This is a genomic window from uncultured Aquimarina sp., assembly GCF_947500065.1.
Lineage (GTDB): Bacteria > Bacteroidota > Bacteroidia > Flavobacteriales > Flavobacteriaceae > Aquimarina.
This window is the reverse complement of sequence record NZ_CANMQT010000003.1, coordinates 346,029-403,699: the sequence shown is the minus strand read 5'-3', so window position 1 is coordinate 403,699 and position 57,671 is coordinate 346,029. Positions and strand designations below refer to the sequence as shown.

Below are 57,671 nucleotides of genomic sequence, written 5' to 3'. Positions count from 1 at the left end.
TTTTGCCCAATATACTATTGATTCAGTGATATATTTTTGTACCATTGTTCGGTCAGAAGCTGTTTCATTACCACAAGCCGAAGCATCTGATGGTTTCCCGTCTTCCCACTGTCTGTAATAATATCCAGGAACCTCTAAATTAAAATTAGAGTTCTTTGTTTTTCCAGTATGATTATACACAACATCTAAAATGACTCCAATTCCATTGTCATGAAATGCTTTAACCATTTCTTTGAATTCTTTGATTCTTACCTCGGCATGATAAGGATCAGAAGAAAATGAACCTTCAGGGACATTATAATTTTGAGGATCATATCCCCAATTGAATTGTGGTGTGTCTAATTTGGTTTCATCAATAGAGTAGTGGTCGTAGGTTGGTAATAAGTGTACATGGGTGATGCCTAATTCTTTTAGATGATCCATTCCGGTTACAATACCATCGGTTCCTTTAGTTCCTTGTTCTACCAATCCCAAATATGTACCTGGCGTAGTAGATCCTGATTTAGGGTGAATAGTCATATCTCTAATATGTAGTTCATAAATAATAGCTTCATTAGGATATTTCACAACCGAACCTTTGTCCTGATGCCATCCTTCAGGATCAGTTGTTTCAAAATCTAATACCATGGCTCTTTTACCATTAACTCCTGTAGCTTTTGCATAAATACCTGGAGTTTCTTCTAGCCATATTCCGTCAATCATAATCTGATAGGTATAGTACATACCATGTAGATCTCGATTAATTTGCTGGGTCCAGATTCCTTGCCCTTCTCGATGTAGTCCAATAGTTTCTAGAGGAGTTCCGCCATCACCTTCTTTATATAAGTGTAGCTGTATTTTTTCCGCAATAGGAGACCATATTTTAAAAGTAGTAGCTTCTTTAGTATACTCAAGCCAAAGGCTTGTTTCTGTTGGAGTTGGGTATTCTGTAAAGCTTGTATAAGTCACTTTCTTTTCTGAACAGGATATTATAGTAGATAAAACAAGAAAATACATGAAAACATGTTTCATATGCTGATATTTATGGTTTGTAAATGGTTTTGGTTGGTTAATATAGGTTTTAAAATATCGTTGTATTATGAAAACAAATCAGAACTTAGGTATCGATCTCCACGATCACAAATAATTGCTACCAGAACTCCACTATCTAATGTTTCTGCTAACTTTAGTGCTGCCGTTACCGAACCGCCACTGCTCATTCCAGAAAAGACACCTTCTTCTTTCGCTAATCTTTTAGCCATTTCTGTAGCTTCTTCCTGGCTTACTTCAATAACCTGATCAACCTTTGATGGGTTAAAAATTTTAGGGAGGTATTCTTTTGGCCATTTTCGGATTCCCGGAATTCGGGATTCATCTGTGGGTTGCACCCCTACAATCTGCACACTTTGAGATTGTTCTTTTAAATAGGTAGAAGTTCCCATAATTGTTCCTGTGGTTCCCATAGAAGAGACAAAATGAGTAATGGTACCATCCGTATCTTTCCAGATTTCAGGTCCGGTAGTTTTATAATGTGCTTTCCAGTTGTCATCATTAGCAAACTGATTTAGCATAACATATCCTTCCTCAGTTACTTTGGCTTCAGCATAATCACGAGCTCCTTCAATACCAACATCGGCAGAAGTTAACGTAACTTTTGCTCCATAAGCACGCATGGTTTGTACACGTTCTTTAGTAGAATTTTCAGGCATTACAAGCTCAATATCTAATTTGAAGATTCCAGCAATCATTGCTAATGCAATACCTGTATTACCGCTTGTTGCTTCAATAAGTTTGGAGCTTTGATCTATATCACCTCGATCTAATGCAGATTTGATCATATTATATGCAGCACGATCTTTTACACTTCCACCAGGATTGTGTCCCTCTAGTTTTAGATATAAAGTAATATTAGGGTTTTTAACTAGGGAAGTAGCTTTTACCAAAGGCGTATTTCCGATTAGGTCTAAAATGCTATGAGACATTAAACAACTTTTTTAATCTTAATTTCTGATGTATTTGATATAATTGAATTTTCTGGTACCGATGATGTAATCCATGCATTACCACCAATAGTACTATTAGTTCCAATGACAGTAGTGCCACCAAGTATGGTTGCATTTGCATAAATGGTTACATTATCTTCTACTGTTGGATGTCTTTTTACATTGCGTAATTTTCTATCTACGTAAAGACCACCTAGTGTAACACCTTGATATATTTTTACATTGTTTTTTATAATAGCCGTTTCACCAATAACAATTCCCGTAGCATGATCAATAAAAAAGGATTCTCCAATCTCTGCTCCTGGATTAATATCCGTTCCTGTCAATCGATGAGAATATTCTGTCATCAATCTAGGAATTAGAGGTAAACCAAACTTTAATAGTTCGTGGCTTAATCTATAAATAGCAATAGCATAAAAACCTGGATATGCGAGGTATACTTCTTCAATAGAATTTGCAGCCGGATCACTCTGCATAAAAGAATCCGCATCTTTATTCAGTTTCTGTAAAATATTTGGTAATGTATCTAAATAAGATTGCCAGATTTTACTACATGGTTTTTCGGTTTTCCAACAGGCAAGATCAATTAGTTCTTCGAAGGTCTGTTCTAAAATATCAATGTTTTTCTCTACTTCGGTATCTGAATCGAATAGGGTATAGAAAAGTAGATTGGTAAAATACTCAGTTCTTTCTTTCAGCTTTAGCTTTAGATTAGGATTTTTTTTCTGCTCCTTAATCTTAGCTATGATTTGATCTTTAGCTTTAGTCATAGTGCCTTTTTTGAAAAGTCTAGTAAATATATAGAATAAAGAAATAATGAGGTCTTATTTATTTGTAAATACTTACATTTTTGTGGTAATTATAACAAAGAGCGGTTAGAATTGATAGTAATCCATAAATTTTGGTTAAAAAAACGAAAGAAACCAATCCTTATTGGGACTTGTTCTTTCTAGTTAATAAAAATAATAGCAGATTCATACGCTGATTTACATTAAAACCGGATGGCTTTTTATTGTATTTTTTACTGATATATGTCATAATTTGTTTTGGAATATGAAACTACATTTGGATATCATTTTTAAATCAATTTACAATGAAAAAAAGAACTCCCATTTCAAAAATTATGACTTCTAATGTCATTACACTAAATAGCACAAATGGTTTAGAAACAGCAGAAATGCTATTCAAAGAAAATAATATTCGTCACATACCTGTAGTCAATGGTGATGTAATTATAGGAATGTTAAGTTATACAGATTTACTTCGTATAAGTTTTGCCGATGCTATTAATGATAATGATGTAGATACTGTAGTTTATGAAATGTTTACTATAGAACAAGTAATGGCTAAAAACTTGGTAAGCGTTAACTCTACTACCACTATAAAAGAAGTTGCGGAGATATTAGCTGAAAAAGAGTTTCATGCATTACCCGTTATTGATAACGGTAAATTAGTTGGAATCGTAACTACTACCGATTTGATAAACTATTTATTAGAACAATTCTAATCTAAGTATATATAGAATTTCTACTTTAAAAACCTGAGTCTGATAGCGCACACATACCGTTAGTTAAATAACCTTCTTTGATTTATTCTAAGGAAGGTTTACTTATGTTATTTAAAGTTTAGTTAAACTTCTTCTTAGAAAGTAGATTTTAGTAATTTTAGCATTAAAGTAAATTTTATGACTATCATACCAAAATCATCCTTTGAGTTTTTAAAAGATCTAAAAAAGAACAATCATCGAGATTGGATGCAAGATCATAAAAAACGTTATCAAGCCAATGAAAAAGAATTAAAGGCTTTCTATGCTTCAGTTGCCGAACGACTCAATGAACATGATGAGATAGAGAAAACAAAGGTTTTCCGTATTAATAGAGATGTACGTTTCAGTAAGGATAAAACACCTTATAATGTGCATCGTAGCGTTAGTTTTAGCAGGGCGGGAGCACAGCGTCGAGGAGGGTATTATTTACGATTAGAACCTGGTAATTCGTTAATGGCTGGAGGATTCTTTAGCCCAGAACCAAAAGATTTACTTCGTATACGTAAAGAATTCGAAATGGATGATCAAGAAATTCGAGATATCTTGTCTAATTCGGATTTTAGTAAAGCATTTAATGGTTTTAATACTGGGTATCAGGTTAAGACCGCTCCCAAAGGATTTAACAAAGATCATCCTGCTATTGATTTGATTAAGAATAAATCATTTTTTGTAGAGCATAAGTTTACGGATAAAGAAGTATTTGCTCCGGATTTTCTAGATAAATTAGTATACCATTTCGAGTTATTACGCCCATATTTTGATTATATGAGTGATGTATTGACGACTGATTTAAATGGAGTATCATTAATAGATTAATATATGTAATATTTAGTCATTTTAAACGACAACTATAGGGTGTTTATAACCACATTTTAAACCAACAAAAAAATAAAAAAGTATGAAAAGAATAGCAATTAATGGATTCGGAAGAATAGGTCGTGCAGCGCTAAAAGTGATTATGGAAGAACCAGGTTTACAAGTAGTAGCTGTAAATGACTTAATGTCCGTAGATAATGCTCAGTATCTTTTAAAATATGATAGTGTATATGGTATCTATGATAAAGAAGTACGTATTCATGAAGATCATTTACACGTAGATGGACAAAAAATATTATACTTTAATCAAAGAGATCCAGAACAACTTCCTTGGAAGGAAAATAATATTGATATAGTAATAGAGAGTACAGGTTTCTTTACGAATAGAGAAGATGCAGAAAAGCATATCAAAGCTGGAGCCACTAATGTTGTTATATCAGGTCCTACTAAAAGTAAAGATACACCTACTGTTGTTCACGGAGTAAATACAGAAGATGGAAAAACTGCCATATTTTCATGTGCAAGTTGTACAACTAATAATATAAGTCCTGTTGTAGAGATTTTGGGAAGAACTATTGGAATCAAAAAAGCGATACTTAATACCATTCATGCATATACAGCATCTCAGACATTAGTAGATGCGCCCTCTAAGAAAAATCCAAGAATGGGTAGAGCAGGAGCAGTTAATTTAACTCCAACATCCACGGGAGCAGCTATTGCTACAACGAAAGCTTTGCCACAATATGAAGGTAAGTTTGATGGTATAGCAATCCGTACTCCTGTTCCTGTTGGTTCTGTAAGTGATGTTACGTTTATATCAGAAAGAGATACTTCTGCAGAAGAAATTAATGAAATACTTCAGAAAGAAGCTAAAACGGATCGATACCTGAAAGTATTAGATGTTACTTATGAGCCTATAGTTTCTTCTGATATTAAGATGAATCCATATGCATCCACGGTTGATGCATCGATGACTAGAGTGGTAGATGGAGATTTAGTTAAGATCATGATTTGGTATGATAATGAGTGGGGATTTACGAATCAAATGATTAGACAGATACAGGAACTGTAGTTAACTTTATTTTTTTGGTACTTTCAAAAACCTCATTTTTCTTCTTGTTGTTTGTAATAATTTTAACATAAAGTTAATTTTCGTATTCTATTTTTGAGAATTCAATATCAAAAACAGGAAAAGATTAAACATAAATACGAAAATTTCAATATGAGGTTTTGGATCATTGTACTCTTCATTAGTTGGGGATATCAAAATTTTGCTCAATCAGGAAACACAGAAAAAAAATCATTCAAAGTAGGTACTACGAATGAGAACATGGAAATAGATGGTCAATTAGATGAGGCTATCTGGACTAAATTAACCCCAGCAAAAGATTTTGCACAATATTTTCCTAATGATTCTTTACCTGCTGTAGCAAGGACAGAGATATACATGTGTACAGATAAAAAAAACTTGTACATAGGTATCAAATGTTATGCTGCTGGAAATGATTGGGTGGTAGAATCTTTAAGGAGAGATTATAGAGCAGGAGGAAATGATAATATTACGTTATTGTTTGATACTTTCGACGATGAGACTAACGCTTTTTATTTTGGAATTAATCCCGAAGGTGTTTTAAGAGAAGGTACTATAAGTAACGGAGGAAATGTATTTCAAGACTTTTCTACTTCTTGGGATAATAAGTGGAGAGGAAGCGCAAAAAAATATGATGGATATTATACTGCAGAACTAGAGATTCCTTTTAGTACGTTTAGATATCCAACCCCTTCAAAAAAATGGGGTTTTACTAGTTATCGTTTTGATACCCAATCCAATGAAATTAGTACATATCCAGGAACGCCACGTAATCAGGTAGTATTTACATTAGCCTATACAGCTGATATGATTTGGGAAGAAGATCTGACAACCAAAAGCAGTGCAATTTCCTTAATACCATTTGTATCTTCAGGGATTAATAAAGACTATGAAGATGATACACCTACTGACGAAATTTTTGAAATCGGTGGTGATGTTAAAATAGCTTTAACACCAGGATTAAACTTAGATTTAACGGTAAATCCTGATTTTTCGCAAGTTGAAGTAGATGAGCAAATTACCAATCTAGATCGATTTGAGATATTTTTTCCAGAAAGAAGACAGTTTTTTTTAGAAAACGCTGATCTTTTTGGACAGTTTGGGTTTTCTAATATCAATCCTTTTTTTTCTAGACGTATTGGAGCTGCTGAGGATGTTATTACTGAAGATTTGGTGCAAAATAGAATATATGGTGGATTGCGTATTAGCGGGAAGTTAGATCCTAAAACAAGAGTTGGTTTGTTGAATATGCAAACGGCATCTAGCGAAAACCAAGGGATACCTGGCACTAATTTTGGTGTAGCCGTTGCACAACGCAAGATAGGAGTGCGATCAAATATCGGAATTATTGCTGTTAATAAACAAGCGGTTAATTTTGATGAAAATCTGGATACGCTAGATATCAACAGATATAATAGAATGGCAGGTATTGATTATAATTACTCTACTCGGAGCAATACCTGGTTTGGTAAGAGTTTTGTTCATGGAACGTTTTCTCCGGAAACTGATCTTGCAATAGCTCAGGGAACTACTTTGAATTATAATACAAGAAAATTTGGCGCTCTGTGGAAACATGAATATGTTCATGAGGATTATAATGCAGAAGTTGGATTTGTACCTAGAACAGATTATTTCAGGGTAAATCCAAGTGCAGAATTACGTTATTATCCTCAAAATGATTTTTTGAATAACCATAATTATGGAATAGAGGCAGATATTTTTTGGCGCCCAGGTTTTGGTAAAACGGATCATTTTTTATCTGTTGGGTGGGGAGGAGAGTTAACTCAAAGGTCGAACTTCGGATTTAATCTGAATCATAGTTATGTGTATTTATTTGATCCTTTTGATCCAACAGGAACTGATTCTGCGGAGTTAGCAGCTGATCAAGATTTTTCTTGGGTTAGTTTCACTGGTAATTATAGAAGTGATAGACGGAAAATATTTAGTTGGAATTTTAACCCCTACATTGGAGAGTATTTTAACGGTTGGCGTTATGGTACAAGAGGAGGTTTTAATGTAAGGTTTAAACCCAAAGGCTTTTTTTCATTAAACTACGCTGTTAATATTTTCGACTTACCGCATTTAGAAGGTACAAGAGAGACTTATTTGATTAGTCCTAGAATAGATTATACTTTTTCTAAAAGCTTGTTTACTTCTGTTTTTGCACAGTACAATTCACAAAATGATAATACCAATATTAATGCTCGTATTCAGTGGAGATTTGCACCAGTATCAGATCTAATTCTTGTGTATACTGACAATTATCTAACAGGAGATGTGGATCCAATGGATCGTTTTGCTTTTGATGTAAGAACCCGTTCTATTGTGTTAAAAATTACGTATTGGTTGAACTTATAAAAGAATTCATCATTATATATATGCCAAATTACCCAGTTCTAAAGGTATTTCCATAATAGTTTCTACGCCAGTATTATTTTTTAAGTTTCTAAATATGAAATCAAAATTCTTATTGTAGAGGGTAAATAATCGATCTTTTATGTTTTTTATACCCATTCCTACAGATTGAATATCATCTATCATCTCTCCGTTATTGGTGATATTGATGAATAGTTTATTGTCTTTTTTGTAGATATTTAGTGTTACTTTGAGGTTTTCTACGTTATAAGAATACCCATGTTTAAATGAATTTTCTATAATTGGTTGAATAATCATACTTGGAATTAGTACATCTTTGATACCTTCTTCTATTTGAATATCCATTGTTAGATGATCAGAAAAGCGTATTCTCATGATATCGATATATTTGTTTAATATGGATATCTCTTGATGCAGTGGAATTAAGTTTTCGTTCTTAATGATTAAAATTTCTCTTAATAAATCTCCTAAAAAGACAATCATATCCTGAGCTTTTTTTTGGTCTTCTTTGATTAAAGCAGAAATACTATTTAGAGTATTAAAAAGAAAATGAGGATTCAGTTGAGATTTTAGTGCTTCCATTTTAACATTAGTAAGTTGTTCTGATAGTTGTGCTTTTTGAACTTCTATTTTAATGGTTCTATTGATGTAATAATATGAGTAAATTATGCTAACAAAACCGACATACCCTAGAAAATCACGACCTGATGAGTAGATAAGGAGGGATATAATTTCACTTTCAGAAAAAGAAGTTGCATCTCCGTCGGTAATCGACAAATAGATTACACCTGATAAAGTAACGAGTAAGCCATAAACCCAAGATAATACGAAATGAATAGAAATGATATAAATCCATTTATAATTACGATCAATCATAATTTTAGTTATGATAAGAACAATGCAAACAATAGGAGTGATAGTGATTGCCGTAACAGTAAGCTGTTCCATAATTATGCTAAACCATTCGATATTTTCAAAAACCTTTTCTTCCTGATAGTTTATAAATATTTCCTGAATTATGGTTACTGTTTTATAGGCTCCCACGTATCCCATAAGGATTAAGAATAGCTTTTTATCTATATATTTCCTCACTTATATTCCCATTTTGGTTAAAAATTCCTTTTTGTAACTCTTGCTGATTCTAAATTGATTGCTGTCTTTCATTTTTACATCAATAGCACCGTAACCTGAATTTATAAGCTCCTGAGTAAAATCAATATTGATAATTGTAGAACGATGGATTCTAATAAAATGTTCGGGATTTAGTATACTTAGCAGGTTCTGCAAAGATTCTCTGAGAAGGTATTTTTTATTTTCGGTATATATTTCTGCATAATAGTTAGATGCCGTTATATATAAGATATCATTTGGAGGTATAAATATGGTTTTGTTTCTTAAAGGAACTGGCAGTTTTTTAATAGGACCAATATTAGTTGTTTTATCAGTAGTGCTAACATGATGTATCAGATCATTAACTTTTTTCTGTAATTGAGAAGTATCTTTTCTCTGAAAAGTTTCAATTGCTTTATTGACAGAGACATAAAATCGATCTTCATTAAAAGGTTTTAGTAAATAATCGAAAGCAAAAAAATTAAATGCTTTTAAAGCATAAGAATCAAAAGCAGTAACAAATATTATTATAGGAGCTTTTGTTGAAATTCCTTCTAGAATATCAAAACCTGTCATGTCCTTTAATTTTATATCTAAAAAGATGAGATCAGGTTTTAATGTATTAATCTTCAAAATTGCTTCCTTACCAGTTTTACACGTACCAATTACATCAATCTTAGATACAGTTTCAAGTAAATTATCTATCAATTTTCTTGCTAAAGGTTCATCATCAATGATTAATGCCGAAATTTTCATGTCTATAGTTTAGCTACACTTTTGTTATATGATTAGAGAACAATTTAGATAAAAAAAATAAGCCAATTACGTAATAATTGCATTCACATCAAAATACTGTTCATTCACTTCAAAAAAAAGGCATTCTACTTCAAAGTGATGTAGTGATATAACAAAAACGAATAATTTTAAATTCAAATCACACGAATACATCATTAATTTAAATAGTCTAAAAGAACAAGGAAATGAGGAAATTTTATGTTTTAATATTTGTCATTATATCATTAGTCACTTATGGTCAAGAAGTAACTACAGTTTTAAATTCTCCAGATGCGGTTGTAGATGATGCGCTAGCCTTGGATGCTAGAGGGAATTTATACGGCTCTAATTTTTTTGGAGATTCAGTGTATAAAATTACACCATCAGGAGAAGTAAGTGTATTTGTCTCTGGTTTGGCTAACCCAAATGGATTAGCTTTTGATCGTCAGGGTAACCTTTTCATTGCAGAATATAGCGCTTCTATTATCCATAAATATGATAAAGAAGGGAATTTGATAAAAAGTTTCCCTGTAGATGGTATTCCATCAGGAATGATTACGTCAAGGTATAGAAATTCTATTATTTATACCGATGTACGCGATAATGGAATCAAAGAGTTGTTGCCAGATGGAACGATTAAAGTATTGTATAAAGGAGCACCACTTAATGCACCAGTAGGATTAGCTTTTGATAGAAGAGGCGCATTGTATATTGGTAATTTTACGGATAGAAAAATATATAGATTAACTTCTAGAAACCCAGCGTTAGAATACATTGCCACAGTGCCTGATTCTGGTACAGACTTTCCTTTTTTGGGTTTTGTTGCTTATGCTAATGGTTCACTTTTTGGTACCGTTTACGGAGAGCATAAGATTTATAAGATTAATCCTCGAAAAGTAGATGATGTCACAATTTTTGCGGGAAGTATTAATGGAGATATGGATGGAGATATTACAGAAGCAACTTTTTCTTATCCCGCAGGAATCATTGCTAATAGAACCGGAACTGCATTATATATTTCTGAGCTTAGTGGTGTAGGAAATATAAGAAAAATTTCCAGAAAACGGGAATTACGTAAACCAGAATTAACAATAAAAATGTTTCCAAACCCTACTTCAGAGTTCGTAAATATTGGCGTAACACTATCAAAGGAAACAAACTTTACGATAACTGTACAAAATATATTTACAAAGACCAATGTGTATCATAGTGATGAGTTTTTTGATAATGAAAACTTCCAAAAGACTATTTCCGTTAAGGATTGGCAACCTGGTTTTTATAAAGTATTAGTTATTGCAAATGGGTATAAAACTTTTAAACTATTAGTGGTAAAATAGTGTAACGATACTCTCAATGAATATTAATTATTAACTTAAAAAATGTATTTTCAAAATGAAAAGTATTTTAAATTTAAAAGGAGTTATCTCCTTAACAAAAAAAGATCAGGTTAAAATTTTAGGTTCGGCTCGCTCAACGTGCTATCAGTCGGGATTTCGATGTTGTTTAGGAACTCCACATGGTGACTTATGTGATGCAGGAACTTGTAATAGTAATGGATATTGTATGTATTACTAATAAATACAGTTGAGTTACTATTAATAAACAATCCTCTAGGTACACCTAGAGGATTATTTATTTGGTTTTCTAATAGAGTATATTTAATGCTGTCTTATCAGTTTCTGTAAATTCCCCATCTTCGCTTGCGCCAAAACATGCTAACATAAGAGAATCAGCATTTGGTGAAATAGGCGTGCCAGGAATCCATATAGCCGGTGGTTCAGCTGGAAGTGGACCTGAGTATCCACAACTTTGACGATTATACCAATCCTGATGTCTTAATCCAATGCAATGACCAATTTCGTGTCCAATTACGTGTTCGTTTACATTGGTTGTAAATGCATCTGTTCCAGAATTGATTCGAACCCACTTATAGGGTTGACCTAAGGCATTAGGAAAACTTGCGTTACCACCACCACCTGCAACATCTATTTTGTATACTACGATATCCGCAGGACCAAAATTTGTACCAAATGTAAGATTAAAGTTAAGGCTATTAGGTAATGCATTATAGTTGTTAACCGCCCATCGTAAAGCCGTTTGCATCTTGGAGGTCAAAGCAAAGCTACCACCGGTATATCCTAATATATCAATATTTCTATAATTTGGAGATACGATATTTATGTCTCTATATTGCTTGTTGTTACCATCTAGAGACTTTAACTCAGGATATGAATCTAAACCTGAAATGGGAACCAGAATATCTCCTGAGACTAAATATTTAGAGGTTTTTCCATCTAATGTGGTGATTTCTTCTATCGAAACATCATCAATGTTTACGCCCATACCGAATAATTTATCAAGTTGTTCTTTGGTGGGTTCATAAACTATTTCTTGTACTTCTTCAGTAATTTCTTTTTTTTGGCAAGAAAAAGTTATTGCCAGAGTAATCATACAAAGTGTAAATAATTTGATTTTTTTCATTGTAATACATTAGTTATGGTTAATTATTTAAATTGCTTTACTGAAAGATTATTTTAAGGGGATGGGCTGTCACAAACCTTTTCATAAAAGTTTGCAAAAGAAATAGTTTTAGGAGCAGTATATAATTAATGTATGAAACCATACATTTTTATTGCATTCAAAAGTAAGGTGTAATAATATGTAGAAAAAGGGGCTTAAAACCCAAATCAACGGGGTAATCCCCTTCATTTTTTTAATTATGTAGGAGGAAAGAATTTCTTTTAAAAAGAGATATAGATTTTCCTTTAAATGTTTTTAAAAGAAAACACATTATTATTCATTCAATTCTTGTGTAATTTTCAGCTTGAGAGTAATGACCGTTTTCATCCACAGCAATTTGTTGGTATGAATTTTTATCCATAATTAATTCAAATTTAAAAACGTTTGTGGTATCAACAATCTTCATCATCGGGCCAGATGCGTATTCTAATCGCTCTTCTAGTATATTTCCTTTAATTATATAAGATCCATATCCAAACCATTCATTACTATCAGCAGGATCGAATCGTGTCCACATTACTTTACCCTTACTGTACATTTTTACCTGCCTATATCCATTGGTGTTAAAAATGGTGTCAGAAATTTGGTTATCATCATATAGCAATTGATATTTTAGATTCCACACTCCTTCTAGGTTATAGAAGTCAATTGGCGTAGTGTCATGCGTATTATGAATTGTAGAAGTAGAAAATAAGCCGAGTAGAATCAATACAAATATTTTCATGATTGAGTGATTTAAGTTTTGAATCTTAATAAGTTACAAAAATTTTATGAGATTTATTTATTAAAAAAAACCTTTATAATTTCTTTAGGAGAGATTGTGAATAAGAATTTAATAACATACTTAGCTTATCAATAAAAGTAATAATCATAAAAAGTAAATTTGACACTTGATAATAGTAGGAGATGTGTTTTTAATATCCATATATACAAAACGTACTCTAGCTTGAAAACAAGAATGTAATATGACTGAATATGTATTGTTAACAGATGAACAAACCTATTTTGTAGAATATCTTATAGGAGAATTGATTTTATCTAATAGTATCAGTGAAGCGATGAAATTTAATGATGAACATTTAGCTTTGAAATTTAAGAAAATGTTACATAGTTCTTGTAAGTTAACAACAAGTGTAAATACATATATAGATTAATACTTGCCATAAAATATAAATACGCAGTTTGAAAATATTATACGGAGTTCCAGGCGAAGGGATGGGACACGCAACGAGAGCGAAAGTAATTCTAGAACATTTAGTTAAAAATCACGAAATAAGAATTGTCTCAAGTGATAAGGCGTATCTATTTCTCAAGAAAATATTTCCAAACCAAACGTATCAAATTAAAGGATTTCAATTTTCATATAAAGACGGTGTAGTTTCTAAATCTAAAACATCCGCTAATATTATAAAAAATGCACCCAAAAATTTAGTTGCGAATTTTAAAAAATATAAGGTTCTTCAAGGTGACTTTACCCCAGATATTGTCATATCCGATTTTGAATCTTTTACATATGTTTATGCTAAATATCATAGAATACCTATAATTAGTATTGATAATATGCAGATTATTGATCGAGGTAAGATTGATATAAAAATACCTGAATCAGAAAGAATTAACCATAAAATTGCAAAAGCAGTGGTTAAAGCAAAACTTCCAAATTGCAATCATTATTTAATATCTTCTTTTTTTGATATTGAATTAAGAAAGAAGAATAGTGTCTTAGTTCCACCAATAATTAGAAAAGAAATTCTAGAAGCAGATCAGGAGATAAAGAATCATATATTAATTTATCAATCTTCTTGTAGTCAAGAAATAATGATTGACATATTAAATAAACTTACGGACGAGAATTTCTTGTTATATGGATTTAACAAAGAAGAAAATCACGGTAATGTAGCGTTGAAGAAATTTAGTGAAACTGAGTTTATTGACAATTTTAGGACTGCTAAGGCTGTTTTTTGTAATGGAGGGTATTCATTTATTAGCGAAGCTTTATTCTTGAATAAACCCATATGTACTGTGCCTATTAAAAATCAATTTGAACAATATCTAAATGGAGCTTATATACAAAAATTAGGATATGGAAAAATGCTGGAAGATTTTGAAGTAGATGGATTACAATCATTTTTGAATGATCTATCTAACTTTCAAAATAGAATTGATGAATATCAACAGAAAGATAATAGTTTGTTATTTAATATGCTAGATGAAAAATTATTAGAGTATACTTCAAAATAATAGTAAATTCATTTTTTGATATAAAAAAAAAGGGATGTATTGATATACATCCCTTTTCTATTTTGATTGTTTTTCTTCTAGTTAGAAGATAACATTGCAAAGAACTTGTCAAGATTCGGTAACAATACAATTCTTGTACGTCTGTTGATAGCCATATTCTCCTCAGTATCATTTTCAACTAAAGGTTGGTAGCTACTTCTTCCTGAAGCAATTAACTTAGCAGGGTCTACGTTATACTTTTTTTGTAATAATCTAGTAATAGAGGTTGCTCTTTTAACACTTAGATCCCAATTATCCTCTAGTGCAGGAGTACTGATTGTTCTTGGGTCAGTATGACCTTCAATCATAACATCAAGACTAGGCTCTGAGTTAATTACCTGTGCTAATTTCTCTAAAACATCATTAGCTTTATTACTTACTCTATAACTTCCACTATTAAATAACATTTTATCAGATATAGAAATCATTACTACCGTATTATCAATATCGATAGAAATGTCTTCATCTTCTTTCAAACTGTCATCTAGAGAATTTTTTAAATTGTGAGAAACGGCAAGATTCATAGAATCTTCAAGAGTTCTAGCTCCCTGAAGTTTTTCTGGATCTACTTGAGCCAATGTTTCTTTCATTTTCTCTTTAGTGTTGTTAGAAATTACGGCAAGGTTATCCACCATTACCATTTTCTCATTATTAGAATCTCTTAATGAATTAATTTTTGCATTATAATCGGAAACTCTAGCTTCGATTTTTGCAAATTTAGATTCTAATTCTTCTTTTTCTACAGTGGTTTTCTGTAACGTACTTCGAGTGTTGTTTAAATCAGTCTCTAGCGCTAGGTACTTCTTTTTGGATACGCAAGAGGTGGTCATCAAAGCCCCCGATAATACGATTAGTGTGAATACTTTTTTCATGGTTATTTAATTAATCTTTTATACGCTAACTAAAACTACTTGTTAAAGGTTTTATTATAATTCCACCTACTAAACTTTTCATAGTAAATTCTTAAAAAATGTTAAAAAATGACATTAAAATTAGGATACCGTACTATTTTTACGGTAAATTTACCGGTCACTTTTTTATAATAAACTGAATAACAATACTTTAATTTTTTTTATTTTATGATGAATAAATTTTCTGCAAAATGTAAATATTATTGTTTTTGTAACGAGATAAAAATTTTATCGTCTTATAACAAAACGAAACATCCAGAATCAACTTTACTTTAAATTTTAAAATTTTTGAAATTTCATGTTTTTGAATAAAAGAAAACTAATAGTACTAGGGGTTCTGTTATGTATCTCATTTACAGCAATTAATGCTCAAAAGACCAATCATACGGAGCATAAAAAATTGTTGAACTATAAAAGATTATTACTAGGAGGTACTATTGCATATTTACCTATTTACAAGGTTAATCAACAAAATATTATTGCTAATAGTAATTTAAAAAAAGTAGCCAAATCAAAGGATTTTAGTGAAGTCTATAAGAAAGATTGGAATAATACTATATTCAATATATTCTGGAAAAAGAAGTTAAAGGATCCTTTTGTATTGCATTTTGAAGATACCGTTTTCTCTTCTCCAGTAGAACATAAAATGGTAGTGACATCTAGATATGGTTGGAGAAGAGGCAGACCACATCAGGGCATTGATATTGATCTTAGAACAGGGGATAATGTGAAAGCTTTGCTAGGTGGGAAGGTTCGATACGCTAGACGTCACGGTGGTCATGGAAGAACTGTAGTAATTCGACATGACAATGGTTTAGAGACGGTTTATGCACATCTCTCTAAATATTTAGTTAAGGAAAATGATCTTGTGGAAAAAGGTCAAGTAATCGGAAAAGGCGGAGTATCTGGTAATGCTAGAGGAAGTCATCTTCATTTAGAAGTAAGATATCAAGGTAAAAGTATCCATCCCGAATATCTTTTTGATTTCACTCAGGAAACCAAGGTTAGATCAGAAGAAATTGCAGTTACTAAAAAATGGATGACTCCTAGATCTCATAGATCCACCAGACAGAGTAAAATTGTGATTCAAACAAATATAGAGGAAATCATAAATGATACTCCTGCAAAAAGTATATATGTTGTAAAGAAAGGAGATACATTACATGGAATAGCAAGAAAACATGATATTGATGTGTCCGAAATATGTAAAATAAATGAGATTAGATACAATTCAGTGCTAAATGTAGGACAGGAGATTCTGATTTATTAGGCTCCTAATTTTGTACGTGTTTATGTATCATTTCTAACAATATGTTTTTGTCATAAGGCTTTAATATATAGTCGTTTAATCCGGCTTGCATAATCTGCCTGTTTAACTGTGTAACATCTACTGCAGTCAATGCAATTATTGGGGTTTCATTATCAAATTCACGGATTCTTTTCGTTGTTCCAATCCCATTTAGTTTGGGCATATTAATATCCATTAGAATGATATCATAAAAATTATTTTTTGCTAATTCTATAGCATCAAAACCATTATCTATGGTTGTACATTCAAAATTCTCTTTAGAAAGAATTTTATCAGCAACTAATAAATTAAGCTTATTATCGTCAACAATAAGAGCTTTTTGTTTGTCATTGCCTACATTTTCATTAGTACCTTTACTATCAGGGTTAATTGTTTCCAGATCCACAACAAAAGCATATTCAGAACCAGCTTGTGAATTATTTTGTAATATCATTTCACCTCCTAACGACTTTGCTAGTTTTTTGACTATAGTAGAGTTTAAACCTGTTCCGAGATATGATTTTTTTACTTTTTCAATATCTATAAATTCTTGATAAATAGATCTTTCATCTTCTTTAGAAACTTCATTTCCGTCATGTTTTATCTTAAAAGAAACATTATTACTATTTCCTTTTTTGTTAATTAGATGAACAGAAAAAACAATATTTCCGTTCTTTGTAAATCTTAATGCGTTACTAATAAGATTCATTAATATTTGAGAAAGAATAGCGGGCTTTCCCTGAAGCATTTCTGGAATTTCAGGATCAAAATCTAAGTGTAATGTGTTGTCACTGTTCTCTGTGGCATAACTAAAAGAATTTATAATATTTTGGGTAAGTTCTCTTAAATTAAAAGACTTATTATCAGTTATAATTTTTTCAGATTCCAAAACATTGACCTGTAATATGTTATTTATAAGAGTTAATAAATAATCTCCTGAGAATTTCAATGATTTTAGGTTCTTATTATCTTTTAATTCAGGATGTTCATTTACTAGAATATTGGTTAACCCCATGATTCCATATAAAGGAGTTCTTAATTCCTGACTTAAAGAAGAAATAAACTCTTGATTGATTTGAACTTTTTGCTTAGTAGAATCATTCAATAAATTTAACTCTTCATTTTTGCGCCGGAGTTTAGAAGTTAATAGGTAGCATGTATAACCTAAAAAAAGAATTGCTACAACAGAGAGAATTCCGAAGACATAATAAATCATTATATATTTTTATGCAAAATAAGAGATATCGGATTTATCTTACAAATTTGAAAAGGTATTTTTTTGTAAAATTTGTTTTTTTTCTATTTAAACTGGATAAATTGTTAGTTTGGTCGACTTTTTGATAACAAATAACAAAAAAAAGTAAGGGAATGGTTATCTTTAACGACCATATCTGATAAAGGAGTAATGAAGATGAAATCTACAGTTATATCGGTGTTATTAATGTTTTTTGGGATTTCTATAAATGCACAAATAGAAAAACCTAAATCATCTTTAAAAATTGATAATAATAGTAATCTAAGTACTAGTAAGTATAGTCTTACTCCTGGTTTAACGAAACCAAAAAATAATTTTACTTTATATAATAGCCTGGAAGATTCATTGCGATTTAATAGAACGCAAAAACCTTTTGATATGACCGGTGATAATGGTCTTTTAAAGCCAAATCATGGAGTCGTTCCAAAATGGTTCCAAAAAGACAAGGAAATAAAAGAAGAGTATAAAACTGATCAATACTTAGGGGATTTTAAAAGTAATTCAGAATATGTTTATCTCATCTATAGAGATCACCAATCAGTGGATGGAGATTTAGTCAGAATTTATGTAAATGATGATGTCGTTAGATCTAATGTTTATTTGGATGCTGTTTTTCAGGGCTTTAAAATCAACCTTGTTAAAGGATTTAATAAGATTGATATAGAAGCTCTTAATCAAGGAACTTCAGGACCTAATACCGCAGAGTTTCAATTACACGATGATTTAGGTAATGTCGTTACCGCTAACGAATGGAATCTTACCACTGGAGTAAAAGCTACCATTATTGTGGTAAAAGAGTAACACATTTTCTTTTTTATATTTATAAATATATAGTGTTGTAAGATCCTATTCTTACGAGGAACATACATTTTTTATACTATTAATTCCATGTATCAATTCGGTCATAGAATATCACATTCTTAGCTTATCATATCCTAAAAATCTGAGCTCGATATAAAAAAACACTGTTATTCAGTGTTTTACAATCTAAAAGAGTTCCTTCTCCTTGAACGACAGCGCTTAGCGATGGGCGGGAAGGAGCGTTGGAATTAAGAAAAGGGTTTTCATAATAAAAACCCTCACCTTAATACTCTCCCAGATGGAGAGGAAATATAAGGCGATAATTACAAGCAATTAGACTTTGTCTATACATTTTGTTACATCGAACTCATGTTAAAAATAATTTCTTTAATTATTTATTCTCTTCAGTTTTATCAGTATTTGCAGGCTATTGAATATATTTAGTTTAATGTTTCCATAATTTTTTTGAAATATTTTGTGATTTTTTGAAAGCATAGGATACTAATTATAAAAACAAACTCAATATGAGTAAAAAAGAAGAGTTTACTCGGATTATTAAGGACAATGAAGGTGTTATTTTTAAAATAACAACCATCTATACGGATCAATCAGAGGACCAACAGGATTTATATCAAGAAATCGTGTATCAATTATGGAAAGCCTATGATACATTTAGAGGTGACTCAAAAATAAGTACCTGGATGTATCGAGTTGCTCTAAACACTGCAATTACACGATTAAAGAAAGAAAAACGAAATGGTAGTAGAGTAGGGATAGATCAGGTAATATTGAAGCAAACAGAAAATTACAATACTGAGTTCGAGGAGAAATTAAAGGTTCTTTATGCTTATATCAAGATGCTTAATGATTTAGAAAAAGGATTAATTCTTTTGCTATTAGAAGGGAAGAAATATGAAGAAATAGCTTTGATTACAGGGTTAACCCCATCAAACGTAGGCACTAGAATATCTAGAATTAAACAAAAACTGAAAACTCAAATAGTAAAAAAATAAAGGGCTATGGAATTAGAAGAAATGCAAGAAGTATGGTCTGAAATAAGTGGCCAATTAGAAAAACAAAAAAAATTAACTGATAAAATGATTATTATGATGACACAAGAACAATACAAGAAAAAATGGAATAAAATTGCCTATCCCGAAATATTTGGAACAATTATTTGCTTCAGTGGTGCAATATTAATTTTTGCTAATATTGCTAAATTAGAAACTTGGTACAATATTTTATTTGGTATTTCATCTGCTATCATTTTACTGGTTTTACCTATACTATCATTAAGATCGATTAGTAAAATGAGTGGAATTAATTTCTATAAAAACAGTTATAAGGATACATTAATACAGTATACAAAAAACAAAAAACAATTCCAGTCCGTCCAAAAAACTTCATATTATTTAAGTTTTTTACTACTATTCTTAATCCTGCCTGTAACTTCTAAAATAATGGGAGGAAAAGATATGTTTACTGGTATAAAGAATATTTGGCCTTTGTTAATCTTTATTCCTATAGGAATTGTTTTTTTTGTGTTTTTCACCAAATGGGTACGCAAATGTTATGGAAAAAATATCAATGAAGCAGAAAGTATACTAAAGGACTTACAAACTGAAGAATAGTTTCTAACTTCTTTTTAAAAAGAAACCAGTATCTAATTAAAGATACTGGTTTTTAGTATTTTATTCGTTTAGTTGTTATGTTTATGAAATCCAGTTTTTTGATTTGGAAAATCTTGAAAACCATAACAGGAAGGCACATATTACAATTACCAAAATAGGCATATATAATCTTTGACCAGTTAACTCAATAAAATCCTGTATAACGAAATTATATACCTGTTGAGCGATCACGGCTAAAAATGATATTGCAAAAAGAAGGATTGCTAATTTCTTTTTTAGTAGAAGAGCAACGCAGCCTAAAAGCCCAGAAAAAACTGCAATTGCAAAAACTGCTGTAACCCAAGCAGGTTGATTGTTGTAAAAATTTTGATCAGCTTCTGTCATTGCATTAAGTATTTCTTCTGTCATGTAAGCTTGCCCCAAATATGCCATTACTCCCATGATATTCCATATTAAAGCGATAATACCAATGATCCAAAACCAAATAGGTAGTTTGTTAGTTGTATTCATAATGTATTGATTATTGAGTTGTTGTACTAACAAGTTATGCAGAAACCTTTTAAAATACAAATAGTTTCTTTATTGTAATTTTTAAAATACACCTATTGTCACTATAGGTAAGTAAATAAATGTAATGTTTTTGTATTTTTATCAGGTAACTAATCTTCACATAAAATGAAATCTAAGATAAACTTGATATATATATACAGACTATCTGTGTTCTTGCTTTTAATTGGTGTTATGTTTTCTTGTAAAAAGGAATCGGATACGTTTGATAAAAACTTTGTGCACACTGTTTACATATGGCTTAAAAACCCTAATAATCAAGAAGACAGAAGGCTTCTTGAAGAATCTCTAGATAAGTTTCTAAAAACGTCAAAATATGCTAAAACGAATTTTGTAGGAACTCCAGCAGGAACCGACAGAGAAGTGGTTGATAATTCGTATACCTATGCAATTGTAGTTACTTTTTCATCCAAAGAAGAACAAGATTTGTATCAAAGTGAGGAGGCGCACTTGTTATTTATTAAAGAATCATCTCCGTTATGGAATAAAGTACAGATATACGATTCTATAGGTTTAGATTAATGGTAATTAGACTTCTTTTTTTAGAATTTCTATATGTCTAATAAGTCTTTTGACATCAATTTCTATAGTGCCATTATAAACACCTCTTATATGACCTTTGGGATCTACCAGAATAAAGTTTTCTGTATGAATAAAATTATCTGAGTCTTGGGTTTTAATAAAATCCTCGTCAGCAAAATAACCTTTTCGAGCTATAGTATACAATGAATCTTTATCTCCAGTGACTACGTTCCACTTAGGGTGTTTTATGTTATTTTTTGAAGCATATTCCTTTAATCTATCTACAGTATCCATCCAGGGCATTACTGTATGAGATAATAACATAATAGTATCATCATTTCCGTAATATTCCTGAAGTGAAGACATATTTTTTGTTAGTTTAGGACAAATACCTGGACAAGTAGTAAAAAAGAAATCTGCTATATATATTTTACCATCATAAGTTTTGTTGGTAATGGTATCTCCATTTTGATTCAAAAATGAAAACTTTGGAATTTTGTGCGTTCCTTTATCCCAATTCGGAGTGAAATCCATAGAGTTAAAATATGGTAAATGAGACACGATTTTTTTATTAGTACTGTTTGTATCAATTTTTGATTTCTTGTCGTTGGTACAAGAAAAGAAAACTGTAATTATTACTATTGCAAAATATTTTGTCATTGATTTCAAATATTCTTATTCTAGGGTTAATTTAAAAGCTCCCAATCAAAAATTTTGGGCATAGGTAAGGGGCAAAATATAGGATTATTTCCAAATACTATTATTAGTTTATTTTATTGCTTCCAGTCGTTACACGATAACACTTTTTTAAACCAATTAATCCAAAACGTTCACCGTTGACCACCTCATAGTTGGCTTTTATATTTCCGTTCTTTTTCCACAAACGTTGAGAACCTGATTCTTTTCCGTTTTGATAATTAAAATCTCTATAAATTTGTCCAGTATTATACCATTCTTTTACACTACCGTTATATTGTCCTTTCTTATTAAAATGGTACTCAAATTTTTTACTTCCATTTTGCCACCATCCTTTATGAACATCTATTTTTAGACCCTTACGATAGTATCTTTCTATTGAGATAGTGTCGTTTGGATACCATTGTGTTTCATATCCGTGTTTTCTACCTTTTAAGTATTGAATTTTAGAATTTAATTTTTGATTTGAAAAATATGAGACTACAGATCCGGAAAAAGGAGATTTTTTATAATGTAAAACTCCGTTTTGTAACATTAATTCCGGATCTGAAATCTCTACTCTTATTTCATTGTTATTGTTCTGACAGGCAATAAGTGCAAAAAATAAAACAATGACAATATGAAATGTTTTTGTATTCAATTAATTAGAAATATTTCCTGCAGTTCCATAATATCCATTCCCATTAAGATAAGGGTCTTCACTTGTAATGTGGTAATGATAAATTCCATCAGGGAAATCTGCTGTAGGTTCATTGTGACCGTGATATTCATCTAAATCAGCATTTGTAATTTCGTTTCCATTTTCTATTGGTCCATATACAGGAAATCCATCAGCTAATAATCCTAAAAAAGCATCATCACCGAATTGATCCGTTAAATACGTTGGTTCTATATGATAATGATATTGACCAGACATTTGTGGATGACCCAACCATTGATCAAAAGAATCAATCTCATTAGTTAATGGTTCATCTGGTCCAGCATATTGGTTATAAAACGCAACTCCGTTTCTCGAAATTCCAATAGGTCCAAGCCCAGTAGCGGCATGTGTAGTTGCTTCAGCAGGATTTAACGTAATTGTAAATACTATATTCTGAGAAGAAATTGTATTTGGGTTTAATTGAAAATTAGTATTCGTTCCATTATAAGCTTCATATAAGGGATTATTAGTAGGCCAATATGGACTTGTATGATTCGGTACGCCTTCTGTAGTGAATGTAACTGTATTTCCATTAACTTCATAAGATAATCCTGTTCCATTAAACTTATTTAAAATGGAAGTAATATCATAATCGGTAGCTATAGGGTCAATTGTTTCATCTGTATCTCCGTTATCATCACCAGAGCAAGCAACAAAAATTGTAGCAGATAATATAATCACAAATGATAATTTCTTTAAGTTTTGCATAAATATGAATCTTTTGATTTAATCTTTAGATACCTTTTAAAAGAAAAACTTGCGTCACCCATAAAAAAATCAAGAATTGTAAAATTCTAATGTTTCGGCGGATGTTGTCGTCTTGGTCCTTTATGTAATGCTCCTTTAATAATTTTATTAAATTTAGTTTTTTGCTTTTGATCACAAATAGTAAAAATTGCTTTAAAATGATAGAAGGTAGCGATATCCTTTTCCTTTTCCTTTTGACCAATAAGATCAGTAATAGAATCAATTATAGAAGAATCAACCAATTCAGTAGATAAATTACTGAATAATTGATCTTTTAATCGTTTAATATTTCTATGAATAGCCCTAGTTTTTTTTCTATGGTTTTCATTTAGTATTTCAAACTTTTCCATCTGCGCATCATCAAATTGAAGTTCTTGTGCCATAAAATCACCAGGATGTTTTCTGTTTTTTTGCGGTTTTTGCAAAATCATAAAAATAAAAACAACATTAATAACTATAAGAAAAGCTAAAAGAATATATAAGATATTATTTTTTTTCACTGGTTTTGATTTAGTATTTCTCACTTTAATTAAAAAGAGATTCATTTATGGAAAGCTCATAATTTTGTGCAAAATTAGATACATTCTCATCATAGTTAGACTTATTGTACTGTGCTATTACATATACATTTAGTAGGACGATACACGTTAATGTTATCAGTTGATATTTTGGTGTGAACCAACTAAAAATCGAAATCTCTTCTTTTTCATTAAATAAACGATTCATCATCTTTTCTCTTAGAAAAGGGGATGGTTGCACTTTAGAAATGGTTTCGGTGATTTCTATTGTTTGTTCTACTTGATTCTGTATGTGATTTTTTGTTTTCACTTTTAAATATAATGGTTCTTATTTCTTTAGATGATATTATTTTCTAAAACTTGCTGTTATTGTCATTTTTATAAAAATCATATAATAGTTTTTGTAAATTCTTTTTTGATCTAAAGAGCAATGACTCTACAGAGGATAAACTTTTGTTGGTTATTTCACAGACTTCTTTATATGATAATCCATCAATTTTATTCAGAGTAAATACTATTTTTTGATCTTTAGGTAATCTATTAATTGCGCTGAATAAAATTTCTGACCTTTCTTTATTTTCTATCAAAATACCTGGATGGTTAAACTCAGTAAAACTTAACGTCTTATCGACTGTTATGTCATTATTAAAAAGGTTTTGTAAAATAGCAAAGCGTTTTTTCGTATTATTTTTCCTAATAAATTCTAAACTCTTATTGACCGATATTCTGTAGATCCAAGTTGATAATTTTGATTTACCACGAAATTTATGAATTGAATTATAAATCTCAACAAAAACTTCTTGCGTAAGGTCTTCAGCATCTTCTTTATTGGGAACAAACGAAATACAAGTACTAAAAACTTTTTGCTCGTAATCGTTTAATAACTTGCCAAAAGCTTTTTGTTGTCCTTCTCTTAATAATAGTATAAATTTTTGTTCGTTCAATTAGGTAGTTTGGTTTAACAATTTACAAACTATTTCGATAATTCATAATCATCTTCTGAGGTATATAATCACAACTCCCGTCTAAAACTTTATAGACGGGAGATATAGTTGTTAATGGAAATACTTGTAATTAAATAAAATGTATACAACAGTTTAAGCTTTTTCATCTAGATAAGTACCCAGATTGCTTAGTGTGTCATCCCAGAATTGTTCATAGAATTGTAACCATTGATTTACTTCTTTTAGAGGTTTGGTATCTGCAAAACAAAAGCGTTCTCGTCCTTTGGAATTGATTTTAACCAAACCAGCATCCTCTAATGTTTTTAGATGTTTGGTTACTCCTTGACGACTCATCTCAAATTGACTGGATATATGAGTAATCGGTAAAGCACTAGCTGCTATCACTAATGCATGAAATATTTCGCGTCTGGTTGGATCCGCAACCGCTTTGAGAATTTTAGTTATTTTATCCTGCATGTACTTCCTTTGTTAAATATCCGGAAAGTTCGTTAATGCAGTTATCCCATCCACCATTAAAACTAGTAAACATGGTAACAGCCGTCTCGCCGATGTAATTAGAAATACCTGAGTGTTCTAAATACAGTTTAGTACCTCCTTCAATTTTTTCTAATTGCCACTTAACAGTAGTCTCTATATTTGTGTTTCCTACAATCCAAGTATAAATTAATGTATATGGCGTAGCTTGTTTTACAGTACCCGTAATCTGCTCACAGTTTTCTTTATCTGGTGAGTTGAAGGTGTAGTTGTAACCAACTTCTGCTTTGAAATCTGTTGGAATAAACCAAGTAGAGATTTCTTCCGCAATGGAAATGGCATTCCAAATTTTGTCAATTGAATGTTTAAAAATGTGTTCTTTAACGATTTGATCTTTCATTGTATAAGGTTTTAAAATTAAACTAAAAACGCAACTAGTTGGTTGCAAATATAGTGAATAAAATTTAATAAGCAACTTTTTAGTTGCGTATTAATGAATTGAATTTTGCATCGTTATTGATAAGGGTAGAGGAATGTTATCTTAAAAACAATTATTATAATTTTTTTAAATGAATATTTCTGATTAATTTAATACGCAATAATCGTCAGTTTATTTCCCCAATTTTTTAGAGCTATATATTGGAAGTCCCATTTTTACTTTCACATTAGCAATATCCTGTTTTATTAATTATACAGGGTTTTGGGTATGTTTTTATGTAAGATGTTTTCCGATATTGTATTTAGTAAATTACGGATAATAAAACCATCAAACATATGTCATCGCCTAATAAGAAACCGGTAATAAATTGTCATACGCACATTTTTAGAGGAGAGCACGTTCCTCCGTATCTTGCTAAAACATTTGTCCCTTGGCCATTGAGTTATTTACTTAATACTTCATTGATCCTTAAGTTATATAAGAATAGTATTCGAAGTAATAGTAAAAAATATCAAGATCCATACATAGAAAAAAGGCGCAAAAGAGTAATTAAAGCCATAAAGTTAAGGAGAAACAAAATCCTTTCTGGATTTCTGTCTTTGACAGGAATGATACTCACAATTCATGTATTGTTTATTCTATTTAGATGGTTATCACTAATTTTCAATCCTGAGCAAAACGAAATAATAGGGTATATCATTAAACTTCAGACTTGGTTGATAGATCATAAAATGTTGTTTCCTATAAGAAATGTATATCTGCAAATTCTTATCTCTGTTATTTTATTTAGTTATTTTAAAAGTGGACGAAATCTAATTTGGTTTATTCTTACTAGAACAGTCAAGTTTTTTTCTATCCTTCCGGGTAAAATGACAAAAGATTTATTGGAAAGATATTTATTATTAGGTCGTTTTACTTTATATAAAAATCAAAGTAGAATTTTTTCCTCAATGAAAGAACAATATACTCCAGGAACAAAATTTATTGTATTACCAATGGATATGGAGTATATGGGAGCTGGAAAATTAAAACCTGAGAATTCTTACCAACATCAGATGAAGGAATTGGCAGATATTAAAGAAAGTAGCACTAATAAGGATGCATTTCTTCCGTTTGTTTTTGCTGAGCCAAGAAGAATAAAAGAAGAAAAGGATCATCTTAAATATACTTTTAATAATGGTAAGGTAACATTGCAAGATTGTTTTATTAAAGAATATATCGAGGATAAAAAGTTTGATGGATTTAAGATTTATCCGGCTTTGGGATATTACCCATTTGACGAAGCGTTATTGCCATTATGGAAATATGCGGCTGATAATGGTATACCGATAATGACACATTGTATTAAAGGAACTATTTTTTATAGAGGATCAAAGAAAAAAGAATGGGAATCTCATCCGGTTTTTAAAGAAATAGTGAATCTTAAAAATGAGATTTATGAACCATTATTATTACCACAACCTAAAAACAAAGATTTTTCTTTAAATTTTACACACCCAATGAATTATTTGGTACTGTTAAAAGAAGAATTATTACGAATTTTAGTAAGTCAGTGTGATCAGGATATTAAGGAACTTTTTGGATATAAAGATCTAAATACCGAATTAGCTTATAACCTATCTCATTTGAAAATTTGTTTTGCTCATTTTGGAGGAGAAGATCAATGGAATAAATATCTAGAACTGGATCGGTATGGGTATAGTAATGAATTAATCAAAGAACCAGATACAGGCATAAATTTTATGTACACTTCTGATAATAGGTTTAGTTGGAAAAAACTTCAGGATTGCTGGAAATATGTCGATTGGTATTCAATAATCTGCAGTATAATGTTACAACACGATAATGTATATGCAGATATTAGTTACATATTACATGACGAAGGAATATTTCCTTTATTGAGGCAAACGATTAATCATCCTAAATTAGGAAAGAAAGTTTTATTTGGAACTGATTTTTATGTAGTTAGAAATCATTCCGCAGAGAAGAATCTGGTTGCTACAACAACGGGTAATTTGACTGTAGAAGAATTTGATATTATTGCACGGGATAATCCTGCGAAATTTTTGTCTTAATCTTAATCTTAATCTTAATCACAGCTGGTCGTGCTATACCATTTAGCTATGGTATTTTCTGCGGGTTTGAATCTAGGAGAAAAGTCTAGGTTAGTAGGAGCGTTTTCTTTTTTTGATCTCGTGTTCCATTGCCATATATATGTTCCTGCGAACCAAGATTTACCCCATAGTTCTTCATATAATGCTTGATATGCGATTTGTTGAGTTTTATCAGACTTTTGTTTTGACAAAACACTTAGTGCAGAACCCCATTCCCAAGGCCTTATGGTTCCCGAAGCTTCACTTTTGTATCCTATTTCGGTAAATAATATAGGTTTATGATGCTTTTTTGATAATAACTCCAGCATATCTATATGCTTTTTCCAACCTTTTTTAACTGTATTAATGTCTGGATGAGATCCTTCAGTTAAAGGAAAATAAGCCTGAATACCTATATAGTCGAGTTCATCCCAAAAATCTAGATATTCATATTCTCCATCCCAATTTGCTGCGTATGTAAGTTTACCTTTATAGATTTGTTTAATTTCCTTGACGAGAGATTTCCACTGTTCTGGCTGAGCCTGCAGAGAACTTCTTAACTCTGTACCTATACAAAGTAACTCCGTATTAGTTTTAGCAGCCATTTTGGCGTAATGGATTATATTTACACGATAGGATGCAAACCAAGTATCCCAATCAGTACTGTTAGATTGTGTTACATTAGATCTCCATCCAGAGCTTAACCAAAGATGTGGTTTCAGCATTATGTGAATATTCTTTTCTTTAAGTTCTGTGATCGTTTTGATAAATAAACTATCCCTTCGCGACCATTGACCGACCTTTTTTGGTTTTCTCATTTCTAATGTCTGTTCATCTTCTTGATCTAAAAATGGAACCACAGCAACCCATTCTATGTTAGATCTAATTAGATCATCAATAGCAGCAGTATTATCATCGTTCCAACCGAATACAGTCATTCCACGATGTTTGCCATCGACTGCATATAAATTATTAGAAATACCACTTTTATTTTCTACAGAAGGAATCCAGTCATATTGAAAATTCTCTGAACTATTTTTAATTATAATGAACTTGAAAGCACCAAATAGAATCAAAGCAGGAGTAAATAATTGTAATGAAAAACGAGTTATCATTACTCTAAAACCTTTCTTTTTTTGTATTCGTATGAAGTATCTGAAAATTAAAAAGGAAACATATAATATTAAGAACAGTGTATGTATCGCTATGATGAAATTTATTCTTGTTAAAGCTTCTCCAAAATAACCTAAAGAATCTAAAAAAGTAACCCCAGATATGGTCATGGCTCCAATAATAAAAAGAACTAGACTTAGTAGCCAGGTACTTATGTATACTTTTAATGCTGAAAATAATTCCTTTCTCATGGATTAAGTTAACTACTATAATAGATTAGAATAATAATAAAAATGTAATCATACATAGTTTATAGGTTAATATCACTTTTTAAATGTAAAAAAAATATAAACTTTTCATAAAAATGTATTTACAACTTAATTAAGCTGTATTTTGATTCTGGTAACCATCTAAAAATCAGTGTCAACATAAAATGTAGAATATATGAGTTTGCATAAAAAGTTTTTGGTGTTATTAGTTTTAATTGGTTTTAACAGTAGTTATTCGCAATATAAAGAGAACGATTGGGAAGAGAGAGATGCCTGGATGAAGGTGTCGGAGATATTTAAAATTGCAGAAATCAATCCAGGCAGTATTGTTGCGGATATAGGTTGTCATGAAGGATATTTGTCAATTCATATAGCTAATAAAGTAGGGGAAACAGGACAGGTTTATGCTGTAGATGTAAGAAAAGATCGGTTAGAGAAACTAGATGAGCATCTGAAGAAACGAAAACTGAAAAATGTAAAAACTATTTTAGGAGATTATGATGATCCAAAATTACCAGATAATTCATTGGATGTTGTAATCATTTTGGATACATATCATGAAATGGATGATTATAAAGAAATATTAGCTCACGTTAAAAAAGCTCTTAAACCCGAAGGGAAGATCGTACTCATAGAAAAATTCAAAAAACACTTGCTTAATAAATCAAGAGATGAACAAACAGATGCACATACCTTAGCGATGCATTATGTAAAAGAAGAATTACAAGAAGCTGGTTTTACTATTAAAACAGAAATTAAAGACTTCGGTAGATGGAAAAAAGAAGAAGATAAACGGATATGGATTTTAGTTGGGGCGAAATTGTAATTTGTAAAATTTTGCAACCCGATTGGATTAGATTTCATTTATCTTTGTATACGAAATGAGGTTTTCTACAATCATATTATCTGTTTTTATATTAGGCTTAACGATTATGCCTTGTTCCGATGTGTTTAATTCTGAGCATCAAGAGGAAGTTTTATTTACGGATACTCATGATCATTCTCAAGATGAAGATGATTCGTGTTCATCAATATGTATATGTGCATGTTGTGGAGTAACTATTACATATGAGTTGTTAAAACAATTTAAAGTAGCAACAAGGACTGGTATCATTTCCAAAAAGGATTTGTTGTATCAATCAGAGTATACTTTTTATTTCCTTTCTAATATATGGCATCCGCCTCAATCAATTAGCTAATACATAATAGGCTTTTACATAATAGTAGTCTTGGATTAAATTTAGCAAATTAAAAACACAAAATTTTAGAATGAAAAAAATAATATGGAGCATAATGCTCTCTATATCACTATGTGCATATGTTAATGCGCAGACGAATACGTTAAAAGTAAAGATACTAGCAGCATCCAATAGCGAACCCCTTATTGGAGCTACTATTTATGCAAAAACATTAGAAAAAGGGGCTGTTACCGATCTTGATGGTATGGCCAGAGTTGATGGACTTCCTAACGGAACTTATGACTTTACAATATCATTTTTAGGTTTTGAACCTCTGGAAAGAAAGATAGAAATTCCATATGCTGATATATTAATCATATATCTTAAGGAAGATGGAGAGGCTTTAGAAGAGGTTGTTTTACAATCAAATCGTAGTACCCGTACTATAAAAAGAATACCAACAAGAATTGAGTTTATTGGAGCAGAAGAACTGGGTGAGAAAAATGCCATGAATGCTACCAATATTTCTATGGTTCTTAGAGAAAGTACAGGTATCCAAATGCAGCAAACATCGTTAAGCAGCGGGAATTCTAATATTAGAATTCAAGGATTAGATGGACGATATACTCAGTTACTAAGAGATGGATTTCCTTTGTATGGAGGTTTTTCTAGTGGATTAAGTATTATGCAAATACCTCCTTTAGATCTGAAACAATTCGAAATTATAAAAGGAAGTTCCTCTACTCTTTATGGAGGAGGAGCTATTGCAGGATTAGTCAATATGATTTCTAAAACACCAGAAGAAGAAGCTGATCTAGATATTATGCTTACACAAACACATGCACTGGGAACAACGGGAAATGTTTTTTATAGCAAACGAAATAAAAAATTTGGAGTCACGCTATATGGATCAGGTCATTACCAAAAAGCGTATGATCCGGAAGATGATGGATTCAGTAATCTACCTTTGACGAAATCTGTATCGATTAATCCAAAATTGTTTTATTATCCATCTGATGAGACTACGTTTTGGTTTGGTGTAAATGGAACTTATGATGATAGAATCGGAGGAGTTATTGATAGGATCGAAAATGATGGGAATAATAATCTGTACACAGAAGAAAATATTTCTAAACGTATTAGCACACAACTAGTTTATACAACGGAAATAGATTCTGTAAGATCATTAAATATAAAAAATAGTTTTGCATATTTTAATCGAAATCTTACTGTTCCAAGCTTAAACTTTAAAGGAGATCAGTTTAACTCATTTACAGAAATAACTTATCATAAACAAGGCACAAGGGCGGATTGGATTTTAGGTGCAAATTTATATACCATTGATTTTGATGAGGAATCTAGCACTTTAGAACGCGATCAGAAAGATATAACGGCAGGATTATTTATAAACAATATTTACGATTTTTCTGATAACTGGATATTAGAAACTGGTTTTAGGGCAGATTATGCAAAAGATTGGGGTTTTTTTCCATTACCTAAAATATCATTACTTTATAAATCAAACAATTCCTTTTCTAGTAGAATAGGTGGAGGATTAGGATATAAAATCCCGGATATCTTTACTGAAGAAGCTGAATTTATTAATTTCAATAATGTGTTGGCAATTGACAAAGATGCTTTGGATGCAGAACGTTCTTATGGAGTAAATCTAGATTTCAATTATGAAACTTTCCTTACAGATGAAATAGGTTTTTCTATAAATCAATTGTTTTATATGACAGCAATACAAGAAGGTCTATTGTTAACAGATACTAGTACAGGTTTTTTTCAGTTTGAAAATGCGCAAGATGATATCGTAAGTAAAGGTGCAGAAACTAATATCAAGTTCACCTATAAGGATTTTAGATGGTTTCTTAATTATGCATTTATTGATACACGTTTAAATTATCTTAATGGTAATCCTCAAAAACCACTTACAGCAAGAAATAATGCCGGTAGTGTGGTTATGTATGAGAATGAAAAATGGAGAATAGGTTACGAAACGTACTATACAGGAAAACAGTTACTTTCTAATGGAACTGAAACAACAGATTTTATTACAATGGGATTATTAGGGATGCGTAATTTTAGCTGGGGAACAGTTTTTATTAACTTCGAAAATTTCACAGATAGAAGACAAAGCAGATTCTCTCCATTAGTATTACCTCCAACTACTGATCCAACTTTTACAGAAATTTATGCGCCTACAGATGGATTCATATTTAGTGCAGGTATTATTATAAAACCTTTTGGACAAAAAGAAGAACATCATTAATAGATATAATCAAGGATGCCTTGTAAAAAACACAAGGCATCCTATACGTTTGATAGATCTATGATTGATCCTAATTTTTTTTTTAGGTTGTTATTTCTAGTCTATAACCTACACCATGAATGTTAACAATTTTCACATCAGAATCTTTACCGAGTTTTTTTCGTAGTTTAGAAATAAACATATCCAGACTTCTACCCACAACAACACCATTATCCTCCCATACTTGTTTAATTAGTAGTTCTCTTTTAACAATTTGGTTAGGATGTTGTGCAAAAATACTCAGAAGTTCACTCTCTTTAACCGTTAATGTAATTTCATGTCCATCTTTACTTAATTTCTGTTCATTAGGATGAAATAACAGATTACCTATCGGGATGTGATTAGAAGTAACTACCGCAATATTTTCTTTAAATTTCTTTTTGAATAAGGTAGTACCTGTAATCAAAAGAACAAGCAATACTAATAAGGATAGGGTATATGTGTTACTCAAAGCGCCATATAGAGAAGGAATTTCTTCTTGTAACATAATAATCTGAATGGTATAACAACTCACAGGAAGTTTTCTACCTAAACAAGGAATTTCATTATCTTTTAAAGGCCCTAGAATTTCATAACTATAGGATACTTCCTTAGTTTTGCATTGAATTACTTCAGTAATATAATTCTCAGGAAGTCCTGTTTTTTTTAATTCAGCATCAATAATAGAGACTAAAGTTTCTGGATCAATAGCTAATTCTTTTTCAAAAGATAATTCAAATGTATAATCAGAAATTTCTCTTATTGGTAATACCAATGATAGAGGATCATTATTCTTCAATAATAATTTATTACCAACAGCTCTTAGAGCGACTTTTATTTTTTCAGGATAAAGTGAATCTTCTTTTGGAGAAAAGCTATGCATTGTCATTACCACGATTAGTAAGACAATAGTTATTTTTAATATTTTAATAATGTTTTTCACTCTAAAAAGCTTCTTATTTACAAATAACGGAAAATTTACTTTTACGATACACTTTTTTACAATTGATTTAGCATAGTAGCGTATGCTGTGATCTAATTTTGTTATAACTAAAATTAAAATAATGAAATTGATGAAAGACAATCAAAAAAATCAAAGGAATCAAAACAATAAAGCGAATACGAATAGTATTAAAATGTATCTAGGTGTAATCATAGTCATATTCATATTTTCATGTTCAAAAAAAACAGATTTTATCACCACAGAATCTGGACTTCAATATAAAATTGTCAAACCGGGTGCAGGTATGGCAGTTGTAAAAGGACAAGAAGTTCTTATTCATGAAACTACAAAATACACTAATGACTTTATAGTTTATACTTCTAGAGATAGACCAGAACCTCTTAAAATTCTAGTAGGAGGTAATCAGGTTATAAAAGGTGTTGATGAGGGTCTGTTGGGAATGCAAAAAGGAGAGATCCGAAAACTTATTGTTCCACCTTCTTTAAGTAAAAGAATGGGGAATATGACATTTCCACATCCGGATTCTACATTACTTTATGATATTGAATTAATAGATATTGTAGAAAAGAAAACAATTGCTGAAGTGAAAAAGGGAGATGCTTTGAAAATAGATAAAGAAAAAAGTATTCTTAAGTGGGAAGGTTTTAATAAACTACAAAGTAATGGACATTATGGAAAGGTTTCTTTTCATAGTGGGGAATTCTATAAAGATGAAGGAAAGCTTATTGGAGGTGATTTCGTAATAGATATGAATACGATAATAAATACGGATGGAGAATATAGTCAGTCCCTAATAGATCATTTAAAAAATGAAGATTTTTTTGAAACGAATACATATCCAACAGCATCACTTAAAATAACAAGCATAAAATATACTGATGATTCTAATATATCTTTGGTAGCTAATCTAACAATTAAAGATGTACAACAGCCTATAGAATTTGATGCTCATATAACGTATAATGATGAAAAACTAGTCTTTGCTTCAAAGTTTATAATAGATAGAACACGATGGAATATGTTTTACAGATCTGGTAGCATTTTTGATGGTTTAGGTGATAATTTAATCTCAGATGAGATACATTTCGAGGTAACAATTATAACAGAATAATTAGCTGTAGATATCCAGTTTTATTCATTTAAAAACAAATTGAAAAAAAATAATCTCATATTTTATGATAAATATTCTGCAAAAATGCATAAAAGGAAGTAGTTTTGCAGCCCTAGAAATCAGAAAGTATGTCGGAGTCAACTACAGAATTACAAGAGAAAAAAAGAGGAAAAGATTTATATAGCTATCAAAAAGGAGCCATTAATAAAATTTTTAAAAGTTTTGAAGATGCTCCGGAAGATTACCACCTATTATATCAATTACCAACTGGAGGTGGAAAGACAGTTATTTTTTCTGAGATAGTAAGACAATACCTAAAGCATCATAACAGAAAAGTACTAGTGATGACGCATCGTATAGAATTGTGTAAGCAAACATCTAAGATGCTTACAGGATTTGGTGTTGATAACAAAGTAGTTGACAGTAAGGCGAATCTGGAAGATCAAGATAGGTATAGTTGTTTTGTTGCTATGGTAGAAACCTTAAATAATAGGTTAAATGAAGGTAAGTTAGATATTTCTGATATTGGGCTAGTAATTATTGATGAAGCACACTATAATTCTTTTACGAAGTTATTTAAGTTTTTCGAAAAGTCCTTTATTCTAGGAGTTACGGCCACACCATTAAGTTCGAATATAAAATTGCCAATGAAAGACAATTATAACGAACTAATTGTTGGTGAAACTATAGAGTCTCTAATCGAGAATGAATTTTTGGCCAGAGCAGAGGTGTTTGCATATAATATGGGATTAACTTCTCTAGAAGTAGGATCTAACGGGGATTATACCGTAAAATCTTCTGAGGATTTATATACCAATAGTACCATGTTAACGCAGTTGTTACAAGCGTATGAAAAGCATTCTAAAGGTAAGAAAACCTTAATATTTAATAATGGTATTAATACATCATTACACGTTTTTGATACTTTTAGATCGGCTGGATATCCTGTAGCGCATTTAGATAACACAGCTACTAAAAAACAAAGAAAACAGATTCTTGAATGGTTTAAGGAAACACCTAACGCTATTTTGACTTCTGTAAGTATTTTGACAACTGGATTTGATGAGCCTACAGTGGATACCATTATCCTAAATCGTGCTACAAAATCATTGACTTTGTATTATCAGATGATCGGTCGTGGTTCCCGAATCCTAAAGAACAAATCTACATTTAATGTTATTGACTTAGGAAACAATCATCATCGATTTGGTCCTTGGGGAGCTGATCTAGATTGGCAAAAAATATTTAATTCGCCTGATTATTATATGGATAAACTCCTTAATGATGAGGATATCGAAAATAAATTCAGACATGAAATGCCCGAAGAATTAAGAGCTGAATTTGCCAATTCTGAAGAGGTATACTTTGATATTAAGGAAACCTATAAAGATTCTGTTAGAAAAGGAGAATCCTCTAAAGTCGTTTTGGAAAGATCAATAACACAACACGCAAAGATTTGTATAGAAAATAGTGAGGATGTATACGATGCTTTAGCTTTAGCAAAAATGCTAGGTGAAGATATAGACCATAGGATACAAAGTTATGCTAAGTGTATCAGTAGAAGTACCTATAATTTTTTATCTTGGTTAAAGGATGATTACCGAAAAAAGCTGAATGCATATTTAAGAGAAAATTTCGATACTAAATTTGAAGAAATTCACGGTAGACCTCCAGAATAAGTTCTTTTTGCTGGAATCGTTTAAAAATAGAATCTCTTATTCTTTCGGGAATTTCCAGGCAACAAATCGACTTTGTTTTTTTCCTTGAGACATCTCTACTGTTTTATGAACAGCTTTTAATTTATTGAGTTGTTTGTAGATTTTGGATAGATTTTCTTTTTTAGATACCAAAGTTGTAAACCAACCAACTTGAGTTTTAAAGAGTATACTTTGCTTGATCATTCGTTTAATAAATAAAGCTTCTCCGCCATTACACCACAGTTCATTGGCTTGACCACCAAAATTTAGTTCAACAGATTTGATTTGGGTATCACCTGAGGATAAGTTTTTTAGTTTTCGCAATGTACCTTTGGTAGCTTCTTTTTCTGATGAATGAAAAGGAGGATTACACATAGAAAAATGGTAATATTCTTTAGGTTTAATAATACTTTCGAATATATGGGCATTATTCGTTTGATGCCTTATTTCAATATTGTTTTTTAAATCTGTAGTAAGATCAATAGTTTCTTTAGCAGTTTTAACTGCTACTATATTAATATCTACGCCTACCATTTTCCAGTTATAAATTTGCGATCCCAGAATTGGATAAATACAATTAGCACCAACACCAATATCTAATCCTTTTATTTGATCACTATTAGTATTTTCCTTAAGTAGATCTTTTATATAATGGATGTAATCAGCTCTTCCAGGAATAGGAGGACAGAGATAGTTTTCAGGAACACTCCAGTCATTCAAATGGTAATGATGCTTTAGAATAGCTCTGTTTAACTCTATTACCGCTTGATTATCAGAAAAATCAATACTCTTATTACCATAAGAAGTTATCAAAACATGATTTGATAATTCTTGATGAGTAACACATAGAGCGTCAAACTCATAAGATGAATTATGAATGTTGTTAGGATGCAAAATAAAACCAGAATTAGTAAGCTGTAAATATATAGATTATAATTTCTTTTTTGAGCGATTCAAAATATTATGAAAACAGATTTTATGTGTCAGGCTTATTCTTTTGATATGTTAACAATCCTAATCATATACTTTATCTCGTTTTAACTCTAATAAAGTGTTAATTCCCTTAAAAAAAATCAAAATTAATACATTTGTAAACCCTATGAAATACTATAAGTGATGTTTTTCGTTATAAATATAGGGGGAAAATTCCCTGTTTCTATATCTTTTTAATGACTATATTTACATGAATTATTCGTCAAAGATATTCTCACACAAACTTAATTATAGTGCGATAAGTATTGATATTGCGTTATAGATTGGCTTACCTAAAATTCGATTTGAGCGAAATCATACTTCGATGATTTATAGTTTTTGTTGCTACGACTATAATCAGAATTACCCATATATAACAAGCTCGAAAGATGTATTCAATTGTGCTTCATAGCGCTGGGAATGCGTAGGACTCATTAACAGAAAATGTTTAATATCTAATATTCAATTTATGAAGTCATTTGTAGCAACGCTTGCCTTTTTGTTTTTTATTTCTTGTAATGTAGAAGATGATTATGTTCCTTTTCAGATTGAGCAAGTTTTTTCTAATACCCTAGAACAAACCATCAAAGTAGATATCATTTATATCCAACCTTCTGTGGTATCCAACCAATCTTCTTATAATTTAGATGAAACAGATTTTATTAATAATTTAAATGGAAGCTTTTTTCATAGATATGGTATAGGTTTAGAAAAAGGAGATATTGCAATCATGATAGACGATGAATTATATGATTTAAGAGATAATGGAGGAGAAGAGACAAGGGTATTCTTAGCCCAAACACAGAATTCATATAATAAAAACAGGATAACCATATATATTATGAAGAGAGCTAATACATTAACAATAGCCGGAATAGGAAAAGATCAAAGAGTTTTAATTACTGATGAGTTTTTATATACACCGACAGCACCTCATGAAATTGGTCATTCTTTAGGTTTGTATCATTCTACAATAGAGGGAAATATCATGAGTAAATTTAGACCCCATATGAGAAAGGATTTCACAAATGAACAAGTTGATAAAATAAAAAACACGATGAAAAAAATGGAAATTTAATAGGACGTTCTTTATACTATGAGTGTCATCCAGTTAATTTTTCTTTTTATTTATAAAGTAATTTCTACCAGGTATCAGTTTTTAATTGAAGGCAAGCATGTGATCTAATAGCACTCTGTAGAATTATTTTAATAGCTATTGTTTTAAAAAAAAACAGCCTGTTTTTAGCAGCCTGTTTTCTTATGATTTTAAGATCTCTGTAAATTGTTATACCATCTCACCAATATGAATAGGACTCAATTCATTGCTTTCTTTGTCACTGTATATTCTGGATTTAATGATAAATCTAATTCCCATAGGAATTTCCAAAGAAAAACTAGATCCACGACCTTCTACCACGTCTACAGTTAATTGTGTATGCTTCCAGTATTCAAATTGATCTGAAGACATGTAGAAATTGCAGTTATGTATGGTTCCTAACCAAATATCAGTTTCGTTGATCATCAATTCCCCTTTTTCAAAACACATAGGCGATGACCCATCACAGCATCCTCCGCTTTGATGAAACATCAATTCCCCATGTTTCTTAGTAAGGGTATCAATCACAGCCTTTGCAGCCTCTGTAATCTTAACACGTGACGTCATATTAACAGTTTATTTTAGAAGAACCCCATTGGTTTCTTGTCATAAGAAATAAGCATGTTTTTAGTCTGACGATAATGGTTAAGCATCATTTTATGATTTTCTCTGCCGATACCAGATTTTTTGTAACCTCCAAATGGCGCATGAGCGGGATATGTGTGATAGCAATTAACCCATACACGACCAGCTTGTACTGATCTGGATATCTGATAAGCTTGATGCATATCACGAGTCCAAACACCAGCACCTAAACCATAAAGAGTGTCATTAGCAATTTCTATAGCTTCAGCCTCATCTTTGAAAGTAGTTACACAAGCTACAGGACCAAAGATTTCTTCCTGAAAAACACGCATTTTATTATTTCCTAACAATAAAGTAGGTTCAATGTAAAAACCATTTTCTAATCCTTCTACATAAGCAGCTTTACCTCCTGATAGTACTTCGCATCCTTCATCTTTACCTATATTGATATAGTTAAGGATCTTTTCGTACTGATCGTTTGACGCTTGTGCTCCCATCATGGTTTCTGGATCCAATGGATGTCCCAGTTCGATTGCTTCCGTGCGTTCTATAACGCGTTCTATGAATGCATCATAAATGCTTTCCTGAATTAATATTCTGGATGGACAGGTGCATACTTCTCCTTGATTGAGAGCAAATAACACAGCGCCTTCAATACATTTGTCAAAAAACTCATCATCTGCTTCCATAATACTCTCAAAAAAGATATTTGGAGATTTACCACCTAGCTCCAGTGTAACGGGAGTTATATTTTTAGAAGCGTATTGCATGATAAGTTGACCAGTTGTAGTCTCACCTGTAAAGGCTACTTTTTTTATTCTGGTACTAGAAGCTAATGGTTTTCCTGCTTCAATACCAAATCCATTTACTACATTAAGGACACCGTCAGGGAGTATTCCTTCAATCAATTCCATAAGGATCATAATGCCTACAGGAGTTTGTTCTGCTGGTTTTAATACTACGCAATTTCCGGCTGCTAGAGCAGGAGCTATTTTCCAAGTAGCCATTAATATAGGGAAGTTCCAAGGAATGATCTGACCAACAACACCTAATGGCTCTAAGATGTTAACCGACAAAGTGTTATGGTCTAACTCACTAGCCGATCCTTCTTCTGCGCGAATTACACCTGCAAAATATCTAAAATGATCAATAGCTAGTGGGAGATCGGCTGCCAAAGTTTCACGTAGTGCTTTTCCATTGTCCCATGTTTCGGCACGAGCCAGAGTGTCAAGGTTTTTCTCGATTACATCAGCAATTTTTAATAAGCAATTACTACGAAAGGTAGCAGAGGAATTATTCCACTCTGGAGCGGCTTTCCAGGCTGAGTCAATAGCGAGTTCAATATCTTCTTCAGTTGATCTAGCAATTTTTGTAAAACTGGTTCCATCAACAGGAGAAATGTTGTCAAAGTATTGGCCTTTAACAGGAGCGGTCCATTTTCCACCAATATAATTGTTGTATTGGTCTTTGAAGTTAGGTCTTCTTACCTTACCTTTTGGGGTTGGTCTTACGATACTCATAGTAATAATAGAATTAAAAGGGTTAAAACGGTTGTTAGAATAGGAATTCTAGTGGTTTGCCAAACAAAAAAGATGTAATGCATTGACAATAAAGGACGTACCTTTAAATATACTATATTTTTAAGAATTTTTTCGAATGAAAATTGTTAATATTATCAATTATTTTATGTGATAAAAAAAGTGATAAACTATGGTAATAGTACGCATAGAATCTAGTAGATCTTATAATCTAAAAAGAGAATTAATAGGAGGTAAGTAAGGGATGTTTTAGTTAGTGATTAACTCTTTTTGCCTCAAAGGTTTTGAATAAAAAGCCCTTATAAGCCCTGATATAACAAGTATCTGTATTATCCGTATCGATCCAGACTTTCACTGTATATGTTTTTCCACTATCCGCATTATAAATTGTTCCTCCGGACAATTCTCCATCTTCAAAATTTAAGTCATTAAGTATATCCATACCCAATAATGGACGCTGTCTAAGATTATGATCAGGATTATTATTATCTAAACCATTAAGGTTGGAAATTGGACGCTCAGCACGTTTATTTATTTTTCCGTAAAAACGATTTCCATCTTTATATATTTCTATAATAGATCCACCTTCTATTTGCCATTTTCCGATATAGGTTTCTGGAGTGATAGAGGAATTATATAGGAAAGACAAGAAAACAATGAAGATAAATCTCATTAAAAAGTATGTTGTTTAGATTGGTTTTTTTATTGAAAGATAAGTATAAAAGTTTGATTATAATTTCTCCAATCACCTAAACGAGTATTATCGATTAATAAGTAAGTCAAGCAAAAAACACGTATTGAGAATAATAATTGTAAGTAAAATATTGGTGATCAGTTATTTGTACTTATCTATAATATCTTTTATGTCTACCTCCATATAATCAGCAATTCTTTGCAGTCTTTCAAAGTCTTTTGCTAGGTTTTTACGTTTTACAACATAATCTCCAGCCTGTGGGCTTACTCCTAAAGTTTTAGAAATCCCATATACCGTTTTAGTTCCCTTACTTTTTTTGAGAAGCCTTTTCAAGTTCTTATTTACCATAATTCAAATATACATGTGTTTTTTTAATATTCAAATAAAATTTTATTAAAAAAATATTTGAATAATCAAATTATATATGTATATTCGTCGAAACGTAACCAAAAATCATCACCTATGAAACTCTTACTTATTACTGCATTATTTTGTGTGTCTTTAGGGTATGCAACAACAAACTCGGAGAATGAAAAAGAAAAAAATAAAAAAGCGGAGAAAAATGTTAAAGAGGAAAATTCTTTAGTCTCTAAAAATTTTCATTCAGTTAAAAGATGGAAAATAACAATTGAGTACACTAATGGAGAAGTGATTGCTAAAACGATTACTCTGGATAATAATCCGACTATTAGCCCTATGGAAAATGCTTTTCTTGAGGCAGAAAAATATATGAAAACATTAAAAAATGTGAATAGCTATAATGTATCTCCAGTTTCAAGTAATTCATTCGTGCTTTTAGCTGGAAACTAAAAACCCTAAATGAGTCTCAAAACTACTATTGAGATGAAATACCTACTTATATGATAAAAAAGGCAGTGAAAACTGCCTTTTTTTATTTTATTATAAATTCTAACTTATAACTCTCAATAGGAATTTCTTTGTCCGATATAGTATGTAATTCATTATCAAATAATCGGTAAAGATTGTTTCCTGCTAAATCTTCAATACCTGCATCAAAATGAACCTCGTAACTATCCTTTTTCCAAGGCTCTTTTGGTTTAAATGCTATTACTTTTTCTTGATTCAAAAGATCCCAAGTACCTGTGACTTCTTGATCATTACTATTGAGAATAGTAATATTATTCAGACTACTTCCATAATCTATTGGTTCATCACATTTAATTAGGAGATTGCCTCTAGAATTAGCTTCAATAGAATTAATTTCCCAAGTATTTATTGCTAGTTTTACTCTATCCGTATCCGTTATTAGAAAAGGGTGTATAAAATCTTTTTGCATGGATACACCTTTATTATCTTTAATATTTTTGGAAATTATCAAAGAATAATTTTCTTGATTATTAAAAACAGGACCTAGTTGTTTATTGGGAATGAGATCGCGTTTCTGTCTTCCTGGTTCTATCCATAGGGTTAGGAGCGTGGCATTATCAGAAATCAAAGCATTCTCTAAACGAAGCACCACTCTTGATAATGTATCTCCAGATGCGTTTACGAATTTTATATGATCATATATATGAGCCGTATTAATAGGTTTTGAAAACCTGATATACCATTTTAAAAGGTTAGAAGGTAATCTAGAAGAAGTAGGATATATTTTGCTTACTGATAGGAATTCATAATTTTCGGGAACTGGCAATGAAAAATGTGTTATTGTATGATTATATAATACAGTATATTTTTGGTTCCATCCAAATGGTACTATAGGTATGAAATGAATTTCTTTTTCTTTTTTAACGATTTTTCCTAGAATCGAAGTGGTGACAGGTAACTGATCTTCAGGAATCTCTCCTTTAAATACAAGAATATTTTCTGTAATTACTTCACTATTTGAAATGGTTATTTGATTTTCATTAAAAATAAACTCCAGTGATGTTTGAGCAAACATTTCTGGAGCTATACTTATAAGGGTCCATAGAATACAGATGAGATTCTTCACTATAAAATATCAATTAATAATGATGAAACTGGAATATCTTGTTTCATTACTTTACCCACCAACTGTTTCCGGTTTTTAACGCCAAATTTCCGTTAGATTCTCTTTGTATAATAATAAAACCATCTCCTAATTTATCCAGTTGTTGTACATTAACATAGGGTAGGTTTACATAGTCAACACCTTCTGCGGCACCTTTTTTTGTCACTGGAGTGGTAAGTGAATCTTTATAGGCAGCAAGATCTTTAAAATCCATTTTCATTAGTGGTCTATTGCTATTTGCAATAAGTAAATAACGATTTCCTTCATTTTCGATTTCAATCATATCAACTGGAGAGTTTCCACTTCCTAATTCAGCAACTGTTCTTCCTTTATGATGTTTACCTGGCTTGATTTCATTCATTGGAAAAACTACTAATGGGGTACACGTATAACCAGCAACTATATGTGAATCTCCATTGATTTTAGTTGGGATAAATGTTTTTATAGGAGCGTGGGTTTCATATTTCCCGTGTGCAGCGTGATAAATTTCTAATGAACTAGATGCCTGTTTATCACTAAATGGAAAATCAATTGATCTAAAAGTAGAAGCAAATTCTTGATTACTTAAACCGGATAATAGAATTTTTCCTTCTGTATATTTAAGATCCGCCACTGCCCATTTACGTAACTTTCTACCGCGACGGTCTTTTGCTTCTTCGGAAACGGCATTTTGTAAAGCTGTTTTACTATGAGAAACATTGTCCAGAGGAACTTGTTTTAATACATTATCTACTACCCTTAATAGTATGGGTACACCAGAACTATGATTAATCGAAAGATAGATGTTATTATTCTCCGGATTTACTACCATATCAGTGATCTGAATCTGATCGATAGTTGTCCCCATCATATCAGATATTAGTTTGTCTAGTTGATCTAGTTTTACTTTAGAGTTATCGACTTTAGGGTGCGCACTTAGGTCAATTGCTATAATCTGAGCGGTATTACTATCGCCAATAAAAAGAATTCCTTCTGGACCAAAAGTCATTTTGTGAATAGAAGTTATACCTGGATCTCCAGTTTTAAAATTAGCTTTTAAGGAGGAATTAGCTTGTGCTTTACTTACAAAAAAAGATAGGATCAATGAAATAATGAAAGTAATGAGTGTTTTCATGATGTGTGATTTATGAATAGATCGATGGTTTTAAAATTAGTAAAAATGAATCTTGTTTACAGTTAAATAAATGCCAATAATAGACTTATAATTAATTCTTGTAATAGGAGTTAAATAAATTCCCTCTAAACTTTAGACCATTGAACATCTATAAAAACTACCCGAAAAGGGTGGTAAAAGCTGTTATATCGTTCCATACTTTTGAGGTAACAGTTTTTTTAAACAATATTAAATTTTTGAAAAATGAAAGAAAAACAGGTGAATTTTAATGGTAAAGAATTAGGCGGACAAGAAATCAAAAACCTGAAAGTTATATTTGGAGGAAACCTTTCTCTTGATGAAATTCAGGATGATGAAGCTGCTGAAATGTTGTAATTCTTTAAAAAGATTATAGTAAAAGAGGCTGAATTCTTTATTTTGATTTAGAATTCAACCTCTACCAGTAACTAACCACTTAATTATAAAAAATCTTCACAGCAATTTTTATCCCCTTTTGTGAATAATAGATAATTCAATTAAGCAGTCGATCTATAATCTTTTTAGGCGGTTTAATAATTTCTTGTTGTGCATTATCAAACCAATATAGCTTTGTATTTGCCGTTACGCATAATTCGTTATTAGCATTAAAAAAGCGGTTTCTAAAAGTCAATTTCCATTCTTTATAATCAACATCCAAAAGTTCTAAATTCACAAAAAAAACTTGAGTGAACATTAAGTGTTTTCTAAATATTAAAGATTCTATGGATTCTTGTAAGTCAATCTTAAGCATTTCTCTTTTTCGTTTAGAATATCCTTTTTCCAGCAAGAAGGCATTTAGTAAAGATGATGTGTAATTATGGTAAGCAACATCTTGCATGACCATAAAATCATCCACATCTTCTCCTTTAACTTTATAATTTTTTCTATACATTTTAGATCATTTAATAATTATTTACAGACCGGCTTCTTTCATTGCTTTCAGTTTTTTCTTTTTCTTATTCCCAACTTGGAAAGCTCTAGAAATATTAAAACCTAGATGTATATCTCCTTCAAAAAAATCATCAGTGGATTCAGTGATAAAGCTTTTCTCAATCATCGTTATAGAATTAGAGAGGATTATTTGGAAGATGTGTCCTCCGGTTTCTATATCTACTCCAAAAGCTAATGAATTAGAAGAGTTAATGGATTCTAATGGATTTACTGTATAAAAGTATTCTCCGTTTATAGAAACCCTATTTGTTAACTTTATTCTACTACCAATACCAACGGCAAAAATATCATGAGGATCTTCATCTATTTTTACAGAATTTCTATGGATATAAGTTGGAGTAATTTGTAATGAAAACCCTGAACTGAATTTTCTAGCTATTAGTACTTGAGAAACATAGGATAACTTTTGACTAAAACTAGGTTCATTTTCTGGATCAAAATCTTTTAAAGTCCTGTATGCAACACTTCCAAAAAGAGATGCTGTAAATGGAAATGAATTTTTACCAGAACTTTGTTTTAAGAACTTGTACTTAACAAACCCATCATATGTTTTATCAAAACTACTTCTACCAACCCCTAACATAATGTCATCTGATAAGCCATACTCAAATGCAAAACGGATATTAGACTGATCTAACCCATATAACTCATCAGCACCTAGATTAACTCTCCCAAATCGGTGAGATATTACAAACTCTAAGGTTCCTTTTTTTCGATTCTCTACAGAATGACCATTTAATATTCTGGTTCCTTTGAATGTCGAAGTAGTATAATTTTTTGTTTGTGGAGTCTCTTCCTCTAAAATATCGAATAGATCTTGGGCAAATGTATGTGAACTAATTGCCCATAGAGTAAAAACCATTAAAAGCTTCTTCATATTATTTTTTATAAGGTTTGTGATCTAATTCGAATGTTACTTTTATAGTTTCGGCGATATTATTTACAACTACGGATGGTATCTTAATTCCAAAATCAGCAACCTTCACCGGAAAATCTCCTGCTAACGTTATACTTCCTTCTGTTTTATTAATTTTACCCTGAGTTTCTAATTTTTTAGTAACACCATGAATCGTGATATCTCCGACTATAGATACTACTTGTTCGTTTCCAGCAATGTTTTTGAAATCCAGAATTTGACCTTTAAAAATGGCTTTAGGGTATTTGTCAGATTCTACATAATTTTCATTAAAATGTTCTTGCATCAATGATTTCTCGAACATAAAGGATTTCATTAGTATAGAAATAGCGATAGTCCCTGTTGATGTATCTATGATACTTAGCACCTGATTGTTGTTAGCTTCAATATCTTCTGCAGGAGAGCTAGAAAAAAAGGAGGCATATCCTTGTTTAGTTAAGAATTTTCCTTGTCCAAATGAAATAGTAGAGAAAAGGAAAAAGCATAATAATATATTTATTGATTTCATAGTTTTAAAATTTAAATGTTAATAAACAAGTACACATTTTACCAATATTACATCCATTAGATACCCAGTGCAGATACCTTTAATAGTGATTTTTTGTTCTTTTTTTAAGCTATTTATTTTTTTGTTTTCTTCTGGAGATAAATGACATATTACGCTGCCAATAGAGTTTTCATTGCTCAAAGTAATTATCCCATTACCATCTTTATTGGTGGTTATTTCGGATATGGCACCGCTTATCTCAATTATTTGATCTAAATATTTTGAATTCGCCTGTGTTTCATCATTTAGAAAATCATCCAATAAAACACTAGATTCTATGGATATGTTTGGTGCAGTTTCTGACACATCTATATGAGGTTTGTTATATACAGCGGTGTAAATAAACGTTCCTATTAAGGCTATAATCAGCATCGAAATGATGACTATTATTCTTGTTTTTCTTGTCATAAGATTTAGGTTTAATTGTTTAATGCTCCACTTTCTATCCAGCAACGAATCATTTCTATCTGATCATTGGTTAATGATCCTCCTTGAGGCATTGTTCTATTAACAACTTGTGTTTTAACAATTTCAGCGCTATTACTTATTCCTTGATGGGTTCTTAAATCAGGAAATCGATTACCACCATGACATTGAATACAGTTGTTATCAATAATTGATTTAATGCTAGCTGTAAAAGAAATAGTGGGATCGCACGATTCTTCTGCGATTACACCAGATTCTTCCTCTACATTATTCTCGCACGAAAAAAAAGTAATAAGTACTATCAGTACAAGTATGTTTTTTAATTTTAAAATATTCTTCATTTGTAATGGGTTTTAATAACAGGAGAAGAGAAAAAAAACACCCTTCTCCTGATGATCAACTAACTAACCTACTTAAACACTTTATATGTTGATTTTTTTTTTTGAAACTGATGATAAAGGCTTCTTCATTGTTAATATTTAATTACTTTTTGGTAGTAATCGAAATAAAATAGGAGTAATGATTAATAGGATTATCTTCTTCATTTTTTATATCATTTATGATTTGAGAATAAGAGGAAGGAATTATGTTTACACTTCCTCTTATAACCAACTAACTAACTACTTATAAATAAACCTAAAACTTACTCTTTTAGAGTGATGTCGTATCTGTATTAACTACTGGCCATATACCTGGCGAAGGAACACTAATTCCATAGTTATCTCCTCTTTCTGTATCTTGTCCGAAATAGTAAAGAGGTCTTCCCTTATAGGTTAATTGTGATCTGCCAAAAACATCTATAGTTCCGAAATCACTAGCATCCAAAATACTTGGTAACCTATCTATATCTATATGGAAAATTGGCCAAATTCCATCATTAGAAAAATCTTGTGCAGTATAATTATTATCATCTTTGGCATCGTTGACAAAAGCATAGATTGTTCTACCAGTACTACTTGTCATATAGAATGTAAGTTCATCTCCGGCAACATACTCACTGGTAAAGTTTAGATCATTTCCATCACTATCTCTACCAACTAATTGAGCTTCTGCATACATTAGGGAGTAATCAGGTTTAGCAATGTACCAGTTGTCACCTATTTTATCGCCATTAGTATCTCCTGCTGCGTTATCATTAGCAAAATAATATAATGGCCATCCTTTATAAGTTGTCTGTTTCTCTCCATCTGTTCTAGTAATTACACCAAAATCATTGGCATCTAAACCATCATCTAGTGTTAAATCAGCTTTATAAAATATAGGCCAAGCTGTTTTACAGTCATTGTTACATTCTGATTGTTCTTTAGAATCTCTTGAAAAGAAATAAAGTGACATACCTTCTGTATCAGTAAGTATTTTTCCGTGTATATCGTTGTCAGCTAGTTGTACAGCATTAGCTTCTGGTTCTGGAATGATTTGTTGATCTGTATCATCACTACTACAACTTGATAATAATGATATGGAAACGAGTAATAAGAAAATTGATTTTTTCATTTTAAATTATTTATGATTTATGCCACAAATAACAATCAATGAGGGAGGTAAAATCAAATTAATGTGTGTGAGAAGGAAAAAATAGTCTTGAAAAGGAAAAAAAAGCTTTGAAATTACAATGGAGTTTTTGTTTTCAAAATTATATTAAAATCGCAAAAGAAAACAAAATATAAAAACTTGATTTGCAGTGTATTAAGTTGTTTTTTCAAGAAATGTTCACCTAATGTCTACCTAAATCGTCTTTAAAAAAAAGATTCTGTATCCGTCAAAACCACTAGTTATAAGGGCGATAGGGAAATACCAATTTATGTTTATAAACTTAGAGAAGAATGCTATTGTAAGAAAGACAAATGGCTACTAAATATTTAGCCATTGTCTAAATTCTGCCGCTTTGTTTTTACTTATAATTATTTCAACGTCCGAATCTCTGATCAAAATTTTAAGTTGGCTATTTCCATATTTAATAATTTTTGCTATCGCAGTAATACTAATTATAAACTGGCGATTTGCTCTAAAAAAGAGAGAAGTATCCAAATTCAATAGTAAATCATCTAAGCTATCATTACTAGTAGATTTTTTGCCATCAAAACATACAATGTATGTTATTGTGTTTTCTGTGTATATGTAGGATATGTTATTTATAGGAACTGGAACCAATTCGTTTCTGATATAGGTAAGAATTCTCTTTTTACCAGATTCTTTTGAAGATTCTACCATTGATTCTAGTGATTCTTCTTCGATATTTTCAACTACCTTTTGTTGATATGCGATAAGATCCGTATTTAATTTAGATAGGTTAAGTAATTCACTTTCTAAGCTTATGTTTTTTTGTTCTAATTGTTTTTCATAATAACTTCCAATAATTCGAACCGCAAAAAAGGAGGATAGAATAATCAATCCACCCATTAGAGCAAAAATGGTATAAAAACTTGTTTTTAGCTTTCTGATTTGCACACTTATTTTATTAAGATTGATATGAGCAGCAACAATTAGATCTGAATCTTTTACAGGGGATATATAAACAATTTCTGATTCTGTATTAATACCAGGAATAGTATCACTTTCTTTTTTTTGTTTAAGTAGAAGATAATATAATTTGTCAGAACTGTTTTCTTCGTTTAATGACTTAAGAAGTGATTGATCAGAATTTACTTTTTGACCAACTTTTGTTATATCTGGATGACATACTTCTTTTCCTGACCAATCAAATAAACAAATAAAAGAGGCTTGATTATGAGTGTTTTCAATGACATCCTGAACATTACTTATAATCTTTTGTTTGTCTGTTCCATCTATTATTTGATAATGGATTAATTTAGCTATTTCATTAGCTTCTCTTTTACTGGATTCTAATTGTATCTCAATTAATTGATTAGCACTAACCTTAATGAAGTATTTTACACCAAATGAAGCAATAATTAGAAAAATAACGGATATGGAAATAAAAGTTAAAAAATATAATCTGTCTTTTCTCATTGTTTAATAATCTGATTTGGATACTCAAAAGCTATATACCACTATATGCTTAACGAATTTCTGAAAACGAAAATACTATATTTTCTTGCGATTGTTTTTAAATCAAGAAAGAATTATAACTCATTTCAATGTCTTTTTTTCCTTTTTAAACTCTATTTTTCATTCTTATAAAAGTTTTTTTTCAAGAGTGTATTAATTCCTATTTATTTGCCAGGAATTATTATTTAGAAAAAGAATGAAATAAACCATTCAAAAAGGATAGATTTTTTTTACATTTTTGGAATGTGTTTTCCATATTACGTAAAAGAATAAATAATAGCTTTCATATAGCAAATGAATAAAAAAAACAAAATAACTTTTTTACTTTTCACTCTATTTTTGATAGGAAGCCTTTGTGTTTATTTTGGATATTATAATAAACCGAAAATTAATATAATCAACATATCCACAGAAATAAATACAAGTTCTGAAAAGCTTACGGTATCATTTATTAAGAATGAGGAAAATGCAAATTCAATTTACAAAGGTAAAATTATCGAGGTAGAAGGTATTGTAAAGGAAGTTACTTTTTTAAATAACCGAAATACAGTAATATTGTATGGTGAAAATAAACATTCTGGCGTACTGTGTGATATGCAGTCTAATCAAATTATGAAAGTGAAAAACCTTAAAAGAGGTCAGAAAGTTATGATCAAAGGAATTTGTAAAGGATTTCTAAAAGACGCCATCCTATTAAACTGTATGCTGATTAACCAATAAAGCAATGAATAGAATCATTATTCTACTATTTCTTTTGACAAATTTTATAAACTCTGATGAAATATCGGATCAAGTTATAACACGTCAAGGACATGTCTCTTTCTTTTCTTATACTTCTGTAGAAAATATAGAAGCGAAAAACAATCAAGTTTTGAGTATAATTGATTTCTCAAAAAATGAGATAGCCATAAGTATGTTGATGAATGCGTTTGTGTTTAAGAAATCATTAATGCACGAACACTTTAATGAAAGTTATATCGAATCTGATTTATATCCGAAAGCTACTTTTCAAGGTACTATTATTGATTTTGATCCTTTAGTGGAAGGTACTCAGACTAAAATGGTAAAAGGAACACTTACGGTACGAGATATTGCTAAAGAGGTCGAGATTAAAACAAATATTGAGAATATCAATGGAAAGTATATCATAACTGGTGATTTTGAAGTTGTTGTTAAAGATTTTGATATTAAGATTCCACCGATTCTAGCACCCAATATTGCTAAAATTATATCAATTAAATTCAGATTTGAATATCAGTCATATGAGAAATAATAAATTTTTTCTTCGATTTATAGTTATACTAATTGGATTTGGTAGTTCTATAAATGCCCAAGATTTACTGGAAAAACTAGAGAAAGAATATCCAGATAAACCTCAATATGAAATAGCCACATTCAAAGGAACTCGTATTTCACTAGGACACTCAATTGAAAATAGAAGAAAAGGAGTTTTAGAAGTAAAGGCGATGAATTTGTTCTGGAATATTCCAGATTATCCAAGTCAAAGTTTTGTTGCTGATAAATGGACGGCAAGAATAGCTTTAGAATATGGTTTATCAAATAGATTAACTTTTGGAGTTGGTGGATCCACATTAGATGGTATTTTTGATGGATTCTTAAAATATAATCTTGTACGTCAAAGAAGAGATAAAAAAGGCATCCCATTAAGTATTACACTTTTTCAAAATGCTTCATATAGAAGCAAAAAGAATGAATCTTATGGTGGTATACCATTATCTGATGAGTTTATAGATCGGATGGCATTTACTAGTCAGGTTTTGATAGCTCGTAAATTTACTCCTCAATTCTCATTGCAACTCTCACCAACTTTTATTCATAAAGGTTCTTCTAGTTTCGAAGAAGATCCACAGAATCATTTTGCAATAGGAATAGGAGCAAGGTATAAAGTAGGAGGTCATGTATCTATAGTATCAGAGTACTACTATTTAACCAATCCAATGAAGTCAATTGACACTTATGATGCTTTTGTATTGGGTGTAAATTGGGAAATGAGTGATTTAATGCTTCAATTTCAGATGACGAATGCAAGAAATATGGTAGAAGATGCATTTATTACACAAACTCCTAATAACTTTAACCTTAGTGATGGGAATTTTGTTTTTGGATTTAATGCCACGTATGTTTTACATTTTAATCAAAAAAACTGATTCAAATGCTATTATAAATAGTAAAGAGGCTTGATTATCTAATCAAGCCTCTTTTTATTTTAGGAAATAATATAAGTCCTAATTATTTTTTTTCAGCTTTATCAGCAATAATTCGATTCTCACGATTTGCTAATTCCCAAGCAGTATAGAATACTAATCTAGTTCTGTTTTCTAATAAATCATACTCGATCTTATCAGGAGTATCACTTGGTTGGTGATAATCATCATGAGTACCATTAAAATAGAAGATCACAGGAATGTTATTTTTTGCAAAATTATAATGATCTGATCGGTAATAGAAACGATTAGGATCATTTTCATCATTATATGTATAATCAAGTTCTACATTCGTGTACTTAGTATTTACTTCTTCAGAAATGTTATGCAACTCAGTACTTAATTTATCACTACCAATTAGGTATATATAGTTTCTGTTTCCTTCTTTACGTTTAGGATCTGTACGACCAATCATATCAATATTTAAATCGGCAATTGTATTTTCTAATGGAAAAATGGGATCCATATCTGTATAGTAGCGAGATCCTAAAAGACCTTTTTCCTCACCAGTTACATTTAGGAATAATATAGAACGTTTAGGTCCATTACCGTCTTTTACTGCTTTGGCAAAGGCTTCGGCGATTTCTACAACAGCGACTGTTCCAGAACCATCATCATCAGCTCCGTTATATACTTTACCATCTTTTATACCTTCATGATCTAGATGAGCAGATATCACAATGATTTCATCTGGCTTCTCAGATCCTTTAATAAATGCGGCTACATTTTCTGAAGATATTTTCTCGGCATTGTTTTTATAATCTAAGGTCATCTTAGTTTTTAGAACAGCCGATTTATCATTTGTATCTATATCATTCAGGAAGCTTTTACCTAAATCACTATTAATAAGAAAGAAATAAGCTTCTTCCGTAGTATCTGAAAGTGACATTCTACCAGAAGCGTTTCCGAATTGTGCAGCAGCCATTTGATATACTTCAGGAAAGTAAAAGAATACAGCTTTTGCTCCTTTTTCTTTAGCAACATCTCTTTTTGCAGAGAATTGTTGTCTCATATTAGACCATTTAGATGCATCAGTTGTCCCAGAAATAGTAAAGGTGCCGTCAGCATTTTTTGGTTCTCCTGATTTAATAAGAACTATTTTATTTTTGACATCAATATCAGTATAGTTTGAGAACTTTTCATCTTCAATTCCAAAGCTTGCATAGATGATTTCTTCAGTAGACAATGTACCGGTTGGTCCTGCGGAAAGTGATATTAAATTTTCAAGATATTTGAAATCTTTTCCATTTACACTTAGAGCCACTTCCGGATTTTTCATTATATCAAGTGGTACTTCTTGAAAATAATTGCCATCACTTTTTGCAGCAGGAACACCATATTTTATGTAATGCTCCTTTAAAAAGTTAATAGCCATTTTTTGTCCAGGCTTTCCAGTTTCTCTACCCTGAAATTCATCAGAAGCATAGGTGTATAAAGCTGTTTTAAGATCTTCAGCAGTTATTGTATTTGCATAAGTAACAGGATTACTAACTACTTTTTTTGTTTCTGAGGATGTACTTGTAGTATTTTTTGTTGTACCACAAGCCGCAATGAGTGCCGTTATTGCTAAAACGGAAATTACTTTTTTCATAAAAGATGTGTGAATGTGAATTTTTTGATTTCGATCAAAAATACAAGAAAATATATTGATTTTTGTTAAGCACTTGCAAAAATAGATTCAATACTATTTTCTTAGAACATAATATATAGTACTATTGCTATAAAGTAATTAGTATATAAAGGAATTGATTGATGAAGATCAAATTAAATATGTAAATTCTTTTTGTACATTTAAAAAAAACGATTTAGAATGCCAACAACCGATCGATGTAAAAATTGTGAAAAGTCTTTTGATGAATCTTTTGATTATTGTCCATACTGTGGACAGGAAACAGCCGATAAACTTACGTTTGGAGTACTGTTTAGTAATACTATAGGTAATTATTTTGCCGTTGATGCTCGTTTTTTTAGAAGTTTTATTCCGTTGATGACCAAACCTGGTGTCTTGGCAAGGCGATTTGTTGATGGAAAACGTCTTTCATATTTGCATCCGGCACAGTTTTATCTTTTTGTCTCGGTTGTGTTCTTTTTCGCTTTTTCATTTATTATCAGAAAAGCTGATGATAATCTAAATCAAACATTTAAAAAAGAATTTGGTAGAGAGGTTACTTTAGATTCGATACAATTTAAGAAAGATTCTATTGGTTTGGAAATTGCAAAAAAGGCATTAACAGAGAATGTGGGTCTTTCTAAAATAGCAGAAAAAGATCTTAAAATCCTTGATTCTGTGATGTCCGCTGAACAAAACTCATCTAATCTCTCATTCAGTTTTAAACGAAAACAGTTAGACTCCTTAATAGATATAGGTGCTCCTCAAAATGAGAAATTGAAAATGATGGGGCTTGAAGAAGATGACGGAGTTATCACTGAAAAATTCTATACTCAAATACTTAAGTTTTATGAACAAAAAGGAGGTGGTATCTTGAAAACATTATATGACACCATTCCTATTACTATGTTTTTAATGCTACCATTATTTGCTTTCATTCTAAAAATATTTTATTGGAAAAGAGCAACTTTTGCGCATCATATGGTGTTTAGTTTCTATTTTTTTACATTTATATTTACATCGCTCTGCTTACTAATATTGACCAATGCTATATTAGAAATACCAATATGGTTGAAAGTATTATTCTTTTTGTCGTTTATTATTTATCTCGTTCTTGCGCTGAAAAACTTCTATAAAAGTTTTTGGTTATCGGCTTTGGTCAAAGGAATCGTTATTTCTTATGTATATATCATAATTATTGTTCCAATAGCGATAATAGGAGTAATGGCGGTTTCTATATTTCTATATTAGAAACTAAAAAAATATATCATACTATTTTTAGAATATGATTACAGAAAATTAAAAATGAAATTTAATATACAAAATACTTTTTCTGAAGAATTACCTTCAGATCCAATTCAGGAAAATTACCGGAGACAGGTTAGGAATGCATGTTTTTCTTATGTTAAACCAAAGAAAACAGCTAATCCAGAGATTTTACATGTTTCAGAAGAAATGAGGCAGGAGTTAGGGTTTTCTAAAGAATATGTTCAGTCAAAAGAGTTTTTGCAGATAATGACTGGTAATAAGGTTATAGAGAATACCATGCCATATGCCATGCATTATGGAGGGCATCAATTCGGCAACTGGGCAGGACAATTGGGAGATGGACGTGCAATCAATCTGGCAGAAATAGTTCATAATTCTAAACGTTGGGCGATTCAGTTAAAAGGAGCTGGAGAGACACCATATTCTCGTAATGCAGATGGCTTAGCGGTTTTGCGCTCTTCTATTCGAGAGTATTTATGTAGTGAAGCGATGCATCATCTAGGTGTACCAACGACAAGAGCATTGTCCCTTGCTACGACAGGAGATAAAGTACTAAGAGATATGCTGTATGATGGAAATTCGGCTTATGAAAAAGGCGCTATCGTATGCCGTGTAGCACCTTCTTTTATTCGTTTTGGAAACTTTGAAATCTTAGCAGCTCATAAGGATCATAAGAACTTAAAACTACTTGCTGACTATACGATAAAATATTTTTTTCCTGAAATAAAAGAGCGTGGTAAACTATCCTATGTAGCACTTCTAAAAGAAGTCAGCAAAAGAAGTTTGAGTATGGTTATAGATTGGCAACGTGTTGGTTTTGTTCACGGAGTCATGAATACTGATAATATGTCTATCCTAGGTCAAACAATTGATTATGGTCCTTATGGATGGTTAGAAGATTATAATCACGGTTGGACTCCTAATACTACAGATAGTCAGTTTAAACGTTATAGATACGGAACACAACCGGAAATAGTTCTTTGGAATTTGTATCAACTTGCTAATGCATTATACCCGTTAATAGAAGAAGTAGATCCTTTAGAAAAAGCATTAAATGATTATCAAGAAACCTATAAGAAATCATATGCGAATATGATGATCACTAAAATTGGATTGTTTTCTGATCAGGAAAATGATCATCTTTTAATACAGGATTTAGAAGAGTTACTGCAGCTCGCAGAGACTGATATGACGATTTTTTTTAGGCAGTTAGCTAACTTTAAGAAAGGGAAAGCATCTGATTGGTATGCTATAATAAAAGATGCCTTTTACAATCTTAATGATATAGAAAATGATATTAAAAATAGATGGAATGATTGGTTTTTAAAATATGATGCTAGATTAGAAAAAGAACAAATAGGAGATACCCAGCGAAAAGATCAAATGAATAATATCAACCCTAAATATGTTCTTCGAAATTATATGGCGCAGTTAGCTATTGATGCTGCAGATGAAGGGGATTATAGTTTGATTGATGAGTTATATATGATGCTAAAACGACCTTATAGTGAACAGCCAGAATATGAGAAATGGTTCGTGAAACGTCCGGATTGGGCTAGGGATAAAGCTGGTTGTTCGATGTTGTCCTGTAGTTCTTAACTTATTTATTATGGTATTGGAAGCGATACAAAAAATTCCTATTGGATATTCTGAAGGAATCTATAATAACAAAAAGTATAGCATTACTAAAGAGGTTTTTAATAAAGGAAAATCCTTCAAGATATATGCTAAAGAATTACAAGGAAATGATTTTATCAGCTTAAATTATTATATCACATCCACTTCAGAATTATTAAAACCTTGTGAAATGCCTCAACAAAAGGTTATCGATTTTCTAAATAATGTTGATGTGTTATGATTTGTTGCTTTTTTTGTAATCACTTGTTATGTGAAGAATTAAAGGATATTATTTAAATTTTTAATTTAACTCTATTTCTCACCAGGATGATATGTTTTTTTAGCACGTTTTAGGACATCCTCTTT

General features: G+C 30.9%; 63 protein-coding genes (2 of these 63 cut by a window edge). 27 read left to right on the top strand and 36 right to left on the bottom strand.

Translation table 11 applies throughout. The annotated features are described in order from the left end of the window. From pulA to epsC, 3 genes are all read right to left on the bottom strand, one after another. On the bottom strand, nt 1-1,011 hold the 5' portion of the coding sequence (gene pulA / locus Q0975_RS11835; protein WP_299436856.1) for a type I pullulanase. It extends 975 nt beyond the left edge of the window; 1,011 of the gene's 1,986 nt are visible here — the first part of the coding sequence; it begins with the start codon at nt 1,009-1,011; its stop codon lies off the left edge, out of view. Between the two features lie 65 nt (nt 1,012-1,076). Beyond that, nucleotides 1,077-1,961 carry a cysteine synthase CysM gene (gene cysM, locus Q0975_RS11830; RefSeq protein ID WP_299436854.1) on the bottom strand — a complete coding sequence of 295 codons (885 nt, stop codon included), beginning with the start codon at nt 1,959-1,961 and terminating at the stop codon, nt 1,077-1,079. Next, nucleotides 1,961-2,752, bottom strand: coding sequence for a serine O-acetyltransferase EpsC (epsC, locus tag Q0975_RS11825; RefSeq protein WP_299436852.1), 792 nt, complete (start codon nt 2,750-2,752; stop codon nt 1,961-1,963). Before epsC ends, cysM begins: the two co-directional genes overlap by 1 nt. A gap of 323 nt (nt 2,753-3,075) precedes the next feature. Between epsC and Q0975_RS11820 the strand changes: the two genes are divergently transcribed. The 4 genes from Q0975_RS11820 to Q0975_RS11805 all read left to right on the top strand — a co-directional run bounded on the left by Q0975_RS11820 (nt 3,076) and on the right by Q0975_RS11805 (nt 7,792). Beyond that, nucleotides 3,076-3,489, top strand: coding sequence for a CBS domain-containing protein (locus Q0975_RS11820; RefSeq protein ID WP_299436850.1), 414 nt, complete (start codon nt 3,076-3,078; stop codon nt 3,487-3,489). 177 nt (nt 3,490-3,666) lie between these two features. Then, nucleotides 3,667-4,344, top strand: a complete 678-nt coding sequence (locus Q0975_RS11815) for a DUF2461 domain-containing protein (protein ID WP_299436848.1) — start codon at nt 3,667-3,669, stop codon at nt 4,342-4,344. An 82-nt stretch (nt 4,345-4,426) separates the two neighbouring features. Continuing rightward, on the top strand, nt 4,427-5,416 hold the full coding sequence (gap, locus tag Q0975_RS11810; RefSeq protein WP_299436846.1) for a type I glyceraldehyde-3-phosphate dehydrogenase: 990 nt from the start codon (nt 4,427-4,429) through the stop codon (nt 5,414-5,416). 150 nt (nt 5,417-5,566) lie between these two features. Beyond that, nucleotides 5,567-7,792, top strand: coding sequence for a DUF5916 domain-containing protein (locus Q0975_RS11805; RefSeq protein ID WP_299436844.1), 2,226 nt, complete (start codon nt 5,567-5,569; stop codon nt 7,790-7,792). A 12-nt stretch (nt 7,793-7,804) separates the two neighbouring features. Here the strand turns inward: Q0975_RS11805 and Q0975_RS11800 are convergent, their stop codons facing one another. Beyond that, nucleotides 7,805-8,902, bottom strand: a complete 1,098-nt coding sequence (locus tag Q0975_RS11800) for a histidine kinase (protein ID WP_299436842.1) — start codon at nt 8,900-8,902, stop codon at nt 7,805-7,807. Next, nucleotides 8,903-9,676 (bottom strand): LytTR family DNA-binding domain-containing protein, encoded by a 774-nt coding sequence (locus Q0975_RS11795; RefSeq protein ID WP_299436840.1) that lies wholly within the window; start codon nt 9,674-9,676, stop codon nt 8,903-8,905. 224 nt (nt 9,677-9,900) lie between these two features. Here Q0975_RS11795 and Q0975_RS11790 point away from each other — a divergent pair, with 224 nt between their 5' ends. Continuing rightward, nucleotides 9,901-11,031 carry a T9SS type A sorting domain-containing protein gene (locus Q0975_RS11790; RefSeq protein WP_299436838.1) on the top strand — a complete coding sequence of 377 codons (1,131 nt, stop codon included), beginning with the start codon at nt 9,901-9,903 and terminating at the stop codon, nt 11,029-11,031. Nucleotides 11,032-11,338: 307 nt separating this feature from the next. On the opposite strand, the gene Q0975_RS11785 is transcribed toward Q0975_RS11790, so the two are convergent. Further along, the gene (locus Q0975_RS11785) at nt 11,339-12,175 is read right to left on the bottom strand and encodes a M57 family metalloprotease (RefSeq protein ID WP_299436836.1); all 837 of its coding nucleotides are present in this window, start codon (nt 12,173-12,175) and stop codon (nt 11,339-11,341) included. Between the two features lie 316 nt (nt 12,176-12,491). After that, the gene (locus tag Q0975_RS11780; RefSeq protein ID WP_299436834.1) at nt 12,492-12,938 is read right to left on the bottom strand and encodes a hypothetical protein; all 447 of its coding nucleotides are present in this window, start codon (nt 12,936-12,938) and stop codon (nt 12,492-12,494) included. A gap of 241 nt (nt 12,939-13,179) precedes the next feature. On the opposite strand from Q0975_RS11780, the gene Q0975_RS11775 reads away from it, so the two are divergent. Both Q0975_RS11775 and Q0975_RS11770 read left to right on the top strand, forming a co-directional pair. After that, nucleotides 13,180-13,368 carry a hypothetical protein gene (locus Q0975_RS11775; RefSeq protein WP_091405678.1) on the top strand — a complete coding sequence of 63 codons (189 nt, stop codon included), beginning with the start codon at nt 13,180-13,182 and terminating at the stop codon, nt 13,366-13,368. 28 nt (nt 13,369-13,396) lie between these two features. Next, nucleotides 13,397-14,455 (top strand): MJ1255/VC2487 family glycosyltransferase, encoded by a 1,059-nt coding sequence (locus Q0975_RS11770; protein ID WP_299436829.1) that lies wholly within the window; start codon nt 13,397-13,399, stop codon nt 14,453-14,455. A gap of 77 nt (nt 14,456-14,532) precedes the next feature. Here Q0975_RS11770 and Q0975_RS11765 read toward each other — a convergent pair whose 3' ends face one another. Then, nucleotides 14,533-15,366 (bottom strand): OmpA family protein, encoded by an 834-nt coding sequence (locus Q0975_RS11765; RefSeq protein ID WP_299436828.1) that lies wholly within the window; start codon nt 15,364-15,366, stop codon nt 14,533-14,535. A gap of 343 nt (nt 15,367-15,709) precedes the next feature. On the opposite strand from Q0975_RS11765, the gene Q0975_RS11760 reads away from it, so the two are divergent. Continuing rightward, nucleotides 15,710-16,675 (top strand): M23 family metallopeptidase, encoded by a 966-nt coding sequence (locus tag Q0975_RS11760; RefSeq protein WP_299436826.1) that lies wholly within the window; start codon nt 15,710-15,712, stop codon nt 16,673-16,675. 4 nt (nt 16,676-16,679) lie between these two features. Here Q0975_RS11760 and Q0975_RS11755 read toward each other — a convergent pair whose 3' ends face one another. Then, the gene (locus Q0975_RS11755) at nt 16,680-17,909 is read right to left on the bottom strand and encodes a response regulator (RefSeq protein ID WP_299436824.1); all 1,230 of its coding nucleotides are present in this window, start codon (nt 17,907-17,909) and stop codon (nt 16,680-16,682) included. 195 nt (nt 17,910-18,104) lie between these two features. Between Q0975_RS11755 and Q0975_RS11750 the strand changes: the two genes are divergently transcribed. From Q0975_RS11750 to Q0975_RS11740, 3 genes are all read left to right on the top strand, one after another. Beyond that, a complete protein-coding gene (locus Q0975_RS11750; protein WP_299436822.1) occupies nt 18,105-18,749 on the top strand; it encodes a hypothetical protein in 645 nt (214 codons plus the stop codon). A gap of 524 nt (nt 18,750-19,273) precedes the next feature. Then, the gene (locus Q0975_RS11745; RefSeq protein ID WP_299436820.1) at nt 19,274-19,762 is read left to right on the top strand and encodes a sigma-70 family RNA polymerase sigma factor; all 489 of its coding nucleotides are present in this window, start codon (nt 19,274-19,276) and stop codon (nt 19,760-19,762) included. 6 nt (nt 19,763-19,768) lie between these two features. Continuing rightward, on the top strand, nt 19,769-20,380 hold the full coding sequence (locus tag Q0975_RS11740) for a hypothetical protein (RefSeq protein WP_299436818.1): 612 nt from the start codon (nt 19,769-19,771) through the stop codon (nt 20,378-20,380). Nucleotides 20,381-20,461: 81 nt separating this feature from the next. On the opposite strand, the gene Q0975_RS11735 is transcribed toward Q0975_RS11740, so the two are convergent. Next, nucleotides 20,462-20,890, bottom strand: coding sequence for a hypothetical protein (locus tag Q0975_RS11735; RefSeq protein WP_299436816.1), 429 nt, complete (start codon nt 20,888-20,890; stop codon nt 20,462-20,464). A gap of 165 nt (nt 20,891-21,055) precedes the next feature. On the opposite strand from Q0975_RS11735, the gene Q0975_RS11730 reads away from it, so the two are divergent. Beyond that, complete coding sequence (locus Q0975_RS11730; RefSeq protein ID WP_299436814.1) at nt 21,056-21,469, top strand: Dabb family protein; 414 nt, start codon at nt 21,056-21,058, stop codon at nt 21,467-21,469. A 6-nt stretch (nt 21,470-21,475) separates the two neighbouring features. Here Q0975_RS11730 and Q0975_RS11725 read toward each other — a convergent pair whose 3' ends face one another. The 8 genes from Q0975_RS11725 to Q0975_RS11690 all read right to left on the bottom strand — a co-directional run bounded on the left by Q0975_RS11725 (nt 21,476) and on the right by Q0975_RS11690 (nt 25,969). After that, the gene (locus Q0975_RS11725; protein ID WP_299436812.1) at nt 21,476-22,129 is read right to left on the bottom strand and encodes an SCO family protein; all 654 of its coding nucleotides are present in this window, start codon (nt 22,127-22,129) and stop codon (nt 21,476-21,478) included. A gap of 103 nt (nt 22,130-22,232) precedes the next feature. Next, the gene (locus tag Q0975_RS11720) at nt 22,233-22,805 is read right to left on the bottom strand and encodes a hypothetical protein (protein ID WP_299436810.1); all 573 of its coding nucleotides are present in this window, start codon (nt 22,803-22,805) and stop codon (nt 22,233-22,235) included. Beyond that, nucleotides 22,806-23,573 carry a YHYH protein gene (locus Q0975_RS11715; RefSeq protein WP_299436809.1) on the bottom strand — a complete coding sequence of 256 codons (768 nt, stop codon included), beginning with the start codon at nt 23,571-23,573 and terminating at the stop codon, nt 22,806-22,808. A gap of 86 nt (nt 23,574-23,659) precedes the next feature. Further along, nucleotides 23,660-24,112: a hypothetical protein gene (locus tag Q0975_RS11710; RefSeq protein WP_299436808.1), complete on the bottom strand. Its 453-nt coding sequence runs from the start codon at nt 24,110-24,112 to the stop codon at nt 23,660-23,662. 25 nt (nt 24,113-24,137) lie between these two features. Further along, nucleotides 24,138-24,440, bottom strand: a complete 303-nt coding sequence (locus Q0975_RS11705; protein WP_299436807.1) for a hypothetical protein — start codon at nt 24,438-24,440, stop codon at nt 24,138-24,140. A 43-nt stretch (nt 24,441-24,483) separates the two neighbouring features. Further along, on the bottom strand, nt 24,484-25,074 hold the full coding sequence (locus tag Q0975_RS11700) for an RNA polymerase sigma factor (RefSeq protein ID WP_299436806.1): 591 nt from the start codon (nt 25,072-25,074) through the stop codon (nt 24,484-24,486). Between the two features lie 153 nt (nt 25,075-25,227). Further along, on the bottom strand, nt 25,228-25,551 hold the full coding sequence (locus Q0975_RS11695; protein WP_299436805.1) for a metalloregulator ArsR/SmtB family transcription factor: 324 nt from the start codon (nt 25,549-25,551) through the stop codon (nt 25,228-25,230). Further along, the gene (locus tag Q0975_RS11690; RefSeq protein WP_299436804.1) at nt 25,541-25,969 is read right to left on the bottom strand and encodes an SRPBCC domain-containing protein; all 429 of its coding nucleotides are present in this window, start codon (nt 25,967-25,969) and stop codon (nt 25,541-25,543) included. The genes Q0975_RS11695 and Q0975_RS11690 overlap by 11 nt, the downstream gene beginning before the upstream one ends. A gap of 374 nt (nt 25,970-26,343) precedes the next feature. Here Q0975_RS11690 and Q0975_RS11685 point away from each other — a divergent pair, with 374 nt between their 5' ends. After that, nucleotides 26,344-28,083: an amidohydrolase family protein gene (locus tag Q0975_RS11685; RefSeq protein WP_299436803.1), complete on the top strand. Its 1,740-nt coding sequence runs from the start codon at nt 26,344-26,346 to the stop codon at nt 28,081-28,083. A 14-nt stretch (nt 28,084-28,097) separates the two neighbouring features. Here the strand turns inward: Q0975_RS11685 and Q0975_RS11680 are convergent, their stop codons facing one another. Continuing rightward, on the bottom strand, nt 28,098-29,465 hold the full coding sequence (locus Q0975_RS11680) for a hypothetical protein (RefSeq protein WP_299436802.1): 1,368 nt from the start codon (nt 29,463-29,465) through the stop codon (nt 28,098-28,100). A 193-nt stretch (nt 29,466-29,658) separates the two neighbouring features. Here Q0975_RS11680 and Q0975_RS11675 point away from each other — a divergent pair, with 193 nt between their 5' ends. The 3 genes from Q0975_RS11675 (at nt 29,659) to Q0975_RS11665 (ending at nt 32,936) form a co-directional block, all read left to right on the top strand. Further along, nucleotides 29,659-30,309 carry a class I SAM-dependent methyltransferase gene (locus Q0975_RS11675; protein WP_299436801.1) on the top strand — a complete coding sequence of 217 codons (651 nt, stop codon included), beginning with the start codon at nt 29,659-29,661 and terminating at the stop codon, nt 30,307-30,309. Between the two features lie 55 nt (nt 30,310-30,364). Beyond that, the gene (locus Q0975_RS11670) at nt 30,365-30,682 is read left to right on the top strand and encodes a DUF6660 family protein (protein ID WP_299436800.1); all 318 of its coding nucleotides are present in this window, start codon (nt 30,365-30,367) and stop codon (nt 30,680-30,682) included. 70 nt (nt 30,683-30,752) lie between these two features. Next, nucleotides 30,753-32,936: a TonB-dependent receptor gene (locus Q0975_RS11665; RefSeq protein ID WP_299436799.1), complete on the top strand. Its 2,184-nt coding sequence runs from the start codon at nt 30,753-30,755 to the stop codon at nt 32,934-32,936. A gap of 82 nt (nt 32,937-33,018) precedes the next feature. Here the strand turns inward: Q0975_RS11665 and Q0975_RS11660 are convergent, their stop codons facing one another. Continuing rightward, nucleotides 33,019-33,897 (bottom strand): winged helix-turn-helix domain-containing protein, encoded by an 879-nt coding sequence (locus tag Q0975_RS11660; RefSeq protein WP_299436798.1) that lies wholly within the window; start codon nt 33,895-33,897, stop codon nt 33,019-33,021. 130 nt (nt 33,898-34,027) lie between these two features. On the opposite strand from Q0975_RS11660, the gene Q0975_RS11655 reads away from it, so the two are divergent. Together Q0975_RS11655 and Q0975_RS11650 are read left to right on the top strand one after the other, a co-directional pair. Then, nucleotides 34,028-35,029, top strand: coding sequence for a YceI family protein (locus Q0975_RS11655; RefSeq protein WP_299436797.1), 1,002 nt, complete (start codon nt 34,028-34,030; stop codon nt 35,027-35,029). Between the two features lie 128 nt (nt 35,030-35,157). Then, nucleotides 35,158-36,708 (top strand): DEAD/DEAH box helicase, encoded by a 1,551-nt coding sequence (locus Q0975_RS11650; RefSeq protein ID WP_299436796.1) that lies wholly within the window; start codon nt 35,158-35,160, stop codon nt 36,706-36,708. Between the two features lie 36 nt (nt 36,709-36,744). Here Q0975_RS11650 and rlmF read toward each other — a convergent pair whose 3' ends face one another. Beyond that, nucleotides 36,745-37,620, bottom strand: coding sequence for a 23S rRNA (adenine(1618)-N(6))-methyltransferase RlmF (gene rlmF / locus Q0975_RS11645; RefSeq protein WP_299436795.1), 876 nt, complete (start codon nt 37,618-37,620; stop codon nt 36,745-36,747). Between the two features lie 547 nt (nt 37,621-38,167). Here rlmF and Q0975_RS11640 point away from each other — a divergent pair. Further along, nucleotides 38,168-38,776: a matrixin family metalloprotease gene (locus Q0975_RS11640; RefSeq protein ID WP_299436794.1), complete on the top strand. Its 609-nt coding sequence runs from the start codon at nt 38,168-38,170 to the stop codon at nt 38,774-38,776. 207 nt (nt 38,777-38,983) lie between these two features. Here the strand turns inward: Q0975_RS11640 and Q0975_RS11635 are convergent, their stop codons facing one another. From Q0975_RS11635 to Q0975_RS11620, 4 genes are all read right to left on the bottom strand, one after another. Then, on the bottom strand, nt 38,984-39,361 hold the full coding sequence (locus tag Q0975_RS11635) for a DUF779 domain-containing protein (RefSeq protein ID WP_299436793.1): 378 nt from the start codon (nt 39,359-39,361) through the stop codon (nt 38,984-38,986). Nucleotides 39,362-39,375: 14 nt separating this feature from the next. Continuing rightward, nucleotides 39,376-40,899 carry an aldehyde dehydrogenase family protein gene (locus tag Q0975_RS11630; RefSeq protein ID WP_299436792.1) on the bottom strand — a complete coding sequence of 508 codons (1,524 nt, stop codon included), beginning with the start codon at nt 40,897-40,899 and terminating at the stop codon, nt 39,376-39,378. Nucleotides 40,900-41,170: 271 nt separating this feature from the next. Next, nucleotides 41,171-41,590: a DUF2147 domain-containing protein gene (locus Q0975_RS11625; protein WP_299436791.1), complete on the bottom strand. Its 420-nt coding sequence runs from the start codon at nt 41,588-41,590 to the stop codon at nt 41,171-41,173. Between the two features lie 162 nt (nt 41,591-41,752). After that, complete coding sequence (locus Q0975_RS11620; protein ID WP_299436790.1) at nt 41,753-41,944, bottom strand: hypothetical protein; 192 nt, start codon at nt 41,942-41,944, stop codon at nt 41,753-41,755. 129 nt (nt 41,945-42,073) lie between these two features. Between Q0975_RS11620 and Q0975_RS11615 the strand changes: the two genes are divergently transcribed. Next, nucleotides 42,074-42,421, top strand: coding sequence for a hypothetical protein (locus tag Q0975_RS11615; protein WP_299436789.1), 348 nt, complete (start codon nt 42,074-42,076; stop codon nt 42,419-42,421). 82 nt (nt 42,422-42,503) lie between these two features. On the opposite strand, the gene Q0975_RS11610 is transcribed toward Q0975_RS11615, so the two are convergent. Together Q0975_RS11610 and Q0975_RS11605 are read right to left on the bottom strand one after the other, a co-directional pair. Then, nucleotides 42,504-43,565 carry an Ig-like domain-containing protein gene (locus Q0975_RS11610; RefSeq protein WP_299436787.1) on the bottom strand — a complete coding sequence of 354 codons (1,062 nt, stop codon included), beginning with the start codon at nt 43,563-43,565 and terminating at the stop codon, nt 42,504-42,506. Between the two features lie 46 nt (nt 43,566-43,611). Then, nucleotides 43,612-44,718 (bottom strand): hypothetical protein, encoded by a 1,107-nt coding sequence (locus Q0975_RS11605; RefSeq protein WP_299436785.1) that lies wholly within the window; start codon nt 44,716-44,718, stop codon nt 43,612-43,614. Nucleotides 44,719-44,961: 243 nt separating this feature from the next. Here Q0975_RS11605 and Q0975_RS11600 point away from each other — a divergent pair, with 243 nt between their 5' ends. Then, nucleotides 44,962-45,093 carry a hypothetical protein gene (locus Q0975_RS11600; RefSeq protein ID WP_299436783.1) on the top strand — a complete coding sequence of 44 codons (132 nt, stop codon included), beginning with the start codon at nt 44,962-44,964 and terminating at the stop codon, nt 45,091-45,093. Between the two features lie 136 nt (nt 45,094-45,229). Here Q0975_RS11600 and Q0975_RS11595 read toward each other — a convergent pair whose 3' ends face one another. The 7 genes from Q0975_RS11595 to Q0975_RS11565 form a co-directional block, all read right to left on the bottom strand. Further along, nucleotides 45,230-45,628: a thioesterase family protein gene (locus Q0975_RS11595; RefSeq protein ID WP_299436781.1), complete on the bottom strand. Its 399-nt coding sequence runs from the start codon at nt 45,626-45,628 to the stop codon at nt 45,230-45,232. 21 nt (nt 45,629-45,649) lie between these two features. Next, nucleotides 45,650-46,564, bottom strand: coding sequence for a DUF5777 family beta-barrel protein (locus Q0975_RS11590; RefSeq protein ID WP_299436779.1), 915 nt, complete (start codon nt 46,562-46,564; stop codon nt 45,650-45,652). A 1-nt stretch (nt 46,565) separates the two neighbouring features. Beyond that, a complete protein-coding gene (locus Q0975_RS11585; RefSeq protein ID WP_299436777.1) occupies nt 46,566-47,111 on the bottom strand; it encodes a YceI family protein in 546 nt (181 codons plus the stop codon). 18 nt (nt 47,112-47,129) lie between these two features. Further along, nucleotides 47,130-47,558 (bottom strand): hypothetical protein, encoded by a 429-nt coding sequence (locus Q0975_RS11580; RefSeq protein WP_299436775.1) that lies wholly within the window; start codon nt 47,556-47,558, stop codon nt 47,130-47,132. 11 nt (nt 47,559-47,569) lie between these two features. Beyond that, on the bottom strand, nt 47,570-47,917 hold the full coding sequence (locus Q0975_RS11575) for a cytochrome c (protein ID WP_299436773.1): 348 nt from the start codon (nt 47,915-47,917) through the stop codon (nt 47,570-47,572). 310 nt (nt 47,918-48,227) lie between these two features. Beyond that, on the bottom strand, nt 48,228-49,070 hold the full coding sequence (locus Q0975_RS11570; RefSeq protein WP_299436771.1) for a hypothetical protein: 843 nt from the start codon (nt 49,068-49,070) through the stop codon (nt 48,228-48,230). Nucleotides 49,071-49,427: 357 nt separating this feature from the next. After that, nucleotides 49,428-50,546, bottom strand: a complete 1,119-nt coding sequence (locus tag Q0975_RS11565; RefSeq protein WP_299436769.1) for a LytTR family DNA-binding domain-containing protein — start codon at nt 50,544-50,546, stop codon at nt 49,428-49,430. A gap of 333 nt (nt 50,547-50,879) precedes the next feature. Here Q0975_RS11565 and Q0975_RS11560 point away from each other — a divergent pair, with 333 nt between their 5' ends. From Q0975_RS11560 to Q0975_RS11550, 3 genes are read left to right on the top strand one after another with little or no spacing between them, the layout of a single operon-like run. After that, entirely contained in the window at nt 50,880-51,305 is a 426-nt protein-coding gene (locus Q0975_RS11560; protein WP_299436767.1) for a hypothetical protein, read from the top strand. 4 nt (nt 51,306-51,309) lie between these two features. After that, complete coding sequence (locus Q0975_RS11555; RefSeq protein WP_299436765.1) at nt 51,310-51,858, top strand: YceI family protein; 549 nt, start codon at nt 51,310-51,312, stop codon at nt 51,856-51,858. Further along, nucleotides 51,848-52,753 (top strand): DUF5777 family beta-barrel protein, encoded by a 906-nt coding sequence (locus Q0975_RS11550; RefSeq protein ID WP_299436763.1) that lies wholly within the window; start codon nt 51,848-51,850, stop codon nt 52,751-52,753. The genes Q0975_RS11555 and Q0975_RS11550 overlap by 11 nt, the downstream gene beginning before the upstream one ends. Nucleotides 52,754-52,835: 82 nt before the next feature. Here the strand turns inward: Q0975_RS11550 and Q0975_RS11545 are convergent, their stop codons facing one another. Further along, nucleotides 52,836-54,401 carry a M28 family peptidase gene (locus Q0975_RS11545; protein WP_299436761.1) on the bottom strand — a complete coding sequence of 522 codons (1,566 nt, stop codon included), beginning with the start codon at nt 54,399-54,401 and terminating at the stop codon, nt 52,836-52,838. A gap of 219 nt (nt 54,402-54,620) precedes the next feature. Here Q0975_RS11545 and Q0975_RS11540 point away from each other — a divergent pair, with 219 nt between their 5' ends. Genes Q0975_RS11540 through Q0975_RS11530 form a run of 3 tightly spaced genes read left to right on the top strand, consistent with a single transcriptional unit; the run spans nt 54,621 to nt 57,546 of the window. Beyond that, on the top strand, nt 54,621-55,670 hold the full coding sequence (locus Q0975_RS11540) for a DUF3667 domain-containing protein (protein ID WP_299436759.1): 1,050 nt from the start codon (nt 54,621-54,623) through the stop codon (nt 55,668-55,670). Between the two features lie 54 nt (nt 55,671-55,724). Then, a complete protein-coding gene (locus Q0975_RS11535) occupies nt 55,725-57,287 on the top strand; it encodes a protein adenylyltransferase SelO (protein ID WP_299436757.1) in 1,563 nt (520 codons plus the stop codon). 10 nt (nt 57,288-57,297) lie between these two features. Next, the gene (locus Q0975_RS11530; protein ID WP_299436755.1) at nt 57,298-57,546 is read left to right on the top strand and encodes a peptide methionine sulfoxide reductase; all 249 of its coding nucleotides are present in this window, start codon (nt 57,298-57,300) and stop codon (nt 57,544-57,546) included. 71 nt (nt 57,547-57,617) lie between these two features. Here the strand turns inward: Q0975_RS11530 and Q0975_RS11525 are convergent, their stop codons facing one another. Continuing rightward, on the bottom strand, nt 57,618-57,671 hold the 3' portion of the coding sequence (locus Q0975_RS11525) for an acylase (protein ID WP_299436753.1). 2,136 nt of this gene lie beyond the right edge of the window; the window shows 54 of its 2,190 coding nt (coding positions 2,137-2,190); the start codon falls outside the window, past its right edge — the gene reads right to left on this strand; it ends in the stop codon at nt 57,618-57,620.

What these genes read in the sequence shown, in the direction of transcription:
- Q0975_RS11695 (WP_299436805.1), bottom strand. Translation starts at nt 25,551, where the DNA reads ATGCAGGATAAAATAACTAAAATTCTCAAAGCGGTTGCGGATCCAACC.
- Q0975_RS11600 (WP_299436783.1), top strand. Translation starts at nt 44,962, where the DNA reads ATGAAAGAAAAACAGGTGAATTTTAATGGTAAAGAATTAGGCGGACAA.
- Q0975_RS11565 (WP_299436769.1), bottom strand. Translation starts at nt 50,546, where the DNA reads ATGAGAAAAGACAGATTATATTTTTTAACTTTTATTTCCATATCCGTT.
- Q0975_RS11805 (WP_299436844.1), top strand. Translation starts at nt 5,567, where the DNA reads ATGAGGTTTTGGATCATTGTACTCTTCATTAGTTGGGGATATCAAAAT.
- Q0975_RS11775 (WP_091405678.1), top strand. Translation starts at nt 13,180, where the DNA reads ATGACTGAATATGTATTGTTAACAGATGAACAAACCTATTTTGTAGAA.
- Q0975_RS11755 (WP_299436824.1), bottom strand. Translation starts at nt 17,909, where the DNA reads ATGATTTATTATGTCTTCGGAATTCTCTCTGTTGTAGCAATTCTTTTT.
- Q0975_RS11635 (WP_299436793.1), bottom strand. Translation starts at nt 39,361, where the DNA reads ATGACGTCACGTGTTAAGATTACAGAGGCTGCAAAGGCTGTGATTGAT.
- Q0975_RS11630 (WP_299436792.1), bottom strand. Translation starts at nt 40,899, where the DNA reads ATGAGTATCGTAAGACCAACCCCAAAAGGTAAGGTAAGAAGACCTAAC.
- Q0975_RS11785 (WP_299436836.1), bottom strand. Translation starts at nt 12,175, where the DNA reads ATGAAAAAAATCAAATTATTTACACTTTGTATGATTACTCTGGCAATA.
- Q0975_RS11615 (WP_299436789.1), top strand. Translation starts at nt 42,074, where the DNA reads ATGAAACTCTTACTTATTACTGCATTATTTTGTGTGTCTTTAGGGTAT.
- Q0975_RS11595 (WP_299436781.1), bottom strand. Translation starts at nt 45,628, where the DNA reads ATGTATAGAAAAAATTATAAAGTTAAAGGAGAAGATGTGGATGATTTT.
- Q0975_RS11545 (WP_299436761.1), bottom strand. Translation starts at nt 54,401, where the DNA reads ATGAAAAAAGTAATTTCCGTTTTAGCAATAACGGCACTCATTGCGGCT.
- Q0975_RS11715 (WP_299436809.1), bottom strand. Translation starts at nt 23,573, where the DNA reads ATGCAAAACTTAAAGAAATTATCATTTGTGATTATATTATCTGCTACA.
- Q0975_RS11560 (WP_299436767.1), top strand. Translation starts at nt 50,880, where the DNA reads ATGAATAAAAAAAACAAAATAACTTTTTTACTTTTCACTCTATTTTTG.
- gap (WP_299436846.1), top strand. Translation starts at nt 4,427, where the DNA reads ATGAAAAGAATAGCAATTAATGGATTCGGAAGAATAGGTCGTGCAGCG.
- Q0975_RS11820 (WP_299436850.1), top strand. Translation starts at nt 3,076, where the DNA reads ATGAAAAAAAGAACTCCCATTTCAAAAATTATGACTTCTAATGTCATT.
- Q0975_RS11675 (WP_299436801.1), top strand. Translation starts at nt 29,659, where the DNA reads ATGAGTTTGCATAAAAAGTTTTTGGTGTTATTAGTTTTAATTGGTTTT.
- Q0975_RS11640 (WP_299436794.1), top strand. Translation starts at nt 38,168, where the DNA reads ATGAAGTCATTTGTAGCAACGCTTGCCTTTTTGTTTTTTATTTCTTGT.
- Q0975_RS11580 (WP_299436775.1), bottom strand. Translation starts at nt 47,558, where the DNA reads ATGACAAGAAAAACAAGAATAATAGTCATCATTTCGATGCTGATTATA.
- Q0975_RS11570 (WP_299436771.1), bottom strand. Translation starts at nt 49,070, where the DNA reads ATGAAAAAATCAATTTTCTTATTACTCGTTTCCATATCATTATTATCA.
- Q0975_RS11765 (WP_299436828.1), bottom strand. Translation starts at nt 15,366, where the DNA reads ATGAAAAAAGTATTCACACTAATCGTATTATCGGGGGCTTTGATGACC.
- Q0975_RS11535 (WP_299436757.1), top strand. Translation starts at nt 55,725, where the DNA reads ATGAAATTTAATATACAAAATACTTTTTCTGAAGAATTACCTTCAGAT.
- Q0975_RS11555 (WP_299436765.1), top strand. Translation starts at nt 51,310, where the DNA reads ATGAATAGAATCATTATTCTACTATTTCTTTTGACAAATTTTATAAAC.
- Q0975_RS11605 (WP_299436785.1), bottom strand. Translation starts at nt 44,718, where the DNA reads ATGAAAACACTCATTACTTTCATTATTTCATTGATCCTATCTTTTTTT.
- Q0975_RS11540 (WP_299436759.1), top strand. Translation starts at nt 54,621, where the DNA reads ATGCCAACAACCGATCGATGTAAAAATTGTGAAAAGTCTTTTGATGAA.
- Q0975_RS11780 (WP_299436834.1), bottom strand. Translation starts at nt 12,938, where the DNA reads ATGAAAATATTTGTATTGATTCTACTCGGCTTATTTTCTACTTCTACA.
- Q0975_RS11590 (WP_299436779.1), bottom strand. Translation starts at nt 46,564, where the DNA reads ATGAAGAAGCTTTTAATGGTTTTTACTCTATGGGCAATTAGTTCACAT.
- Q0975_RS11735 (WP_299436816.1), bottom strand. Translation starts at nt 20,890, where the DNA reads ATGAATACAACTAACAAACTACCTATTTGGTTTTGGATCATTGGTATT.
- epsC (WP_299436852.1), bottom strand. Translation starts at nt 2,752, where the DNA reads ATGACTAAAGCTAAAGATCAAATCATAGCTAAGATTAAGGAGCAGAAA.
- Q0975_RS11665 (WP_299436799.1), top strand. Translation starts at nt 30,753, where the DNA reads ATGAAAAAAATAATATGGAGCATAATGCTCTCTATATCACTATGTGCA.
- Q0975_RS11795 (WP_299436840.1), bottom strand. Translation starts at nt 9,676, where the DNA reads ATGAAAATTTCGGCATTAATCATTGATGATGAACCTTTAGCAAGAAAA.
- Q0975_RS11625 (WP_299436791.1), bottom strand. Translation starts at nt 41,590, where the DNA reads ATGAGATTTATCTTCATTGTTTTCTTGTCTTTCCTATATAATTCCTCT.
- Q0975_RS11730 (WP_299436814.1), top strand. Translation starts at nt 21,056, where the DNA reads ATGAAATCTAAGATAAACTTGATATATATATACAGACTATCTGTGTTC.
- Q0975_RS11550 (WP_299436763.1), top strand. Translation starts at nt 51,848, where the DNA reads ATGAGAAATAATAAATTTTTTCTTCGATTTATAGTTATACTAATTGGA.
- Q0975_RS11685 (WP_299436803.1), top strand. Translation starts at nt 26,344, where the DNA reads ATGTCATCGCCTAATAAGAAACCGGTAATAAATTGTCATACGCACATT.
- Q0975_RS11815 (WP_299436848.1), top strand. Translation starts at nt 3,667, where the DNA reads ATGACTATCATACCAAAATCATCCTTTGAGTTTTTAAAAGATCTAAAA.
- Q0975_RS11655 (WP_299436797.1), top strand. Translation starts at nt 34,028, where the DNA reads ATGAAAGACAATCAAAAAAATCAAAGGAATCAAAACAATAAAGCGAAT.
- Q0975_RS11690 (WP_299436804.1), bottom strand. Translation starts at nt 25,969, where the DNA reads ATGAAAGATCAAATCGTTAAAGAACACATTTTTAAACATTCAATTGAC.
- Q0975_RS11750 (WP_299436822.1), top strand. Translation starts at nt 18,105, where the DNA reads ATGAAATCTACAGTTATATCGGTGTTATTAATGTTTTTTGGGATTTCT.
- Q0975_RS11790 (WP_299436838.1), top strand. Translation starts at nt 9,901, where the DNA reads ATGAGGAAATTTTATGTTTTAATATTTGTCATTATATCATTAGTCACT.
- Q0975_RS11530 (WP_299436755.1), top strand. Translation starts at nt 57,298, where the DNA reads ATGGTATTGGAAGCGATACAAAAAATTCCTATTGGATATTCTGAAGGA.
- Q0975_RS11585 (WP_299436777.1), bottom strand. Translation starts at nt 47,111, where the DNA reads ATGAAATCAATAAATATATTATTATGCTTTTTCCTTTTCTCTACTATT.
- Q0975_RS11670 (WP_299436800.1), top strand. Translation starts at nt 30,365, where the DNA reads ATGAGGTTTTCTACAATCATATTATCTGTTTTTATATTAGGCTTAACG.
- Q0975_RS11745 (WP_299436820.1), top strand. Translation starts at nt 19,274, where the DNA reads ATGAGTAAAAAAGAAGAGTTTACTCGGATTATTAAGGACAATGAAGGT.
- Q0975_RS11725 (WP_299436812.1), bottom strand. Translation starts at nt 22,129, where the DNA reads ATGACAAAATATTTTGCAATAGTAATAATTACAGTTTTCTTTTCTTGT.
- cysM (WP_299436854.1), bottom strand. Translation starts at nt 1,961, where the DNA reads ATGTCTCATAGCATTTTAGACCTAATCGGAAATACGCCTTTGGTAAAA.
- Q0975_RS11575 (WP_299436773.1), bottom strand. Translation starts at nt 47,917, where the DNA reads ATGAAGAATATTTTAAAATTAAAAAACATACTTGTACTGATAGTACTT.
- Q0975_RS11680 (WP_299436802.1), bottom strand. Translation starts at nt 29,465, where the DNA reads ATGAGAAAGGAATTATTTTCAGCATTAAAAGTATACATAAGTACCTGG.
- Q0975_RS11740 (WP_299436818.1), top strand. Translation starts at nt 19,769, where the DNA reads ATGGAATTAGAAGAAATGCAAGAAGTATGGTCTGAAATAAGTGGCCAA.
- Q0975_RS11650 (WP_299436796.1), top strand. Translation starts at nt 35,158, where the DNA reads ATGTCGGAGTCAACTACAGAATTACAAGAGAAAAAAAGAGGAAAAGAT.